Here is a 57671-nt window from a genome sequence, read left to right on the forward strand (position 1 = left end):
TGGCCGCCGCGCCGATCAGCTGAGCGATCGCCAGCAGGTCGGACTCCGCGACTGCCGGCAGCTGGCCGTCGGCGGCCACGGCCTCGGTGGCGAGGATCCCCTGCGAGTGGCCGATGACGGCGCTCGGCGGAAGAACCGTGGTGTCCAGCCCCTGCTTGCCGAGGTTCGACACGGCCGCGAGCTGGGTGAGCAGGATCCCGGGCAGCGAGACGAGCGCGTCGGCCAGTTCGGTCTCACTGGGAACCGGCAGTTCCTCGTCGTGCGCGCGGATCCAGGTGAGGGGCTCGAAGCGGTCGGCGCCGGCGGCGGCGAGCTCGTCGGCGACCGGCTCGAGGACCTCGCGCGCGTCGTCGGCGATTCCGGCGATCGTCTCGCCGAGATCGGCGTCGTTCACCAGTTCGGTGAGCGTCGGCAGCCACGCGCCGCCCTGTCCTCCGAAGCAGATCGCATAGCTCTCGCCTGCGGCGAGACGGTCGAGCAGACTTCCGGAATCGATTCTGTCGGTGTGCTGGCCGGTGCGGTGCTGGTCGAGGGTCACAAGCTCTCCTGTCGATGCGTCACGTCGGACATGGCCCGTCGCTGGAACGTGGCCAATCGTCGCACAGAAACATGAGGCATCCCTCATGTTTGTTGGCGACCGACAGGTATACCCGCTGGTAGACCGGCGGGTAACCGCCTCGGCCAGCGTCGAAGGAATTTTCGTGACCGTTATCACATTCGGGTCCGGGCTCCGCGTGTCATCCCGATGATCGACTCATTCTTCGCGCAGGTCACTCATCGCTGTAAGTTCCGTTGCAGGGAAATTCGCGACAGCCGTCCAGATCCGCTGGAGGGGCCTGCTGCGGGGAGAAAATCAGGAGGATCCCACTTCATGAAACGTTCGAAGCGATTCGCGCTTGCCTCGGCGGCAGCCGTCGTCACCGCCGCCGTCGCGCTGACGGGATGCTCCAGCAGCGACAGCGGCGACACCGACTCGACGACCACGTCCGACTCGGCCGCCACCACCTCACTCGATGCGGCCGCCGACACCGCCGCCGCCCTGACCGGTGCGAAGGTCGACATCGAGGTGGAGGGCTCGCTGCAGGGCCTCAACGCCTCCGAGGTCGAGGCGTCCATCGGAACCAAGCCGAAGATGGTCGGCGAAGGCACCGCGACACTCGACATGGGCGGCAAGTCCGTCGAGGCGCCGTTCGTATACGTCGACGACCACATGTACGCCGACGTCGACGACAAGGGGTACATCGACTACGGCAGCGGCCGGTCGATCTACGACGTCTCCAAGATCCTCGACGTCAACGAGGGCGTGCCGCACGTCCTGCGCAGCATTCAGGGAGCGAAGGAGGAGGGCAGCGAGACCGTCGACGGTGTCGAGGCCACCAAGATCACCGGAACCCTCCCGGCCAAGGATCTCGCGGGCCTGACGGGAACCTCACCTCAGGCCAAGGGCCTCGACGGCGACATCCCGGTGACAGTCTGGGTCACCAAGGACGGCAAGAACAACGTCGTGCGCGTCGCCTCCGAACCCGCCAAGGGTGCCTCGATGACCGTCACCCTGAGCGACTGGGGCAAGACCGTCACCGTCACGAAGCCGGCCGACGTCAAGTCGCCGAGTGCCAAGCCGTCTCACGCACCGAAGTCCGGTGAACCGACCCGCAGCCCGGTCGGCTGATCGCCGCCGATCCAGAGAAGAGAAGACCATGAAGACTCGTCCGATCAGCCTGCGCAAGCGCCTGGCCACCGCGGCACTCGTGACCGCCGGTGTCGGTGCGGCGCTCACCGTTCCCGCCGCGATCACGCCGGCCCCGGCCCACGCGGCCAACTACTACGGCGCCATCGCGCTCTCACCCAGCACGGGAGCCACCGGTCGCGCCATCGACTATCCCGACTGGTCGAGCGCGTCCAACGCGGCCCTGTCGTGGTGCGGCTACAGCGACTGCCAGGTGGTGGTGCAGATGCGCAATGCCTGCGGCGCGATCTCCAAAAGCAGTTCGTACTGGGGTTACGCCTGGGGCGCTGACCTCTACACCGCGGAGTCGAATGCCCTGTACTACTCGGGCGGCGGATACATCCACGACTGGGCCTGCACCTCGGGACACCAGTAGCCGAAGCAAGCGCGAGCGCCGGGACACCCTCATCGGAGGTCCCGGCGCTCGTGTCGTTGCGGGCGGTTACGCTCGGGTGCCATGACCGACTGCGTCTTCTGCGGCATCGTCTCCGGCGTCTCCCCCGCCCACGTCGTGTACTCCGACGACGACGTGATCGCCTTCCTCGACCTCTCACCGATCACGCGGGGACACACCCTGGTGGTCCCGCGAAAGCACTCGTCCGGTCTCGCCGATCTCGATCCGGAGATCGGCGGAAAGATGTTCGGCGCGGGTCAGCGGATCGCCGGTGCGATGCGGTCGAGCGCGATCGGCGCCGACGGAGTGAATCTCGCGATGAACGACGGCCGTGCCGCATCCCAGACCGTCTTCCACTCGCACCTGCACGTGGTGCCCAGGCATACGGGCGACAAGCTGACCTTCGCTAAGGGGTTCCTGACGCGTCGTGCCGGCGACTTGGAGTCGACCGCCGCAGTGTTGCGATCGGCGCTGGAGTCGCAGTCGTGACCTGGACTGTCACTCCCGAATCGCTGGCGCAGGCAGCCGCACTGATCGCCGCCGCGGACCATGTCTGCGTCTTCTCCGGCGCGGGGATGTCGGCCGAGAGCGGGATTCCGACCTTCCGCGACGCCCTGACCGGACTGTGGGAGAACTACGATCCCGCCGATCTCGCCACGCCCGAGGCGTGGCGGCGCGACTCCGACCTCGTGTGGGGCTGGTATCGGGACCGCGCGGCGCGTCTTCGCGAGGTGGAGCCGAACGCCGGGCACCACGCGGTGGCCGAGCTCGGCCGGAAGAAGGAGTCCGCGGGCGGTCGTGTCAGCGTCATCACGCAGAATGTCGACGATCTCCACGAGCGAGCTGGGTCGACGGTCGACGCTCATCTGCACGGCAGTCTCAAGGCTCCGCGCTGCGAGGCCTGCCCGCATCGCGCGGATCCGGACGTCGCACTCGAGTCGGTGCGCCCCCGATGCCCCGAGTGCGGCGCGAGTCTGCGCCCCGGCGTCGTGTGGTTCGGCGAATCGCTTCCGAACCTCGACTGGCTGACAGCGTCGCAGACGGTCGTGGCCTGCGATCTGCTGATCATCGTCGGTACCAGCGGTGTGGTCCACCCCGCCGCGGGACTGCCGATGCTCGCCGCGGAGGCGGGCACGCCGATCATCGAGGTGAATCCCGAACCGTCCGCGCTCACCCCTCTGGCGACCCTGTACCTTCCGACGACCGCCGCCGCGACGCTGCCGCTGATCCTCTGACGGCGTCGGGTGTCGCCTCGTTGAACGATTCCCCGACCCCGCTGGTTGAGCGAGCGGAGCAACACCCCGCTGATTGAGCGTCCCCAGCGACATCCCGCTGGTTGAGCGAGCGGAGCGAGTCGAAATCATCCCGCCCCCAACCCGAGAACCTCAGCCGACGATCATCAGCAGCGGCGCGACCAGACCCATTCCCGCGAACCAGCCGGGCTGCTTCTGCTCGAGCGTCTGAGGGGGAAGGCTACTCGCAAAGCCCCATGGGACAGAGCAGCCGCACAAGATTGACCGCTCACGGCCCACACCTGCGAGAACAGGCATCCTGGGCTGTGAGCGGTCAATCTCATGCGGCAGTGCGCCGTGAGCCTAGCGACTGTCGCGACCGCGGCCGGCCACGCGGGCCGGTCGCTTGCCGAACTTGTCGCCGCCCTTGCGGCCGCGGTCTTCGTATCCGCGCGCCGATCCGCGAGCGCCTCCCCGACCGCGCGGCGGACCCATGTCCGGGCGCAGGTCGATCGGATGCTTGCCGATCTTGGTGTGCTTGAGCATCCCGAGCGTCTCGGCGTCGAGATCGTTGGGGAGTTCCACGAGGCTGAAGTCGTCACGGATGCTGATGTTGCCGAAGTCACCGCGAGTGAGGCCGCCCTCGTTGGCGATCGCGCCGACGATCGCGCCCGGCGACACCTTGTGCTTGCGGCCGACGGCGATGCGGTACGTGGCGAAATGACCGCCGCCGCGCGGTGCACGGTCACGCCGGTCCCCGCGATCGCCCCGCTCACCCTTGGGCGGATCGGGAGCCATCAGGAAGCCGCCGTCGCGGGTCTCCAGGGCCAGCGCCGCGGCGATGTCAGCCATCGCGACGTCGTTCTCGCGGGCGTAGTTCTCCACCAGCCCGCGGAACAGATCCAGATTGTCGGAGGCGAGGTTCTCGGTGATCGAATCGGCGAACTTGGCGACACGCTGGGCGTTCACGTCGTCGACGCTCGGCAGATCGATCTCTTCGAGATCCTGCCGGGTGTGACGCTCGATCGACCGCAGCAGATGACGTTCGCGAGGCGAGACGAACAGCAGCGCGGTGCCCGACCGCCCGGCCCGGCCGGTACGCCCGATGCGGTGCACGTACGACTCGACGTCGTGCGGGATGTCGTAGTTCACCACATGCGAGATGCGGTCGACGTCCAGTCCTCGAGCAGCCACATCGGTGGCCACGAGGATGTCGAGCGAACCGTCCTTGAGCTGATTGATGGTGCGCTCACGCTGGGCCTGGACCATGTCGCCGTTGATCGCCATCGCGCTCAGGCCGCGGGCGCGCAGCTTCTCGGCGAGTTCCTCGGTGGCCGACTTGGTCCGGACGAAGACGATCATGCCGTCGAACGGCTCCACTTCGAGCACCCGCGTGAGGGCGTCGAGCTTGCGCTGGTGCGACACCTGCAGGTACTTCTGCGTGATGTTCTGCGCGGTCGCCGTCTTGTTCTTGACGGTGACTTCCTGCGGGTTGTTCAGGTACTTGCGCGCCAGGCGGCCGATAGCGGCCGGCATGGTCGCGGAGAACAGCGCGACCTGCTTCTGATCCGGGGTGTCGGCGAGGATTCGCTCGACGTCCTCGGCGAAGCCCATCGTCAGCATCTCGTCGGCCTCGTCGAGCACGAGGAACTCGAGCTGCGACAGGTCGAGGGTGCCCTTGTCGAGATGATCGATCACGCGGCCCGGCGTGCCGACGATCACCTGGGCTCCGCGGCGCAGGCCGGACAGCTGGATCCCGTAGCTCTGGCCGCCATAGATCGGCAGCACCTTGACCTCGGGAAGGTACGTCGAATAGCTGCCGAAGGCCTCGGCCACCTGCAGCGCCAGTTCGCGCGTGGGCGCGAGCACGAGGGCCTGCGGCTTGCGGGCCGAGGTGTCGAGTCGGGTGAGGATCGGCAGTGCGAAGGCAGCGGTCTTGCCGGTGCCGGTCTGCGCCAGTCCGACGACGTCGCGTCCCTCCATCAACGGAGGGATGGTCGCCGCCTGGATCGGCGACGGCGTCTCGTAGCCGACGTCGTCGAGCGCCTTGAGCACGCCGGGGTCGATGCCGAGGTCACCGAAGGCGGTGGACTTCTCGGCCGCGGGCGCGGTAGAGCTGGTGTTCTCGGATTCGCTCATCGGCGAACATTCGTAGTCATCGGGTGTAGATAATACCCCGCCGACACCCTGTGACGCCCCTCACTGAGATGTGCGGTACGGTTCCATCACTTGGATCGCGTTAGACAGATCAAGCAATTCGTATCACAAGGGGACGTCACCATGCAGGAGTTCACTGCTCCATCCATCACGACAGTTGATGAGAACGCCACCACGATCACTGCTCTGCAGCGCTACCGGAAGGACCGCCCGACTCTGCCGCTGTTCCGCAGGCGCGCGGACTCCGGGCAGTGGATCACCGTCACCGCCGGCGCTTTCGCCGACGACGTCGACGCCGTCGCGAAGGGCCTGATCGCCGCCGGCGTGAGCCGTGGCGACCGCGTCGCGCTACTGTCTTCCACCCGGTTCGAGTGGAGCCTGATCGACTACGCGATCTGGCGCGCGGGTGCCACCACCGTCGCGATCTACGAGACCTCGTCCCCCGACCAGGTGGAGTGGATCCTCACCGATTCGGGCGCATCGATACTGATCGTGGAGACCGCGGCCAACCGGTCGACCCACCAGGAGGTGATCGCGAAGGCGCCCGAGCTTCGCGAGACCTTCGTCATCGACGACGGCGCGATCAACGCGCTCCGCAAGCGCGGCGCCGACCTCCCCGACTCGGTGCTCGACGAGCGGGAATCGCAGGCGCGGGCCTCCGACGCCGCCACGTTGATCTACACCTCCGGGACCACGGGCCGGCCGAAGGGCGTCGTCTTGACGCACGAGAACTTCCTCGCCGAGTGCGCGGCGACCGCCGAGGCCGTCGGCACCGGCCTCGAGGAGGGGAAGTCGACGCTGCTGTTCCTGCCCCTCGCACACGTCTTCGCACGGGTCGTCGCCGTGGGCTGCGTGGAGAACGCCGTGGTACTGGGCCACACCAACGACATTCCGAATCTGATCGCCGACCTGGCCGTATTCAAGCCGAACTACGTGCTGTCGGTCCCGCGCGTCTTCGAGAAGGTGTACAACACCGCCGAGCAGAAGGCGATCGACGGAGGCAAGGGCAAGATCTTCGCGAAGGCCGTCGACACGGCGATCGAGTACAGCCGGGCGGTCGAATCCGGCGACGCGGGCGTCCTGCTCAAGGTGAAGCACGCGGTCTTCGACAAGCTGGTGTACGGAAAGCTGCGCGCCGCGCTCGGCGGCAACTGCGAGGGCGCCATCTCCGGCGGCGCCCCGCTCGGTGAGCGGCTGGGCCATTTCTTCCGCGGCGCCGGGGTGCCCGTGTACGAGGGCTACGGCCTCTCCGAGACCACCGCCGCGGTCACCGCCAACAACGAGGAGCACAGCCGCATCGGTTCGGTGGGGCGTCCGGTGCCCGGCGTCACGGTGAAGATCGCCGACGACGGCGAGATCCTGCTCAAGGGGCCGATGGTCTTCTCCGGCTACTGGCGCAACGAGCAGGCGACGGCCGACGCGATCCGCGACGGTTGGTTCCACACCGGCGACATCGGCCGCCTCGAGGACGGCTACCTGTTCATCACCGGGCGCAAGAAGGAACTGATCGTCACGGCAGGCGGCAAGAACGTCTCGCCCGCCCAGCTGGAGGACACCATCCGGGCGCACCCGCTGGTGAGCCAGTGCCTCGTCGTGGGCGATCAGAAGCCGTTCATCGCCGCACTCGTGACCCTCGATCCCGAAGCGGTCCCCGGATGGCTCGAGCGCAAGGGGCTGCCCGCGTCGACGCCGTTGTCGGAGCTGATCCGGAATCCGGAGCTGCGCGCCGAGATCGACGCGGCGATCGCCGGCGCGAACAAGACCGTGTCCAAGGCCGAGGCCATCAAGAAGTACGAGATCCTCGAGACCGACTTCACGATCGAGACCGGTGAGCTCACGCCCACGCTCAAGCTGAAGCGGAACGTGATCCACCAGTCGTACCAGGAGGCGATCGCCGACCTGTACAGCTGAGCGGCACGTCTCGACGTCGACTCCCGCGGCGGCGCACCGGCATCGATGCCGGTGCGCCGCCGTTCATCGCGGGGACCTGCGCGGACTGCGCGCTTCGCCCGGTCTTACGCTGGCGGTGCCGCAGCGCTGCGGCCGCGAGTGGGCAGGTGCCCGGAACGGAGTACGACGAGATGAACAGGCCCGATAAGTGCGTCCCCGGGTCACTCGGTGAACAGACGCTGAGCGTTCACGGCGGCAATCACGCCTCCGGCACGGGCACCGACGGCGACGGCGCGGCGATTCGCGTGCCGATCATCATGGCGAACTCCTACAACCTGCCGCCCGATCCTTCGACCATGGACTGGTCGAACCCCGAGCACCTCACCTACACCCGCAACACCGGGATCAATCAGATCGCGCTGCAGGACAAGCTCTGCGCGCTCGAGCACGGTGAGGACGCCGTCGTCCTCGCCTCCGGCGTCGCCGGACTGCACGCGGTGTTCTTCGGGCATGTCAACGCGGGCGATCACGTCGTCGTCTCCGACACCACCTACGAGGCGACCTACAAGCTCTGGACGTCGCTGCTGCCTCGCAAGTACGGGATCGAGGCCACGTTCGTCGACATCACCGACCACGACGCCGTGATCGCAGCGATCCGTCCCGAGACCAAACTTATCGCCACGGAGGTGATCGCGAACCCCACCACCAAGGTCGCCGACATCGCCGCGCTGGCGGAGATCGCGGACGCCCGCGGCATCATCCTGATGGTCGACTCCACGTTCACTCCCCCGCCGCTGTACCGCCCGCTCGACGACGGCGCCGGCCTGGTGGTGCATTCGCTCACCAAGTACATCAACGGCCACGGCGACGCGATGGGCGGCGCGGTGATCGGGCGTGCCGATCTCGTGGAACCGATCCGGTCGGAGGCGATGGTGGACGTCGGCGGCGTGATCTCGCCCTTCAACGCCTGGCTCATCATGCGCGGCTCGGTGACACTGCCGCTGCGCCTGCGGCAGCATCAGGAGTCGGCGCTGGAGCTCGCCCGGTTCCTGGAGGCCGACGAGCGCATCGCCTACGTGGCCTATCCCGGTCTGGAGAGCCACCCGCAGCACGAGCTGGCCAAGCGTCAGTTCGGCGCGGGCGATCGCGGCATCGGCGGTTTCGGCGGCATCATGTCGTTCGCACTGAAAGGCGATCCGGACCTGCAGAACCGCTTCGTGAACGACCTGAAGGTCGTGACGTCGGCGGTCTCCGTCGGCCACGACGAGTCGCTGATCGTGCACGTGGGCACCAGCGGACCGCGCGTCGCCGCCTACCCGGAGGGCTTCCGCGAGTACGGGCACCTGCGATTCTCGGTCGGCCTCGAGGACGTTGACGATCTGAAGGCCGACCTCGCGGCCGCCCTCGACTCGGCCGCGGGCTAACCTCGCGCCCGGTCCTCGGCCACTCGCCGCACCACGCTCTCGTCGATCTCGAACCCGAAGGCCTCTGGTGCGCGGGTCGCGGCCAGCACGCACAGACCGTGCACGGCGGCCCAGCACGACACGGCGCGCAGTTCGTCGCCGGTCGCCTCGACCAGGGCCGAGAACCAGCCGCCCGTGGTCTCGCGGAGGCGGCCGCCGGCCGAGTCGAGCAGGTCGTGCCGGAAGATCAGCGTGAACATGCCCGGCCGGGCGCGCGCGAACCGCCAATAGGCGACGGCGCCGTCGCCGATGCCGTTCGCGATGGCGGGTGCGAGAGCGGCGTTGAGATCGGCCACGCCTTCGGCGGCGATCGCCGCCAGCAGACTCTCGAGCGTCGGGAAGTATCGGCGCGGAGCGCCGTGCGAGACGCCTGCCCGGGCGGCCACCGAACGCACGCCCACCGCACCGAATCCCGCGGTGTCGACGAGGTCGACCCCCGCGGCGACCAGCCGTGCGCGCGTACTCGGATCGTCAACCACGTTGACAGTGTCTACGGTCGCCCCCCCACACTGTCCAGTAGACACTGTCTACGAAAGGCCTCCCGTGCTGTATCCGCTCTGCAAACACGTTCTGATCGGCCCCGCACTCCGGCTCTGGGTGCCGATCACCGTCGACGGCGCCGACCGCGTTCCCACCAGTGGCCCGGTCATCGTGGCGGCCAACCACCTGGCGGAGATCGACTCCCTGGTCCTCCCGCTGGCCATACCCCGCCGACTCTCGTTCTTCGCCAAGGCGGAGTACTTCCGGGGTTCCGGAGTCCGCGGCGCGGTCAGTCGTGCGTTCTTCCGCGGAACCGGTCAGATCCCGGTCGACCGGTCGGGCGACGACGCCGCGCTCGAGGCTGCGGCGCAGTTGCTCGCCCGGGGCGGCGCGTGGGGCATCTACCCGGAGGGCACGCGCTCGCCCGACGGGCGTTTGCACCGCGGACACACCGGGATGATGCGAGTCGCGGCGCGAGTCCCGGGCACCGTCATCGTCCCCGTTCTGCTCTCGGGAACACGCGAGGTGAATCCGCCCGGCACCCGGCGGATCGGTCGCGGACCGGTGCGCATCCGCATCGGCGACCCGATGCCGGCCGATGAGTTGCTCGGCGCCTCACACGACGTCCGCGGCGCCACCGACGCCGTCATGGCCGCGATCGCCGCACTCGGCTCCGTCGCCTGCGTCGACGAGTACGCGCGGCCCTACCATTGACGGATGCTGTCGTCTCTCGCGTCGTTCACTCTCGCGTCGACGCTCCTGGTACTGCTGCCCGGCCCCGACTCCCTCGTGGTGATGCGCGGATTGGCCCGCGGCGGCCGGGCCGGCGGGGTCCGGACGTCGCTGGGCGTGATGACCGGACTGCTGGTCTGGATCCTCGCCGCCGTCCTCGGTCTCTCGGCGATTCTGCAGATGAGTGAGATCGGTTACGAGGTGCTCAAGATCGTCGGCGGCTGCTACCTGGTGCTGCTCGGCGTCCAGACACTGCGCTCGATCCGGTCCCTGCGCGGCGGGCCGTCGGTCGATGAGGCGCCGTCGTCGCGCCGGGCGGGCTTCCTCACCGGATTCACGACCGACATCCTCAATCCGAAGATCGGCATCATGTTCATCACGCTGCTGCCGGGCTTCGTTCCGGACGGTGCGCCCGTCGCATGGACGACGCTCGGCTTCGGTCTGGTCTATCTGGCGCTCACCGGCGTCTACTTCGCCGTGCTCATCGTCGCCGCCGACCGGATCGGCGCCTGGATGCGTGCGCCCCGCATTCGGCGCCGCATCGATCTGGTGGCCGGTCTCGCGCTCGTCGGTTTCGGGCTGAGGCTGGCGACGGAGTAGCCGGGGCGTCGTTCCGCTACCAGCCCGACGTTCAGTCGGCCCGGTAGAGGATCCCGCGCCCGATGGCTTCGCGGATCGCCGGCATCGCCGCCGCGGCGAGCGCGTCGGCGTCCACGCCGTGGAAGTCGGCCAGCAGTGAGATCAGCGCGGCCAGCGGCACCTGGCCGCGACAGCCGGCGAGAAGCGACGTCAGCACCTCGTCCACCGGAAGCACCGCTCCCGGACCGCCGGGGCGGGTCACCGAGGCGCTCACCTGCTGCCAGCCGTCGTCGCCGGGGAGCGCCTGGGTCTCCAGAAACACCGGTGAGGTGCTGAGCCGGGAGGCCAGCAGGTCGGCGTCGGAGTTCTCACGCAGGAAGTCGCGCCGCGCCCAGAAGGCCTGCGCTTCGAAGCCGGTGACCTCCTGGCCGGCGGCGGTGATCTCTTCGATCACCACATCGGCCGGACGATCCTCGACGGGTCGGCGGAAGGTGATCGAACCCATGCCGACGGCGACGATCCCCTCGGACTCGAACCAGTCGAGCCACCGCGCACCCCGCTCGGCCGCGTCGACCACCGACTCCCCCGCATCCGAGACCCAGAGCGAGACGTAGCTGATGGGATCGGCCAGTTCCCGCTGGACCACCCAGGCGTCCAGACCGCTCGCCTGCACCCACTCCCGGACCCGGTCGTCCCATGCGTCGAGGTCGCGCACCTCCCAGTTCGCCAGGATCTGCGCGATGCCGCCCGGATTCAGATGTTCGCCGATCCCCTCGATGAGGCTTCGGCTGATGCCGTCTCCGGCCATCCCGGAGTCGCGGTAGATGTAGTCCTGCGCACCGCTGCCGACGACGAACGGCGGATTGGACACGATCAGGTCGAATCTCTCGCCCGCCACCGGCTCGAACAGGCTGCCCTCCCGCAGGTCCCAGTCCAGTCCGTTCAGCCGCGCCGTAGCCGCCGCCAGTGCCAGCGCCCGCGCGTTGGTGTCGGTGGCGACGATCGTCTCGCAGTGCGACGACATGTGCAGCGCCTGCACGCCGCATCCGGTTCCGAGATCGAGCGCCCGCGCGAACGGCGTGCGGATCACCGACTGCGCCAATGACATCGACGCCCCGCCGATGCCGAGCACGTGGTCGTGGGCCACGGCGCCGGGACGCATCGAGGCGTCCTGATCGGCGACCACGAGCCGGTCGGCGTCGTCGCTGCCGTGCGGCCGGATGTCGAGGACGGCGCGAACACCGCCGTCCGCGGGCTCGATCACCTGCTGGTCGACGAGGGCGTCCAGTCCGACGCCGGGCAGTGCGGCGGCGACGTCGTCGGCCGGTTCCGTGGAGCCGAGCAGGAACAGCCGGATCAGAGTCGCGAGCGGCGCGCGGTCGGGGGCCGCGCGCCGCGTCTGACGCAGAGCGGGCCACCACACACCGCTCACCAGCGCTTGGCGCGCCTCCTCGCCGAGGAGGTCGGCGATTCCGTCGGAGGTGTAACCGGCGGCGCGCAGGTCCGCCCCGAGGGCGTCGACGATGTCCGGAGCGTCCAGAGGGTAGCGAATCACCGCACGAGCGTACCGGTACAGTTGCACTGCACGCGCGAGTGGCGGAATTGGCAGACGCGCTGGATTTAGGTTCCAGTACCCACTAGTGGTGTGAGGGTTCAAGTCCCTTCTCGCGCACCAGCGGCCCCGGTCGTTTGCCCCGTCAAGATCAGTAGCTACAGGGCGTACCGAGGGCATATCGCCCTCGGCGCGCCTTGCCACGCCTGATGTCAGCAGCGTCCCGGTCTACGACACTCCCGGGGTACGGGACGAGCGTTCTGCCAACCGCACGAGGCACCATCGAAGGATGACGCATCGCACTTCACCGATCGCCGCCCTCGCGGCCGCGATCCTCGCGTCGCTCGGCATCGCCGCGACGTACGAGCTCCTCGTCGTCTCGTACGCGGGCCAGATGGTCGATCAGGACGTGATGGAACTGATGGGCGCGCGCACCGGGAACGACGCTCCGACGGGCGGTCTGCTCGCCGAGATACAAGTCCCCGTGCTCGCCGGCTGCGGCCTGCTGATCGGCGCGATCTGTCTCGCGCGACGATCCTGGCGGCTCGCCCTGCACGCGAGCCTGCTGATCGGCGCCGTCGTGGTGCTCGCGGTCGTCCTGAAATCCGAGCTGCAACGACCGCCGCTGGACGTCGGCAACGCGCTCAACTCGTTCCCGTCCAACACGGTCGCCGCGTTCGCCGCGGCGGGGATCGCCCTGTGCGCGGTCACGCCCCGCCGTGCGCGGCCGCTCGCGGCGATCGCCGCGACGGCAGGTCTCGGAGTGGTCTCGTTCACCGTCGTCAGCCAGCAATGGCACCGACCGTCGGACGTCATCGGCGGAGCGCTCCTCGCGGTCGCCGTCGCGGCGGTCGTCGATCTGCTGATCCCGGCGTGGAACGCGCGGCCGGCACGCGCTCACACCGAGCACGACGTGCGGGACTGGCAACGGTCGCGAGCGGCTGTGCGGTGAGACCACCCCGGGCGCACCCCTAGACCTGCCAGCCCTCCGCTTCTCGCCACCGCTGCCACAGGTCGGCGAACACCCCGCCGCGCGCGAGCAGGTCGTCCACCGCACCCGAGTCCACCACCCGGCCGTGGTCCAGGACGATCACCGAGTCGGCGAGCGCCACCAGCGCGGGGCGGTGCGTCACCACCACAACCGTCCGCGTCCCGCGGATCCGCCGCAGCGAATCGACCACGGCGCGTTCGGTGATCACGTCGAGTGACGACGTCGCTTCGTCGACCAGCAGCAGTCCGGCGGGCTTCGCCAGCGCGCGGGCGAGCCCGACTCGCTGGCGTTCGCCGCCCGACAAGGTATTGCCGCCGTCGCCGATCCGCGAGTCCCAGCCATCGGGGAGCGAGTCCAGCACGGCGTCGAGTCGAGCGAGATCAGCGATCTCGACGAGATCGGGCTCGGCGCTGGTGACCACGTTCTCGCGCACCGTCCCCGGCCGCAGCGAGGTGGTCTGGAAGACCATCGACGCGTTCTGCAGCCGACCCGCGGCAGTCGTCTCGTCGCCGCCGAAGTCGACTCGTCCGGTGCTGGGTTCGCGGAGCCCGGAGATGACGTCGAGCAACGTCGACTTGCCCGAGCCGGACGCTCCGACCAGCACCGTGATCTCCCCGGCAGGGATGGTCAGCTCCACCCCGTCGAGGGCCCGCGTCCCGTCCGGGTAGGTGTAGCCGACCTCGCTCAGACGGACCGGCACGGGAGCACCGTAGGCTTCGCGGAGCGCGTCGTTCGACGTCGATCGCCGCACTGTGTTCTGTTCGGCAGCCAGATCCTCGACGACCAGGTCGCGCAGCTGTGCCAGCAATCGCTCCACTCCGGCGATCGGGGTGGCCAGCAGCGAGAGCGAACCGGTGGTCTCCACCACTCGCAGCAGGACGACGACCATCGCCGCCGCGGTGACTCCGGAGAGGGTGCCGTCGAGGTAGAGCGCTCCGGTGGTGACGCCGAAGGCCAGTAGAACGAGCTGACCGGCGACGGTGAAGAGCAGGTCGCCGGGGATCTGCCAGGCGAGGAGCCGGAAACCGCGCCGCCGCGAATCCGCGAGCACCTCGTCGACGGTCCCGGTGCCGACCCCCGCGGCGCGCAGCGTGGGCTGTGCCCAGCCGAATTCGAGCATGCGGTCGTCCAGCGCGCGGCCTGCCTCGGCGAACCGATCCTCCGACTTCGCGACGGCCCGGCGTCCGCCGTAGAAGGCGCCCAGCAGGACGATGCCGCCGACGAGAGCGACCACCGCGAGCTGCCACGACACGAACAGCAGGCCGACGGCCAGCATCGGCACCAGCAGGGCCGCATGGATCAGCGGCGAGAAGAGCAGGACGATCGCCGAGACCGACTCCGGGCCGGACTTGGTGACCAGGTCGCGCAGCCGGGACGCACGATCGCCGTGGAGTTCGGCCGGATCGAGCCGGCCGATGGCCGACACACCGGCGCTTTCGGCGGCGTCGATCAAGCCGAATCCGACGCGGAGTCCGGCGCGGGTCGCGAGGATGTCCGCGGTCCAGCCGACCGCGAGCACCGCGACCATCGCCGCCACCCAGACCCACGCGTCCGACGGGGTGTCGCCGAACAACGCGCGCAACAGCGGGATCGACAGCAGCACGGCCGCCGCCTGCAGCGCCGTGGACAGCGTCGTGAGCGCGTAGAAGGCGAGACGGTGCGGCCGCCCTGCGGCGCCGGTGATGACGCGGACGTCGGCGAAGACGGTCGGCAGGATTCGGGTCGAGTCTGAACTCATCGGAGGGCCTCCTGCGCCTGCGCGGTCATCGCCGCGTATCGTCCACCGGCCGCGATCAGTTCCGGGCCGGTCCCCTGCTCCACGATCTGTCCGCCGTCGAAGACGACGATCCGATCGGCGTCGGCGACGGTGTGCAGTCGGTGCGCCACTATGAGCACCGTGCGCCCCGCCAACAGCCTCGACAGGCCTTGCCGCACCTCCCACTCCGAGTCGGGGTCGGCGGCGGCGGTCGCCTCGTCGAGGACCACGAACCGCGGGTCTCCGAGCAGCGCCCGGGCGATCGCGACCCGCTGCCGCTGGCCTCCGGAGAGGCTGTCGCGATCGACCACCGTGTCGTATCCGTCGGGCATTGATTCGATGACGTCGGCGATGTGAGCCGCCCGGGCCGCCTCCGCGATCGCCGCACGATCCGCGTCGGGCATGCCGAGCGCGATGTTGTCGGCGATGGTGCCGCGGATGAGTTGGACGTCCTGCAACACCACGGCGATCCGCTGCCGCAGCTGCACCTCGGGAATGTCGCGCAGGTCGACGCCGTCGAGCAGTACCGCGCCGGCATCCGGGTCCCACAGGCGAGCGACCAGAGCCGCCACGGTGGACTTGCCCGCACCCGACGGTCCGACGAGGGCCGTCGTCCCGCCCGCGGGCAGGTCCAGGTGCAGGTCCCGCACCACTGGCCGACCGGGCGTGTACCCGAAGGTGACGCCGCGCAGTTCCACTCGCGCCGGGCCGCTCGGCTCCGGCCCGGTGCTGCCGTTCTCCGCCTGTTCGAGCTCACCGCTCGACAGCAACAGATCGAGCGAGGTCTTGCCGTTCATCCCCTCGCGCAGTCCGCCGACGGCGTACGACGCGGCGAGCAGCCGGTCGCCGAACGAGGTGCCGAGGATCAGGAAGGGCAGGATCGCGGCCGCGTCCATCTGGTCGGCGGTGATCAGTGCCGTGCCCGCCAGCGCGACCACCACCATCGACGTCGTCGGCCGGTTGAGCTGCAGAATCACCGACTTCGCATCGATCGTGGCGCGCTGCCAGTCCTTCAGGAACTCGGTGAGACGCCGCAGTCGGGCGGGCAGGTCGGTGATCGCGCCGTCGCCGAACACGCGGCTGACCTGCTGCGTGCCGATGTAGCGTTCGGCGTCGCCCGGCAGGGTCGCGTCCCATCGCATCTTCTGTTCCAGGCGGGCTCTGTCGGCAGTCGCCAGGCGTGCCATTGCGACGATGTACCCGAGTACCGGCACCAGCAGCACCAGAGCGAGCACCCAGTTCACCGAGAAGAGGTACCCGAGGATCGCCAGCGGCGTGACGATCGCCGTCACGAGATCGGGCACCGCGTGGGTCACCAGATAGTGCAGCGACGAGATGTCGTCGGCGACCAGCTTCTTGACCTCCGCGCTGCGTCTGCCGAGGAACCATCCGAGCGGCAGTCGGGTGAGTTTGTGGAGCACTCGCCGCCGCAGCGCCGCGGCGTACACCTGGTCGTAGAAGTGCAGCACGGTGATCAGCACCGCGCTGCCGGCGGCGCCCGCCACCAGAACGATCAGTGCCGTGACCGCGACGTCGATCAGCTCGTGGCGGTCGGCCCCCTCCACCAGCAAGCGCGCCAGCTCCGCGAAGAGCACCAGAGGAACCACCGCGAGCACCGCGAGCACGAGCGCGAACAGACCGGCGACGATCAGCGCGGGAAGGGCGGGTTTGAGGACGGGCTCGGCGGGCGCTGCGGCCTTCGGGGCGCGGGGCGGGGTCAGAGCCGCCTCCGCGACATCGTCCGTCGCCGTCTCGGAGGCGGTCGACACGGCGGTGTCCTCAGTCGCCGTGTCGACCTGTTTTCCCATCGCACGTCCGGCCATCCAGTAGGCCTGGGTGTGCATGGTGGCCTTGTTCTGCTCGTGGTTCAGGGCGAGCGCGCCCTTGGCCAGTCGCGTCGCCTTGCTCTCGGCCGTGACCCACGTGTGCCATCCGCGATAGTCGTCCTCGCCGATCGCCTCGGTCAGCGCCCGGCGGTCCGGACTGGTGGGCACCCAGTCGACGGTGAGGCCCGGATGCTCGGGCAGCGGCAGGTCGCGGTCGTCGTCGTTCTCGTGCTCGATGACCGCCCGGATCGGGATGTCATCGCCGATCTCCTCGATCAGCCGCACGATGGCCGGCCATGCCGCCACGTCTCCCATCAGCAGGTATCCGCGCGGACGCTCGCGGTCCGCAGCGATGTCGTAGCCGTCGCCGCCGAGCCGTGTCATCAGCAGTTCATCGCCCACGACGGCATTGCGCGCCCAGGTGGACGCGGGTCCGGCCGGATCGTGGACGAGGAAGCAGATCGCGAACGTCCCCGCCGCCGGGTCCGGATCCAGCAACGTGTATCCGCGTTGATGGAACTTGGCCGCGTTGTTCACATCCGGGAACCAAGCACGGATCCAGGCGGCCGGCTTCTCGCCGCCCGCGTGCAGGATCTCGCCGCACTGGAACTCGATGCGAACGACGTGTTCGGTCATCCACCGCACACCGGTGACCGTCGCCGGATGATTCTTCGCTCCGAGAGCGCGCAGCACCGCTCCCTGGAAGCCCTTGCCCATGTCCACCCCATCGTCAACCACTCGAACCTAAGATTAGGCTTGGCTAATTAGTAGCAGACTGGTGGCAGAACGCACAGTGAGGGCGGCCGCACCGGGCCCGATGCACGGCAGCCGACCAGGTACCTTCGATACTGTGAAGTCCTCTCTGCCGTCGCCCGCCAAACGACGTCACCGCCCCGCACTGATCGCGCTGGTGGCGGTCGCGGCATGCGCTTGCCTGGCGCTCGCCTGGTGGCAGTGGGGCCGCTACGAATCGTCGACGGGCACCGGCCAGAACCTGGGATACGCCCTGCAGTGGCCGGCCTTCGCGGTGGCCGTCGTGTACGCCTATCGCCGCTTCGTCGTGATGGAAGCCGATCCGGACGCTGAACACCGCGACCGCGCCGAGCCGACCGAGATACCCGAGGGGGTCCTTCCCGAGCGGCCCACGCGACACGACCCGTCGGTCGCGGCCATCCTCGACGCCGCCCCGGACGACGACCTGGCCGAGTACAACAGATACCTCGCCGAACTCGACAGACACCCGACGCACGACTGACGCATCAGCTGAAATCTCCGCGCGACCGATGAAGGACCACGACGTGACCGAATCCGCCAAGACCGCCGACGACGCCCCGGACGGGACTGTGACTGCGACCATCCCCCAGATCCGCAGCGCGCTGCTGCGCTACCGCGTTCTGGCCTGGGTCACCGGCGTGTGGCTGCTCGCCCTGTGCGCCGAGATGATCGCAAAGTTCGGCTTCGGAGTCGAGGGCTTCGGCTGGGTCGGCGTCGCTCACGGCTGGATCTACTTCATCTACCTGATCTGCACCGTCGACCTGTCGATCAAGGTCCGGTGGCCGCTGCCGAAGCTGGTGGCGACCGCGATCGCGGGCACCATCCCGTTCCTGTCCTTCTGGTTCGAGCACATTCGCACTCGCGATGTTAAGGAGCAGTTCAAGCTCGATCAGTGATCGTCTAGCTCGATCCCCAGGCGCTCGGCACCGGCCTTGTAGAGGGCGACCACCTCGCGACGGATGGACGCTCGGTCGGTGAGCTCGTTCGGCCACGGCACGCGGACGGGACGGTCCGCTCCGTCGACGGTCGCCGTCCACTTCCCCGCAACCGAGTCGAAGCCCGTCATCACCGCGGCGGTGGCGTCGGGTTCGGCGAACGCTCGCACAATGACGAGATTGTCGGTCGCATGGTCGTCGTTCATATGCCGGAGCACAGCGGTCACGACCGCGTCGTCGAATACGATCATCGGTCTCCTCCGCCCGCGCCGGCGAGGGCCCGGAGTGCCGGGACCAACTGCGCCAGCGCCTTGCCACGGTGGCTCAGCGCGTCCTTCTCCGCGGGCGGCAGCTCCGCGGAGGTGCGCCCGGCGGCCACCTCGTCATCGGGAATGAACAACGGGTCGTAACCGAAGCCGTTCGCGCCGCGCTCGTCACGCAGGATGGTGCCGCGCCACTCTCCGCGGACCACGGTCTCGGCGCCCGTCGGCAGCACCAGCGCACACACCGAGACGAACGCCGCACCGCGTCGTTCGTCCGGTACGTCGGCGAGCTGGGCCAGCAGCAGGCGATTGTTGGCGGCGTCGCCGGCGCCACCGCTCCACCGTGCCGACAGGACTCCCGGCATGCCGTTGAGCGCGTCGACGGCGAGGCCGGAATCGTCGGCCAGCGATGGCAGTCCGGTTGCGGCGACGGCCGCGCGAGCCTTGAGCAGCGCATTGTCCTCGAACGTCGCACCGTCTTCCACCGGTTCCGGATAGCGCGTGACATCACCCAGCCCGAGCACCTCGAGCCCGGTGATGCCCGCCGCTTCGACGACGCGTCGCAGCTCGGCCAGCTTCTTGGCGTTGTTCGACGCCAGCAGGACCGTCCCGGTCACTGCCCGCTGCCCGGGAGCGATCCGGGGTACGGCTGCGACAGCACTTCGCGCTGCGCGGCGACGATGTTCTCAATGCCGGCGCAGGCCACGTCCAGCATCTTGTCGAGCGTTCCGCGCGCGAAGGTCGCGCCCTCGCCTGTCCCCTGCACTTCCACGAGGGTGCCCGCGTCGGTGGCGACCACATTCATGTCGACCTCGGCACGCGAGTCCTCGTCGTACGGCAGGTCGAGGCGGACGCGGCCGTCCACCACACCGACGCTCACCGCCGCGATGATGCACGACAGCGGCTGCGGGTCGGCCAGCTTGCCCGCCGCGCCGAGGTAGGTGACGGCGTCCGCGAGCGCGACGTAGGCGCCGGTGATGGCCGCCGTCCGCGTTCCGCCGTCGGCCTGCAGGACGTCGCAGTCGATGGCGATCGTGTTCTCACCCAGCGCCGCCAGATCGATGCACGCGCGGAGCGAACGTCCGATCAAGCGGCTGATCTCGTGCGTGCGTCCGCCGATCTTGCCGCGCACCGACTCACGCTTCGAGCGCTCGTGGGTCGCGGCGGGAAGCATCGAGTATTCGGCGGTGAGCCAGCCGAGCCCCGATCCGCGCCGCCACGACGGCACGCCCTCGGTGACGCTGGCGGTGCACATGACGCGGGTGTTGCCGAATTCGACCAGCACCGAACCGGCCGGATGAGAGGTGAAACCGCGGGTGAACTTGATGGGCCGGAGTTCGTCGTCTGCCCGGCCGTCTGCTCGTGAAGTCACGCCCCGACCTTACTGGACAGGCCGACATATCCGCCGACGAGGCGGTGCCGGGCAGCGCGCAGCACATCCGCGCAACTCCGCGACGAACGCGCGGGCTGGGAGCGCGCGTCCGTCGTCGAACTGCGCGGATACAAGAACGGGCAGACCGGAAGCGACCGTCGCGGCTCAACCAGCGAGGCGACCTAGGCGACCGGCTTACGGACCTCGATGACCTGACCCTGGTGGACGAGTTGCAGCGGTCCCGCATACTCGCCCGACGCCTCGTCGAGGATGGCGGCGGAGTCGGCCCACGGGACCACGTGAGTCAGGGCGAGCGAGCGGACCGATGCGCGGGCGGCCACCTGTCCGGCTTCGACCCCGGAGAGATGCAGCCCCTCGGGCCGGACGCCGGGCTCGTGCGTCCACGACGCCTCGCACAGGAACAGGTCGGCGTCGCGCGCGAGATCGACCACCTCCTCGCACACGCCGGTGTCGCCGCTGTAGGCGAGCACCTCGCCGTCGGGGCCGACGATCCGCAACCCGAAGGTGCTCGGCGGATGGTTCACCTTGTACGGCTCGATGTGGAGGCCGTGGATCTCGACGGCTTCGCGGTCGACCCACTCGCGCACGTCGTAGGTGTCCGACAGGTCGTCCACCTCGCCCGGGTACTCCGACGCCCCGGCACCGACGCGCAGCGCCGTGCCCTCCGGCCCGTACAGGAGGGAACGTTCGGTGGCCGGAGTCGGCGCCCACCGACGCCACACCAGCATTGCGGGCAGATCCATGCAGTGGTCTGCATGCAGATGACTGAGCAGGACGGCGACCTGGTTCGGATCCGCGTGTTGCTGCAGTTCACCGAAGACACCGTGTCCGCAATCGATCAAGACCGGCGGGTGTCCGTCGGCCTGAACCAGGTATCCGGAGCACGGTGCACCAGGGCCGTTCACACTCCCTGAACACCCGAGCACCGTCAAACGCATGGGACACACTCTGCCATGCCGCTCCGGAAATCCGGCATCAATCCGCCCTCCTGTGACCGGTGAGTTGGCACTGCATCGACCGTGCCGAACGCCACACGGGAGTGGTCAGAAATGCTCTACGTGGCCCACCGAAGGTCCCAAGAACCGGGTCGAGAGCTTGCGGAACGAGTCCGGATCGCCGGTCGCGGAGAAATGACGCCGGGCCACGCGATTCGAGTGCGGATGCAGGGCGTCGCGCTCGGTCAGGACGCGGACAGTGTCCTTCGCCGTCTCCTCGGCGCTCGACACGAGCGTCACCTGATCGCCCATCACCAACTGCACCACACCCGACAGCAGCGGATAGTGGGTGCACCCCAGGACCAGAGTGTCGACGCCGGCCTCCTGCAGCGGCTCGAGGTAGCCCTCGGCAAGACCCAGGATCTGGCGTCCGCTGGTGATCCCCCGCTCCACGAAGTCGACGAACCTCGGGCAGGCGACGGCCGTGATCTCCACATCGCGTGCCGCGGCGAACGAGTCCTGATACGCGCGCGACGCGATGGTCGCCTCCGTGCCGATGACGCCGATCCGACCGGTCTTGGTCGCGACCACCGCGCGACGCACGGCGGGCAGGATCACCTCGATGACGGGAAGCGGGGCATAGCGTTCACGCGCATCGCGCAGACAGGCCGCCGACGCGGTGTTGCAGGCGATGACGATCGCCTTGACCCCACGGTGCACCAATTCGTCACCGATGGCCAGCGCATGCCTGCGGATCTCCGGAATGGTCAACGGCCCGTACGGCCCGTTCGCGGTGTCGCCGATGTAGATGACATCCTCATCGGGCAGCTGATCGATGATCGCGCGCGCGACGGTGAGCCCGCCGACGCCCGAGTCGAAGATGCCGATGGGACCGGTTTGCAGCTCGGTTATCGGGGGCCTCCCTTGAGTTCTGGTCGTCGGGGCTCGGAGCTGCCCGGATCGCGTCGGTCGCTGAGCATCCACGCCGCCAGCACGCCGCCGACGGCGCCGAACAGGTGTCCCTGCCACGACACTCCACCTCCGTGCGGCAGCACGCCCCACAGGATCCCACCGTAGACCGCCAACAGGACCACCCCGCCGAGCACCTGCCAAACGTCGCGGTTGAAGAGACCGCGGACCAGCAGATACGCCAGCCACCCGAAGACGATCCCCGATGCGCCGATCGTCACCGAGCCGGTCGGGGCGGTGAGCCACACTCCCAGACCGCTGATGACCCATACGATCGCCGTCACCCACAGGAAGCGTCCCGACATCAGCAGCAGGAAGCCGAGCACCACGCCCGGGATCAGGTTGCCGATCAGGTGAGCGAAGTCCGAGTGCAGCAGCGGCGCCCAGATGATCCCGTCGAGTCCGGACAGCCGTCGCGGCACGATGCCGTACTCGTCGAGGTCCCCACCGGTCGCCATGTCGATCGCCTCGACCACCAGCAGCACGACGGCGATGACGCCCATCGTGATGCCCGACCGCTCCCACTTGGGCATCGGCGACCGACGCGGCTTCGGGAGACGAGGGTCGGACGGCGACGCGATCCCGCCGCTCATGCGTCGCCGAAGGCGGAGAACAGCACGTCGCGGTATGCCGGAATCCCGGCGACGCCGGTCGCGGCGACCACCGCCGAGACGATCGCCCGCTGCACCACCGTCGCCGATGCGTCGGCCAGTGCCGCGACGATCGCGGTGTCCGGGTCCATCCCCGGCGGAACGTCGACAGCGGTGTCCGGATCGGCGGCCTTCTCGCCGGTGGCGACGGCGAACAGGGTGTCGCCGTCGAGCGGTGAATGCGCGGGACGGACCGCCCGCGCGAGTCCGTCGTGACCGGACATCGCCAGACGCCGGGTGCTCGCCACCGACAGCGTGGCATCCGTCGCGACCACCCCGATCGTCGTGTTCAGTACCGTGCCCTTTGCGGTGAGCTCGGCGAGCCTCTTGATCTCGAGTTGCTTCGGCGCGCGCAGACGGTGCAGTTCGAGGTCGTCGGCACCCCACGGCAGCCCTGTCGACGGATCGACGACACCGCCGACCGGATTGGCCACGACGAGAGCGCCGATCGTCAATCCGCGAGCCGGACCGTCGGAGAACGTGATCGACGCGGTGCCCACGCCGCCCTTGAGTGCGCCGGCGCGCGCCCCGGTCCCGGCCCCGACCGATCCGATCGCGAAATCGGTCCTGGCGTCGGCGAGCGCCCGCGCACCGAACTCGGCGGTCGGACGGTTCTCCCACCGGCCGACCGGGAGGTCGAAGATGACCGCGGCCGGCACGATGGGCACCACGTGCCCCTGACCGTCCATCGGCAGTCCGACGCCGGCCTCCTCGAGTCCCCGCATCACCCCGTCGGCCGCGGCAAGACCATAGGCACTGCCACCGGAGAGCACGATCGCGTCGGCGCCGCGGACCGTGTTGACCGGATCGAGCAGGTCGGTCTCGCGCGTCCCAGGACCGCCGCCGCGCACGTCCACCGCCGTCGCGCACCCGCGCGGCAGGGTGATGACCGTGGTCCCGGTCGCCCACCCGCTGCCGGGTTCAGCGACACTTGCGAGCACCACCTCGTCGTCGAGTCGGTGGTGATGGCCCACCGCGATTCCGGCGACATCCGTGATCCGGTTGCCCGGGCGCGACACAGACGACTTCGGCTCGGTCACCATCCGTCGTGCCCGCACTCCCCTTGCGACGGGTCCTCCGGCTGCGTCCACTCCGCCGACATCAGTGCTTCGACCAGCAGCCCCTGCACCACCGACAGCCAGTCGTAGACGTCCTGGTGTGCGGCGTGCGGATGGTCGGGCGGCAGCTTCGAGGGCTCATCGGTGATCCCGAGCATCGCGCCCAGTGCCAGTCGGATGTCGGTGAGCGCCGTCAGCCAGCGGTCGGCCTGGGACTCGGTCAGCGAGACGTCCCCGCCGCCGCTCGGCAGTGTTTCGAGAACTGTGCGTGCCGCGGCGAGTTTCGCGTCGATGATCTGCGGTTCGTTGACGCTGCGCAGTCCCCCGTTGAGGTCCGCGGCGATCGGTCCGGCCGCGAGTTCCGGCTCCTGGTCGGGTCGATGGAAATCGGGCAGCAGCCGTCCCAGCGTGACATCGTCCGGTGCGCGAGTGTGCCCCGTCTGGATCCCCGTCAGCTCCGACAGTTCGTCGCGCGGAGCCGACTCGGCGCGTTCGTTGAGCAGATCGGTGATGGACTCGACCATCGACGCCAGCAGTTGGCATTCGTAGTTCTCGAGGTTGGAGCAGATGCGGACGTCCTCGCCCGCACCGGTTCTGCGCCAGGTCCGCATCAGGAGTCGTGCTGCATGGTCGCCCACAGGCCGGCCGCATGCAGTTTGCGGACGTCGGCCTCCACCTTCACGCGGTCGCCGCTGGAGACCACGGCCTTCCCCTCGGTGTGCACCTGCATCATCAGCGCCTTGGCCTTCTCCTCCGAATAACCGAAGATCCGCTGAAAGACATAAGCGACGTAGTTCATGAGATTGACCGGGTCGTCCCACACCAGCGTCACCCAGGGGCGGTCGTGAGTCACCTCTGGTTCTGCCACCGCGGTACCGGTGCTCGTACCTGGTGTCGCCTCATCGCGCGCCATGAGTAATAGGGTAGCGAAGGTGACCAGTACCGCGCTGCTGACCGATCAATACGAGCTGACCATGCTGTCGGCCGCCCTGAGGGCCGGGACGGCGCAGCGCAGCTGCGTGTTCGAGGTCTTCGCCCGCCGCCTCCCCGACGGCCGACGCTACGGAGTCGTCGCGGGCACCGGACGTCTGCTCGACGCCCTCGAACGCTTCCGATTCGGTCCGGAGGAGATCGACTCGCTCCGGACCGTGGTCGACCAGGACACCCTGGCATGGCTGTCCGACTACCGCTTCCGCGGAGAGATCGACGGTTACCGCGAGGGCGAGCTCTACTTCCCCGGCTCGCCCATCCTGACCGTGCGCGGCGGCTTCGCCGAAGCTGTGGTGCTGGAGACGCTGATCCTCTCGATCCTCAATCACGACAGCGCGATCGCCTCCGCGGCGGCGCGTATGGTGAGCGCTGCCGCCGGCCGCCCGATCATCGAGATGGGCGGACGCCGCACGCACGAGCACGCGGCGGTCGCCTCAGCGCGCGCCGCATATCTCGCGGGAGTCGACGCGACCAGCAATCTCGAGGCCGCTCGCACCTACCGCGTACCGAGTGCGGGAACCGCGGCGCACGCGTTCACGCTCTCGTTCGCGCATCCCGACGGCAGCGACGAGCGGGCCGCCTTCGCCGCGCAGGTCGAGGCGCTCGGCGTCGGGACCACCCTGCTCGTGGACACCTACGACATCACCACCGGTGTCAAGAACGCGATCGAGGTCGCAGGCACCTCGCTCGGAGCGGTCCGGATCGACTCGGGGGATCTGGGCGTCCTCGCCCGCCAGGTACGCAGGCAGCTCGACGAGCTCGGCGCCACCGGCACCAAGATCGTCGTCTCCGGCGATCTCGACGAGTACGCCATCGCCTCGCTGCGCGCCGAACCCGTCGACATCTACGGCGTCGGAACCTCGCTGGTGACCGGCAGCGGTTCACCGACTGCGGGCATGGTCTACAAACTGGTCGAGGTGGACGGCGTCCCGGTCGCGAAGCGGTCGAGCCACAAGGAGAGCCACGGCGGACGCAAGCGCGCCGTTCGCGCAGCCCGCGCGTCCGGAACCATCGTCGAAGAGATCCTGTTGCGTGCCGACGCGCCCGCGGATCAGGCGATCCCGGGCACCGGAGGCCTGGACGTGGCCGAACTCCAGATTCCACTGGTCCGCGGCGGCGACCGAGTTTCCGGGCTGCCTACACTGGAGCAGTCCCGCGGGCATCTCGCGCACGGGCTCGTCACCCTCCCGTGGGAGGGTCTCGGGCTCAGCCACGGCGACCCCGCAGTCCCCACCCGCTACCTGACCGAACCGGAGAGTCGATGACCGAGGAGACCCCACCGCGGAATCGTGCGCTGATCGTCGTCGACGTTCAGAACGACTTCTGCGAGGGCGGCTCCCTCGCGGTGGCCGGCGGCGGTGCGGTCGCCGCCGCGATCAACGCGATCACCGGCTCGTATCCGGTGGTGGCGGCCACCCGCGACTACCACGTCGACCCCGGGGGGCACTTCTCCGAGACCCCCGACTTCGTCGACTCGTGGCCACCGCACTGCGTGGTGGGCACGCCCGGCGCCGAGTTCCATCCGGCCTTCCGCACCGGCCCCGTGCAGGCGGTCTTCTCCAAGGGCGAGTTCGACGCCGCGTACTCGGGCTTCGAGGGCCGCGACGAACACGGAAACGGCCTGGCCGACTGGCTCACCGCGCGCGACGTCTCCGAGGTGGACGTCGTCGGCATCGCCACCGACCATTGTGTTCGCGCGACCGCGGTCGACGCCGCCGCGGCCGGCTTCGCCACACGTGTGCTGCTGGACTTCACCGCGGCCGTCGCCGAGACCACCACCGCGACCGCGTTCGACGTCATGCGCGACGCGGGAGTCGAGTTGGTGGGCACCCTCGTGCACACCGGTACCCGTCACGAAGACGACGCGGCCGAGTGAGCGTCCCCGATGTCGCCGACCTCCTGGCCACCGCCGTCGAGTCCCTCGGCGGAGCCCGGCGCGACGGTCAGCTGGCGATGGCCGAGGCCGTCGGCGAGGCGATCGAGAACGACCATCACCTCGCGGTCCAAGCCGGCACCGGCACCGGAAAGTCGCTGGCCTACCTGGTCCCCGCGCTCCGGCACGCCGTCGACACCGACGAGACCGTCGTCGTCTCGACGGCCACCATCGCCCTCCAGCGCCAGCTGACCGAACGTGACCTACCGCGTCTCGCGGGCGCGCTCACGAAGCCGCTGGGCCGCGAACCGTCGTTCGCGATCCTGAAGGGTCGCGCCAACTACCTGTGCCTCAACAAGATCCACTCGGGAGTGGCCGACGAGGATCCAAACGCCGAGCTGTTCGACGCCTTCGACCTGTCCCGCATGGGCCGCGAGGTGACGCGGTTGCGCGAGTGGACCTCCGACACCGAGACCGGAGACCGCGACGATCTCTCCCCCGGCGTCAGCGACCAGTCGTGGCGCCAGGTGAGCGTCTCCTCGCGCGAATGTCTCGGGGCGTCGAACTGCCCCTACAGCGATGACTGCTTCGCCGAACTGGCACGGAAGAAGGCCGGCGCCTCCGACGTCGTGGTCACCAACCACGCGATGCTCGCCATCGACGCGATGAGTCCGGCGACCATCCTTCCCGAGCACCGCGTGGTGGTCATCGACGAGGCCCACGAACTGGTGGACCGGATCACCTCCGTCACCACCGAGGAGATCTCGGCCGCGAGCGTCTCGCAGGTCGCCCGCCGGCTCGGCAAGTTGATCGACGACGAGAGCGCCGACGCGCTGGTCGGCGCGGGCGAACAGCTGGAGTTGCTGCTGGAGGACTCACCCCAGGGCGAGTGGACCCGACTCCCGAACGGCGCACCCGAGGTCCTCGCATCGCTGCGCGACCGCCTCTGGAACGCGCGGAACGCGGTCGGTCCGGCGCCGTCGGCAGGCACCGATCCGGAGGCCGCGGCCGCGAGGCAGATGGCGCTGTCAGCCACCGACTCGCTGCACGATTCGGTGGTGCGAGTGCTGACGGTCTTCGCCGAGACCGACATCACCAAGAGGCACGACGTCGTCTGGCTGTCGGCCGACCGGATCCGCGGAACCGTCCGCCCGACGCTGCGGATAGCGCCGTTGTCTGTGGCCGGGCTGCTGCGCACCTCGCTGTTCACCGACTCGACTGTGATCCTCACGTCCGCGACCCTGACCATCGGCGGCAACTTCGACGCCCTCGCACGCACCTGGGGGCTGCCCGCCCACGGTGGCAAGGACGTGGAGGCCGCGGGATGGCGCGGCATGGACGCCGGCAGCCCCTTCGACTACCAGCGCGCCGCGATTCTCTACGTCGGCAAGCACCTGCGGGCGCCCGGCCGTGACGGCATCGCGGAGTCGACGCTGGACGAGATGGTCGATCTGATGAACGCTGCGGGCGGTCGTACCCTCGGCCTGTTCTCGTCGATGCGGGCCGCCAAGGAGGCCGCGGAGAAGCTCCGCGACCGAGTCGGGTTCCCGATCCTGTGCCAGGGCGACGATGCGACGTCGGCACTGATCGAGAGATTCGCCGCCGACGAGGCCACCTGCCTGTTCGGCACTCTGTCGCTGTGGCAGGGCGTCGACGTCCCGGGTCCCTCGTTGCGGTTGGTGATGATCGATCGGATCCCCTTCCCCAGGCCCGACGACCCGCTCCTGTCGGCGCGCCAGCGCGATGTGGACGCGCGCGGCGGCAACGGCTTCCTGACCGTCTCGGCGAACCACGCGGCACTGCTCCTCGCCCAGGGCGCGGGCCGGCTCCTCCGCGCCACCGACGACCGCGGCGTGGTCGCCGTGCTCGACTCACGTCTGGCGACGGCGCGCTATGCGGGCTACCTCCTGGCCGGGCTTCCGCCGTTCTGGCGGACCACCGACCGCGATGCCGTCCGAGCCGCGCTCACCCGCTTGACGACGGGTGCCGCGAAGAAGTGACGAGGCGATCGTGACGGACCCGCTGTGGCAGCGGCTCGGCGCCCGGCCCCGCGTCGCGGACACCGAATTCGCCGTGTGGGCGCCCAATGCGCGATCGGTCACCGTCTTCGGCGACTTCGACCGATGGGCGGGCACCGACCACCCGATGGAGCGCGGACCGTACGGCGTCTGGACCGCCACGGTCGACGGCGCGCGGCCGGGAATGGCGTACAAGTACCGCGTGGTCGGAGCCGACGGACTGACACGCGACAAGGCCGATCCCCTCGCCCGTGCGGCTCAGCGACCGCCCGAGACGGCGTCGGTGATCGCCGGTCCGTCGTCGTTCGTCTGGAACGACGAGAAGTGGATGGCCGCGCGCGCCGACCGGCGCCCCGAGCGCGAGCCGGTGTCGATCTACGAGGTCCACCTGGGGTCGTGGCGCTCGGGCCTGAGTTATCGCGAGGCCGCCGTCCAGCTGGCTGAGTACGCCGCCGACCACGGCTTCACGCACGTACAGCTGATGCCGATCACCGAGCATCCCTACGGGGGATCGTGGGGCTATCAGGTCGGCTCGTACTTCGCCTGCTCCAGCCGGTGGGGCACCGCCGACGACTTCCGCTTCTTCGTCGACCACCTGCACTCGAAAGGGATCGCGGTACTCCTCGATTGGGTCCCGGCGCACTTCCCCAAGGACGCCTTCGCGCTCGGCGAGTTCGACGGCACTCCCCTCTACGAGCACGCCGATCCGCTGCGGCGGGACCAGCCGGACTGGGGCACGTACGCGTTCAACCTCGGTCGGCCCGAGGTCCGCGACTTCCTGATCGCGAGCGCCGTCTACTGGTGTTCGGAGTTCCATCTCGACGGGCTGCGCGTCGACGCGGTCGCGTCCATGCTGTACCTCGACTATTCGCGCGGCCCGGGCCAATGGCGGCCGAATGCGCGCGGGACACACGAGAACGACGAGGCCGTCGACTTCCTGAGGCGCCTCAACGACGCCGTCCACGAGGCGTGTCCGGGTGCCGTGATGATCGCCGAGGAGTCGACGGCGTGGCCGGGGGTGACCGTCTCCACCGACCGCGGCGGGCTGGGCTTCGACTTCAAGTGGAATCTCGGCTGGATGAACGATCTGCTGTCGTTCCTCTCGCTCCCGCCGCGGCGGCGTGCGGAGCTGCACGAACGTGTCGCGTTCGGCCTCACGCACGCCACCGCCGAGCGCTACGTCCTGCCGATCAGTCATGACGAGGTGGTCCACGGCAAGGGCACCCTCGTCACGAGAATGCCCGTCTCAGCCGACGCTGCGGCGGGGGTGCGGCTCGCCCTGGCCTTCCAATGGGCCCATCCCGGCAAGAAGCTGCTGTTCATGGGGCAGGAGTTCGGGCAGACCCGAGAGTGGGCCGACGATCGCGGGCTCGACTGGAACCTGCTCGATCCGGACGAGTCGAACGCCTCGGTCCACCGCGGCATCGCGCTCGCGGCCCGCGACCTGGCCCACCTGCACGCCGAACTGCCGGCGCTGCACCGAATGGACTGCGACGCCCGCGGCTTCGCCTGGCTCGACGCCCGCGACACCGCCAACACCGTCATCGGCTTCCTGCGGCTGGCCGACGACGGGGCGGCCACCGGGGGCCGCATCGTCGCCTGCGTCTTCAACTTCTCCGACCGCGATCTCTACGGCTACCGGCTGGGCTTCCCGCTCGGCGGGCCGTGGCGCGAGATCCTCAACACCGCTGCGCGGGAGTACGGCGGTCACGGGGTGGGCAACCTGGGCCGGATCGTCGCGGTCGACGAGCCGAGCCACGGCCGTCCCTACAGCGCGACCATCACCCTCCCCGCCTCCGCCGCGGTCTTCTTCACACCGGGGCGCTGACCCTGCCGGTGGCCGGCAGACGGTCGGAGGCGTCAGTACAGCGCTGTGTCAGTACAGCGCTGTCGCCAGCTTCCGGCGCGCTGCCGTGACGAAGGGCTCGGCGGGGTCGAAGAGCTCGAACAGCTCGAGGAGCCGGGCGCGCGCCCGGGTGCGGTCGTCGTCGCGCGTCACCTTCACCAGCTCGATGATCCGATCGAACGCGGCCTCCGGCCGCTGACCGAGCAGCAGCACGTCGGCTGCGGCGAGCTGAGCGTCCACGTCTCCGGGCGCGGCGGTGTTGACGATCTCGGGGTCGTGGGCCTGCGCGCGGGTGACGAACTCGAGGTTGCGGACCACGGACTTCGCCTCGACGTTGTCCGGCTCGAGTTCGGCGATCGCGCGATAGGCGGCCAGCGCCCCGTCGAGGTCGCCGGAGTTCATCAACTCCTCGGCGGCCGCCATGCGCGGATCCTGCTCGGGCTCGTCGTCGGATGCCGTCGCCGGGGTCTCCGGAAGCAGATGTCCGGCCTTCGCGAAGATCTCGTCGATCCATCCGCGGATCTGCTCCTCTGGCTGCGGCCCCTCGAACATCGCGACCGGCCGACCGCCGATCAGTGCGATCACCGTCGGCACCGACTGAGCACCGAAGGCCTGTGCGATCCGCGGGCTCGTGTCGACATCGACCCGCGCGAGTGCCCACCGGCCGCCGGCTGCCTCGGCCAGGCGCGCCAGCACCGGGGACAGCTGCGTGCTCGGTTCCGACCACGAGGCCCACAGGTCCACCACCACCAGCTGCCGGGTGGAGCGTTCGACGATCTCCGTCTCGAAGTCGAGTTCGGTCACATCGAGGACGACGGCGCCGGGGCGAGAGTCAGAAGCGGGCCGGGACGCAGCTGCCCGCTGCGCCTCGGCCCGCTCCTTGAGAACTGACAGATCTACGGCACCCGCCATCGCGATGGCGGCGTTCGCCGGTTCATTGCGTCGAGAAGGTCTGGTCACACCTTCAGTGTGTCACGATCGGCGGACTCACTGAACGTCGAGTCGGACAGTTCGCCCAGATGACCGTTCTTACTGGCCCACTGCTCGAACCACACCGTGAAGAACGGCGGGATCGAGGCGACGAGTGCCAGCGCCAGAACCTTGAGGTTCCACTTCAACGACCGCGCGGTGAGCACGGTGATGATCAGGTAGACGACGAACGCCACACCATGGAGCGCGCCGGGGACCATCGTCGCCGCATCGATTCCGGCTCCGTACTTGACCCCCATGCTGATCAAGAGCAGGCCCCAGGTGATCGCCTCGATGACGGCGATCAGCCGGAAACGCTTGGCCGGGGTCGAGACGTCGAACACGTTGCCCATCCCACTCACGCCTTCGGGACTCGGACGATGAGCGCATCGCCCTGGCCGCCGGCGCCGCACAGCGCCGCCACGCCGACCCCGCCGCCGCGACGGGCGAGCTCGAGAGCCAGGTGAAGCGTGATACGTGCGCCCGAGGTACCGATCGGGTGACCGAGCGCGATTCCGCCGCCGTTGACGTTGACCTTCTCCGGGTCGACGCCCAGCGCGCGGGTCGACGCCAGGCCGACGGCCGCGAAGGCCTCGTTGATCTCGATCAGGTCGAGATCGGCGGGGGTGATGCCCTCGCGCTCGCAGGCCTTGACGATCGCGTTGGCGGGCTGCTGCTGCAGCGACGAGTCCGGGCCGGCGACCACACCGTGGGCGCCGATCTCGGCGATCCATTCGAGTCCGAGCTCCTCGGCCTTCGCCTTGCTCATCACGACCACGGCCGCGGCTCCGTCGGAGATCTGCGAGGAGTTGCCCGCCGTGATCGTGCCACCCTTGCGGAACGCCGGACGCAGACCCGCGAGGGTCTCCACGGTGGTGTCGGCGCGCACACCCTCGTCCTCGTTGAACAGGATAGGGTCACCCTTGCGCTGCGGGATCTCGACCGGAACGATCTCGTCGGCGAAGACGCCCTTGGCGATCGCCTCAGCGGCCAGCCGATGGCTGCGCGCGGCGAAGGCGTCCTGCTCCTCACGGCTGAAGCCGTCGGTGTCGTTGCCCTGCTCGGTCAGCGCACCCATCGGCTGATCGGTGAAGACGTCGTGCAGTCCGTCGAACGCCATGTGGTCGACCAGTTCGGTGTTGCCGTACTTGAATCCCGAGCGGCTGCCGGGCAGCACATGCGGGGCCTGGGTCATCGACTCCTGGCCGCCGGCGACCACGCAGTCGAACTCGCCCGCGCGGATCAGCTGATCGGCGAGCGCGATGGCGTCGATTCCCGACAGGCACATCTTGTTGATCGAGAGCGCCGGGACGTCCCAGCCGATGCCCGCCTTGACTGCGGTCTGCCGGGCCGGCATCTGGCCGGCTCCGGCGGTGAGGACCTGTCCCATGATCACGTACTGGACATGCGACGGGTCCACGTTGCCGCGCTCGAGCGCGCCCTTGACCGCGACCGCGCCGAGATCGACGGCGGAGAAGTTCTTCAGCGATCCCTGCAGGCGTCCCTGAGCGGTGCGCGCGCCGGAAACGATCACTGTGGTGTTGTCGGACATGTATCAGCTCCTTGGCGGTGGGGGCAGCGGTCGTCACGGCGGCACACGCCGTCGCTGCGGTACTGCTCGGGGCAGCCGCGATGGCGACCCCGTCTGCAAACAACGCTACCGTTATGGCATGACCAACTCCCCATCGAACGACGTGACAAACACCACCAACGGAGGCCCTCTGACCTCGATCGGCGATCTCGTGACAGCGATCGACCATGTCGGCCTCGCGGTCCCGGATCTCGACGCCGCAGCCGCCTGGTGGCTCGACAACTTCGGCTTCGCGAACCAGCACGAGGAGGTGAACGAAGAGCAGGGCGTCCGCGAAGCGATGATCGGCCCCGAGAACGGCGACACCTTGATCCAGCTCCTCATGCCGCTCAACGAGGAGTCGACCATCGCCAAGTTCATCGACCGCAACGGACCGGGAATGCAGCAGATGGCCGTCCGCGTCACCGACCTGGACGAGGTCGCCAAGCGTCTGACCTCGGCGGGAGTGCGACTGCTCTACCCGCAGCCCAAGCGCGGAACCGCCGACTCGCGCATCAACTTCGTCCATCCGAAGGACGCGGGCGGGGTTCTCCTCGAGCTGGTGGAACCGGCCGCCGGTCACTGATCACGACCGCATTCTCGTCGCCGAGCGGGCGGTCGGCCCCGTGCCGACCGCCCGCGCTGTGCAAGCTCGCTCGCAACACCCCGCATTCGATACTGAATTCGGACGCCGATCGGACCTAGACTGGCATCATGTCAGCCCCTGGACATCGTCAGAGCCCCTTCCCCATCGTGATGCGCGGATACGACCGCGACCAGGTCACCGATCACCTTCGGCGGCTCGAAGCCGAATTGCGCATGATGGCCGCCGATCGTGACTCCGCTCATGCCAGCGCGGACGAACTCCAGGCGCATCTCGACGACGCCCGTCACCGCATCCGCGAGCTCCAGGACGAGGTGAACACTCTCTCCGTCCCGCCGACGACGGTCGCGGGGATGACCGAGCGCGTCTCCCGCATGCTGCAGTTGGCCACCGACGAGGCCAGCGAAGTCCGTGCCAACGCCAAGGACGAGGCCGACGAGACGCTGTCCGTCGCCCGCCAGGAGGCCGAGGACATCCGTGCGTCCGCGGCAGCGGCCGCCACCCGGACGAAGGAACTCGCGCAGGAGCACGCCGACGCGAAGATCACCGAAGCCGAGGAGCGAGCCGCCGAGATCGACGAGGCCGCGCGGGAACGCGAAGCACAGTCCAAGCGGGATCTCGAGGCCGCACGGGAACGGGCCCGGGAGATCATCGCCGCCGCCGAGGAGGACGCCGCACGCCTGCGCGGGGCCGCGCACAACGTCGCGATGAACCGCCTCGCACGCTCTCGTGAGCTGGCGGAATCGGCCCACGATGCACACAAGCAGATCCTCGACCACCTCGACGCTCTCCGCGAGCACATCACCAACCTCCCCGGCGCCCTCGAACTGTCGGACGAGGAGCGGGATCTGGTCTCTCTCACCGAGACCGACGACCTCGAACTCCTCAACCGCACGCTGCTCGGGAGGGATCGATTCACCCCGCAGGACGACGCCTCCACCCCGCCGGCCGAGAAGACCGATGTGCTCGACGCCGTCGACGCGGAATACGACGACGATCACGGTGACGAGCGCTACGGCGGTCCGGCGCGTAAGGAGGACTCACCGAAGGGCGATCAGGTCACGGCCTGACCGTCAGAACAGCTTGAACTCGTTGTCCTCGGTGCCGCGCAGCTTGTCGTAGTCGAGCGTCACGCACCGGATCCCCCGATCGTTGGCCAGAGTCTTGGCCTGAGGCTTGATCGCCTGTGCCGCGAACACTCCGCTGACCGGTGCGATCGTCGCATCGCGGTTGAGCAGATCCAGATACCGCGTCAGCTGCTCCACACCGTCGATCTCGCCGCGTCGCTTGATCTCCACAGCGACGGTGTGGCCATCCGCGTCTCGGCAGAGGATGTCCACCGGCCCGATCGCGGTCATGTACTCGCGACGGATGAGCGTGTAGCCGGCACCGAGCGTCTCGATGTGCTCGGCCAGCAGTTCCTGGAGGTGTGCCTCCACACCGTCCTTCACCAGTCCCGGGTCGAGCCCGAGTTCGTGGCTGCTGTCGTGATGGAATGCCGCGATGCTGATCCGCAGCTGCTCCCCCGCCTTGTTCTCGACCACCCAGACCGAGTCGACACCGTCGGCTCCGTCTGCCGCCGGCTCCTCGACGAGCCAGCACGGCGGGCTCATCCAGTTCAACGGCTTGTAGGCTCGGTCGTCGGCGTGAATGCTGACCGACCCGTCGGACTTGATCAAGATCAGCCGCTTCGACATCGGCAGATGGGCGGTGAGCCGACCAACATAGTCGACCTGGCAATCGGCAATCACAAGACGCACCTCAGCGAGTGTAGTGGAGACCCCCGACGCACCCGAACAGCCTTGCCGAGCCGTATCGAGTCACGAGCCGTTTCGACACCCTCCGCTCGCTCAACCTGCCCCTCGTCCCGAGGTTCGTCGAGTAGGCGTATCGAGACCAATGTGCACCCCCGTGCGGTGGTTTCGACTCGCTCCGCTCGCTCAACCAGCCTAAGAGGGGTGCGCGCTCAACCAACCTGGAAAGAACGTCGCCCGAGGTTTGTCGAGTAGGCGAGCGAGCGTAGCGAGCACGCCGTATCGAGACCACTCTCCTGCCGTGTCGTGGTTTCGACTCGCTTCGCTCGCTCAACCAGCCAAAGAGGGGTGCGCGCTCAACCAACCCGGAAAGAACGTCGCCCGAGGTTTGTCGAGTAGGCGAGCGAGCGTAGCGAGCACGCCGTATCGAGACCACTCTCCTGCCGTGTGGTGGTTTCGACTCGCTTCGCTCGCTCAACCAGCCTAAGAGGGGTGCGCGCTCAACCAACCTGGAAAGAACGTCGCCCGAGGTTTGTCGAGTAGGCGTGTGAGCGTAGCGAGCCCGCCGTATCGAGACGACTCTGCCCGTCGTGTGGTGGTTTCGACTCGCTTCGCTCGCTCAACCAGCCTAAGAGGGTGCTCCCTCAACCAGCCTGCCGGAAGCGCTCTCCGACCCTCGAGGTTTGTCGAGTAGGCGGGTGAGCGTAGCGAGCACGCCGTATCGAGACCAGCCTGCCCGTCGTGTGGTGGTTTCGACTCGCTTCGCTCGCTCAACCAGCCTGAAGAGTGCGCGTTCGCGGTCCGTCAGGCGCGCCATACCCCAGACACCACCCGCCGGCCGGGGGGGCACGTCCCGGGAAATGGGTTGAGCCCCGATCAGACGGTGTCTGATCGGGGCTCAACAAGTTGTGTTCGGCGGTGTCCTACTCTCCCACACCCATTACAGTGCAGTACCATCGGCGCAGGTGGGCTTAGCTTCCGGGTTCGGAATGGGACCGGGCGTTTCCCCACCGCTATAGCCGCCGTAACAATATGAAACCATCCACACCACAATCCCTCACCAGGGTTGTGGTTTGTGTGTTGTTTCAGAAGTACATAGTGGATGAACGAGCAAACATTCTGTGTGCGTGTAACAATCACCGAAACCGACTCACACAACCTCGTGATTCGTTGAATCCGAAAAAGAATTGTTGGTGAGTGTTGTTGGTAAGTCCTCGGCCGATTAGTACCGGTCACCTGAACACATTACTGTGCGTACAGTTCCGGCCTATCAACCCCATCATCTGTAGGGGGCCTTACCCCACCCGAAGGTGGGTGAGAAACCTCATCTTGGAACAGGCTTCCCGCTTAGATGCTTTCAGCGGTTATCCCTTCCGAACGTAGCTAACCAGCAGTGCTCCTGGCGGAACAACTGGCACACCAGAGGTTCGTCCGTCCCGGTCCTCTCGTACTAGGGACAGGTTTCCTCAAGTTTCTACACGCGCGCGGCGGATAGAGACCGAACTGTCTCACGACGTTCTAAACCCAGCTCGCGTGCCGCTTTAATGGGCGAACAGCCCAACCCTTGGGACCTACTCCAGCCCCAGGATGCGACGAGCCGACATCGAGGTGCCAAACCATCCCGTCGATATGGACTCTTGGGGAAGATCAGCCTGTTATCCCCGGGGTACCTTTTATCCGTTGAGCGACACCGCTTCCACACGCCGGTGCCGGATCACTAGTCCCGACTTTCGTCCCTGCTCGACATGTACGTCTCACAGTCAAGCTCCCTTGTGCACTTACACTCAACACCTGATTGCCATCCAGGCTGAGGGAACCTTTGGGCGCCTCCGTTACACTTTAGGAGGCAACCGCCCCAGTTAAACTACCCACCAGGCACTGTCCCTGAACCCGATCAGGGTCCGAGGTTAGAAGCCCAATACGATCAGAGTGGTATTTCAACAACGACTCCACCCACACTAGCGTGCCGGCTTCACAGTCTCCCACCTATCCTACACAAACCGCACCGAACACCAATACCAAGCTATAGTGAAGGTCCCGGGGTCTTTTCGTCCTGCCGCGCGTAACGAGCATCTTTACTCGTACTGCAATTTCGCCGAGCCTGTGGTTGAGACAGCAGAGAAGTCGTTACGCCATTCGTGCAGGTCGGAACTTACCCGACAAGGAATTTCGCTACCTTAGGATGGTTATAGTTACCACCGCCGTTTACTGGGGCTTAAATTCTCAGCTTCACCACCCCGAAAGATGATTAACCGGTCCTCTTAACCTTCCAGCACCGGGCAGGCGTCAGTCCGTATACATCGTCTTACGACTTCGCACGGACCTGTGTTTTTAGTAAACAGTCGCTTCTCTCTGGTCTCTGCGACCACCACCAGCTCACACCGAAAAAGTGATCACCGGTCGTGGTCCCCCTTCTCCCGAAGTTACGGGGGCAATTTGCCGAGTTCCTTAACCACAGTTCACTCGATCGCCTTAGTATTCTCTACCTGACCACCTGTGTCGGTTTGGGGTACGGGCCGTGTACCAACTCACTAGAGGCTTTTCTCGACAGCATAGGATCACCGAATTCACCACAACGGCTACGCATCACCTCTCAGGCTCAAAAAGACACGGATTTGCCTATGTCTCACCCTACAGGCTTACACCAACTATTCCACCAGTTGGCCCGGCTACCTTCCTGCGTCACCCCATCGCTTGACTACTACACCCAAGGTCCCACGCAGCCACCATCAGAGAAATCCGAAGAAATCAACGACAGCTTTTGGATGGTTAGTACAGATGATTCATCACTGGGCGCGGATACACGGGTACGGGAATATCAACCCGTTGTCCATCGACTACGCCTGTCGGCCTCGCCTTAGGTCCCGACTCACCCTGGGCGGATTAACCTGGCCCAGGAACCCTTGGTCATCCGGCGGACAAGTTTCTCACTTGTCTTTCGCTACTCATGCCTGCATTCTCACTCCCACACCCTCCACAACTGGATCACTCCGCTGCTTCCACGGATGCAGGACGCTCCCCTACCCACCCACACCACTACACACCCACCCGCAGGCAGGCATGGATGAAATGTGTGAGTGCCGCGGCTTCGGCGGTGTACTTGAGCCCCGCTAAATTGTCGGCGCAGAATCACTTGACCAGTGAGCTATTACGCACTCTTTCAAGGGTGGCTGCTTCTAAGCCAACCTCCTGGTTGTCTCAGCGACCCCACATCCTTTTCCACTTAGTACACGCTTAGGGGCCTTAGCCGGCGATCTGGGCTGTTTCCCTCTCGACTACGAAGCTTATCCCCCGCAGTCTCACTGCCACGCTCTCACTTACCGGCATTCGGAGTTTGGCTGACGTCAGTAACCTGATAGGGCCCATCGGCCATCCAGTAGCTCTACCTCCAGTAAGAAACACGCAACGCTGCACCTAAATGCATTTCGGGGAGAACCAGCTATCACGGAGTTTGATTGGCCTTTCACCCCTACCCACAACTCATCCCCTCCATTTTCAACTGAAGTGGGTTCGGGCCTCCACAACCTCTTACAGCTGCTTCACCCTGGCCATGGGTAGATCACTCCGCTTCGGGTCTAGACCCAGCGACTCACACGCCCTATTCAGACTCGCTTTCGCTACGGCTACCCCACACGGGTTAACCTCGCCACTGAGCACTAACTCGCAGGCTCATTCTTCAAAAGGCACGCCATCACCCACCACCCAAAGGTGCGCAGGCTCTGACGGATTGTAAGCGTCCGGTTTCAGGTACTATTTCACTCCCCTCCCGGGGTACTTTTCACCTTTCCCTCACGGTACTAGTCCGCTATCGGTCACCAGAAAGTATTTAGGCTTACCGGGTGGTCCCGGCAGATTCACAGCAGATTCCACGAGCCCGCTGCTACTTGGGAACAATCGAAGCCAGTCAACACGCTTTCAGCTACGGGACTCTCACCCACTACGGCAGACCATTCCAGGCCACTTCACCTAACATGTCGATTTATCACTGACCCACCGCACGGCAGCACGATGAACGATCACCCCACAACCCCACACGCACAACCCCTGCCGAGTATCACATACGCATGGTTTAGCCTCCTCCGCTTTCGCTCGCCACTACTCACGGAATCACACTTGTTTTCTCTTCCTGTGGGTACTGAGATGTTTCACTTCCCCACGTTCCCTCCACACCCGCTATACATTCACGAGTGGGTAACACCACATCACTGGTGCTGGGTTTCCCCATTCGGACACCCTCGGATCACAGCTCGTTTGACAACTCCCCGAGGACTATCGCGGCCTACCACGTCCTTCATCGGCTCCTGGTACCAAGGCATCCACCGAACGCCCTCAAACACTTACAACAACACCCACAAACACACCCCACACACCATCCCCCACCAAAGCAGAAGACAACCACGCGAGACGCGAATGCGGACAACAAACAAAAAAACGATCACAACACGCGATCGCACAAACCAGAATCGAAATTGCAGAACACACAAACCCAACAACAACAAATGCTGCCGGGCCAGATGCTCGCATCCACTATGCACTTCTCAAACAACACACACCCACCACCCCCAACACCCCACACTCCGGGGCGGAAAACAGTGAGCACCAAGACAACACCGAACATTAACCCCCCGAAGGGAATCAACAGCGTGTTCTCTCAGAACCCCGATAGTGTGCTTCGTCCACAACCGCAATCACTCACGGTCGACCACCCGCCGGCCGCCCGCATCTCGCAGGCCACCGACAAACAAATGATGGTTTCTTGTGTTTCACCCATGAACAAACACCGACCCGATACACATTCGGCACCAGCATCGACGTGTTGTTTGCTCCTTAGAAAGGAGGTGATCCAGCCGCACCTTCCGGTACGGCTACCTTGTTACGACTTCGTCCCAATCGCCGATCCCACCTTCGACAGCTCCCTCCACAAGGGTTAGGCCACCGGCTTCGGGTGTTACCGACTTTCATGACGTGACGGGCGGTGTGTACAAGGCCCGGGAACGTATTCACCGCAGCGTTGCTGATCTGCGATTACTAGCGACTCCGACTTCATGGGGTCGAGTTGCAGACCCCAATCCGAACTGAGACGCGCTTTAAGGGATTCGCTCCACCTCACGGTCTCGCAGCCCTCTGTACGCGCCATTGTAGCATGTGTGAAGCCCTGGACATAAGGGGCATGATGACTTGACGTCATCCCCACCTTCCTCCGAGTTGACCCCGGCAGTCTCCTGCAAGTCCCCGGCATAACCCGCTGGCAATACAGGACAAGGGTTGCGCTCGTTGCGGGACTTAACCCAACATCTCACGACACGAGCTGACGACAGCCATGCACCACCTGTACACCAACCACAAGGGGGGCCGTATCTCTACGGCTTTCTGGTGTATGTCAAACCCAGGTAAGGTTCTTCGCGTTGCATCGAATTAATCCACATGCTCCGCCGCTTGTGCGGGCCCCCGTCAATTCCTTTGAGTTTTAGCCTTGCGGCCGTACTCCCCAGGCGGGGTACTTAATGCGTTAGCTACGGCACGGAACTCGTGAAATGAGCCCCACACCTAGTACCCACCGTTTACGGCGTGGACTACCAGGGTATCTAATCCTGTTCGCTCCCCACGCTTTCGCTCCTCAGCGTCAGTTACTACCCAGAGACCCGCCTTCGCCACCGGTGTTCCTCCTGATATCTGCGCATTTCACCGCTACACCAGGAATTCCAGTCTCCCCTGTAGTACTCAAGTCTGCCCGTATCGCCTGCACGCCTGCAATTGAGTTGCAGAATTTCACAGACGACGCGACAAACCGCCTACGAGCTCTTTACGCCCAGTAATTCCGGACAACGCTCGCACCCTACGTATTACCGCGGCTGCTGGCACGTAGTTGGCCGGTGCTTCTTCTCCAGGTACCGTCACTTACGCTTCGTCCCTAGCGAAAGAGGTTTACAACCCGAAGGCCGTCATCCCTCACGCGGCGTCGCTGCATCAGGCTTGCGCCCATTGTGCAATATTCCCCACTGCTGCCTCCCGTAGGAGTCTGGGCCGTGTCTCAGTCCCAGTGTGGCCGATCACCCTCTCAGGTCGGCTACCCGTCGTCGCCTTGGTAGGCCATTACCCCACCAACAAGCTGATAGGCCGCGGGCCCATCCTGAACCGCAAAAGCTTTCCACCACCAACCATGCAATCAGTGGTCCTATCCGGTATTAGACCCAGTTTCCCAGGCTTATCCCAGAGTCCAGGGCAGATCACCCACGTGTTACTCACCCGTTCGCCACTCGAGTACCCAGCAAGCTGGGCCTTTCCGTTCGACTTGCATGTGTTAAGCACGCCGCCAGCGTTCGTCCTGAGCCAGGATCAAACTCTCCAACAAAAAATGCAGAAACCACAAGATTTCAACACAAAGCCAGAAAACAGAACCTGACCAAATCCAAAAAACTGACATGGTAAAAAATTCATCCAAAACACTCACCAACCCACCAAAAGGGCCGGCAAGCACAATCTGTCCAAAAATCTCCCACGCCACAAAACAAAAAATAGTGGCACAAGAAATCCAAAACACACTATCGAGTTCTCAAAGAACACACACCCACCAGAACCAACCCCCACAAACAAGGGCCGAACACCAGCAGACATCTGCAATTATCTGTCAGCCACCCCGTCTCCGAGGCGACCTTCCCAGCCTACCAGACCGGAATCCTCCCTGCAACCGCGACATTCTCGAACTTTGAAGAAGAACGGGAAGTCCGCCAGACGCAGGACCGCTACTCTACCCCCACCACCCCGGCAAGATCAACTCACCGACCGGAAGGACATTTCGCTCGCCAGCACCGACGCGCTGACCTGCAATAAGTTACGCAGCGCGGCCCGGAAGGTCAAATCGCCAGGTCGCGAGAGTGAACATTCGGCGGTTTCCGCAGGTCGACGGTCGCAGACCTGTACTTTCGGTCAGCTCCCACGACCGTTGGGTCAGTTACCCCGAGGGCGCCACCGTCTTAGCGTCGGAGAATGAGCACCGCCACCGCACTCCCAGCCGCTCTATCTGCGCCGACACGTGGCTTGGTCGTCGAGACCGTGTCCGGCCGCTCGGCACTCGCCGGTTTCCGAGGATCCGGTCGGCTGAGGTGGCGACGATCCGGCGATCTGCTCGAGCTGGCGCACCCCTACGGTCCACGCGACATCAGCGATTCGGTGGTTGTCGGCGAACTCACCGCGCTGGTGTCGGCCGGCGCGATCGCCGGCCAGGAGGAGTTCGAGGCTGCGGCGGTCGAACTCATCACCGGGTGCACCGCCGATTCGGACGAGGCCTGGGTCGCCTTCTATCGCAACTCAGTCCGGGAACTCCGTGATGGCTCAGTGCCGTTCAGTCCGATCCATCGCCGCGCTCGCGGCCTTCTCGTCGGCGAATCCGTCCTCGAGGTGGGCTCGTGCTTCGGCTTCTTCGCCCTGCAGTGCGCCGGCGACGGATTCGCGGTGACGGCCACCGACATCTGCCAGGGCGCCCTGGACCTCCTCGGCCGCGCCTCGTCGAGCCTGAATCTCCCGGTGACGACCGTCCCGGGCGATGTTCGCCGCCTGCCTTTCACTGATGACAGTTTCGACACAGTGACGATACTGCATCTTCTGGAGCACCTCCCCGCAGACGATGTCTGCACCGCGATCGCCGAATGTTGCCGGGTCGCGCGGAGTCGCGTGGTGGTCGCGGTGCCGTACGAGGATGAAGTGTGTCCCCACTTCGGCCACCTCGAGCTGCTCCGCGAGGCCGACCTCCGGCAGTGGGCGCAGGCGGTCGGTGAGCACCGCACGACGATCTTCGCCGACCACGGTGGCTGGCTCGTCATCGACCTGTAGACGAAGACGGCCGTCATTCACCGCCGGGGTCGCGATCAGATCAGTCCGCGCTTGCTCGCGACGTACACCGCGTCCGTGCGCTTCGAGACCCCGAGCTTCCGGATCACATTGCGGATGTGGAACTTCACCGTCGATTCCGAGATGAACAGCGTTCTGCCGATGTCGGCGTTCGATTTTCCGTCCGCCAGCAGCTTGAGTACTTCGCGTTCGCGGTCGGTGAGATCCGCCGGCGCCTCGTGCTCACCGGACACGGTGCGGAGCACGATCGCGGCACTCCGCGGGTCGAAGGCGCTTCCGCCCGTCGAGACGGTGCGGATGGCGCGGATCAGTTCGGTGGTGTCGACGTCCTTGACCACGTACCCCTTGGCGCCGGCGCGGACGGCCCGCACCACCAGATCGTCGTCGAGGAACGTGGTGAGCACCAGAGTCGCGACCCCGGGATTCCGCTTGGCTATCTCCCGGATCAGGCGCAGACCCTCGTATTCGGTACCCGCCGTGAGCTTGAGATCCACCACGACCACATCGGGCGCACAGTGGGCGATCTCGGCCAGCGCGGCGTCGAAGGTTCCGGCCTCGCCGACCACCACCACGTCGTCGTCCCGCTCCAGCAACGACCGCAGGCCTTCGCGCAGCAACGCGTGATCATCGATCAGGACCGTCCGTATCGGTGCGCCCATCAGATCTCCTCCTCCGCCGAGTCGCCGTAACCCGGCGGAACGAGCGGCAACACGGCGGCGATCCGCACGCCACCGAGCCGCGACCTGCGGATACGCAGAGTCCCGCCGAGTTCTTCGGCCCGAGACGCCATGTTCGCCAATCCCCGATGACGGCCGGCCGCGCGGTCTCCGGCCAGTGCTGCCCGCAGAACCGAACGCAGGTCGTCGGGATCTCCGACCCCGTCGTCGTCCACCCACAGCGTCACCCGCTCATCGGTGTAGCCGAACGTGACGGCCACCCGTTCGGCCTCGGAGTGCACGGCGGCATTGAACAAGGACTCCCCCGCGATCCGCAGCACGGCGTGCTGGAGGTCGCCGGAGAGCTCGCGCGGCCGCCCACGGACGGTCACTGACGTCTGTGTGTCGGCAGGCATGTGCAGGGCGCACAGTTCATCGAGGGTCTCGGCGATGCTGGGCGCCGGTGTCCGCGCATCGGCGAGCGTGTAGATCGCGTTCCGCAACTGCTCCATCGCGTCGCGAGTGAGCCGGACCGCCTTGTCGACGTGGTCGGCTGCCGGACCCGACACCGACGGGCGGCACAGTTCCATCTGCAGCCCGGCCGAGAGAACCGACTGACCGACCGAGTCGTGCAGCTCGCGCGCGATGCGCGCCCGCTCGCCGCCCAAGAGTGCGGTGCGCTGGGCCGCGGACAGCTCGCGCTGGGTCCGGAGCAGTTCCGAGTTCCGCTCCGCGAGTTCCTCAGCCCGACGGTCGGTCTCCGCGAACAGCGCGGCATTCACCATCGCCACAGTTGCCTGACCGGCGAGGATGCGTAGAACCATGAGATCGGCCGGGTCGACGTCGCGGTCGGCGGGCGTCCACGCCGACAGTCCGCCCACCACTCGCCCGTCCAATTCGACCGGCACATGGATGTGATGCTCGGAGACGATCGGGCCGTGAAGGACATCGCGTTCGCCGCGCAGGACGTCGTTGAGCCGGTTGAGCACCTGATCGGGCAGATCCGTCGGCTCGGTCGCGATCCGGACGCCCTCGAAGGCCATGATCCGCCCGTCCCCCGACGCGATCAGGTGCCGCGGGGTGGTCTTGCCCAACTGACCGTCGGCCAGCGCGAACAGCACCCAGTCGGCGCCGAGATGGTCTCGTACCGTCTCGACCACCGCGACCACCAGTGCCTCGGGCCCCTCGGCGGTCTGCACCAGTGCCTTCGAGATCCCCTCCAACGCGGTCATCACCCGGCTCAGGCGCGCCGCCGTGCCCCGGAACTGCGCGTAGTGCCCGGCTTTGACGGTGCGCAGGCCGACGAGGCTGGCGAGATCCGGTTCCTTCTCGGGCACGGTCACATCGCCTGCCGGTACAGGTCGAGGATCGCGGCCTCCTCCGGCCGCCGCGGGTTGGTGATCATGCACGAATCCGCCAGAGCGTGTGAGGTGAGCAGATCCAGGTCACCGGACCGCACGCCGAGGGGCGACAACGTGTCAGGCATGCCGACCCGCGCCGCGAGCCGTGCGACGGCGTCGGCCAGCCGGTCGGCCACGGCCCGCGGGTCTCCCGACGTCGCCAGCCCGACGGCGTCGGCGAGTTGCACGAAGTCGTCCGCGCACACCACGGCGTTGTAGCGGATGACGTGCGGCAGCAGGACGGAATTGATGGTGCCGTGCGGGGCGTCGCAGTATCCGCCGACCGGGTGGCTCATGGCGTGGGCGGCGCCGAGGATCGCGTTGGTGAACGCCATACCGGCCCGCAGCGACGCCAGCGCCATCTCCTCGCCGGCTCCGGCGTCGCGCGGGTCGTCGACCAGCCGTTCCAGGTTGTTCCACACTCCACTGAGCGACTCGAGCGCGAGCGAGTCCGTGAGCCTGCCGTGAGCCAGGGACACGTACGCCTCGACGCAATGGGTGAGCGTGTCCATCCCCGCCTGCGCGGTCACCTCCGGCGGTGCGGTGGTGAGCAGCGTCGGATCGATCACCGTCACATTCGGCACCAACGTGCGCCCGATGATGGTGACCTTGGTCCGCCGCTCGGGATCGTTGATGATGCAGAACTGAGAGACGTCGGCCCCGCTGCCGGCTGTGGTCGGTACCGCGACCAGCGGCGGCAGCGGCCGCACCGCACGGTCGATGCCCTCGAACTCGAGGATCACCCCGCCGTTCGACGCGAGCACGGCGACGCCCTTGGCCGTGTCGATCACCGATCCCCCTCCGAGGGCGATGAGGCCGTCGGCACCGTGTGCGCGATACGCGGCGAAGCCGTCGGCCACCTCGCCCGCCCGAGGGTTCGGCGTCACGTCCAGGTACGACGCCGGACTCAGACCCTGGGCGCGGAGGTCGTCGAGCAGTGCGCCGTACCAGGGCGCGGCCTCCAGGCGGCGGTCGGAGACCACCAGCGGCCGGCGGACCCCGAGCCCGGCGACGGCCACGGCGGCCTCCGGGAACGATCCGGGGCCGAGCACGATCTCCGGCGTGTGAAACTTCGCGACGCTGGTGGTGGCGCGCCGCGGCGCCCGGTCACCGGTCACCGATCACCTCCTGTTCGCCGGTGACGCTACCCCGCTCAGCGCAGCGCCGCGCCGAGTTCATCGCACCGGGTGAGGATCTCTTCACCGTCGCGCGCACTCACTACACCGGCACAGTGTTCGGCGTAATCGCCTAGCGCACAACCGGTTTGGTTCCAGTATCGGGACGGTTCCGGCGTCAGCCATGCCACTCGGTAAGCGCGGCGCGCGATCTCGGCGAAGAGGTCCACCCGGGGGTCGAAGGCGTTGCTCCGTCCGTCCCCGACCACCAGCACGCTGGTCCGCCGGGAGAGCAGGTCGCCGAAACGGTCGAGCACGGCGGCCCAGGTGCGTCCGTAGTCACTCGTCGCGGCGAGGTCGAGACCGTCGGCGGCCAGGACTGCCGCCAGAGCGTCGTCGGTGTCGGCGGCCCGCAGAGCCGGCGTCACGAGCACCGGATCGTCGACGAAGGCCATCACCTCGCATCGATCGCCGAAGCGGTGCAGGGTCTGAGCGAGCCGCAGGATGAAGCCGGCGACCGGGCGCACCGATAGGGAGACGTCCACGATCACCAACAGTCGCACCGGCCCGGGCACGGTCCGGCGTCGCCACAGGTCGATGGGAATCCCGTCGGTCGCGATCGCCGCGCGCATGGTGGCTCGCATGTCCAGACGGCCGGTGTCGGCGAGTCGGGGAACCCGTCTCGGAGCTCCTCGCATCCGCTGGACCAGCCGATGACAGGCCCGATCGAGATCGGCCTGGTCGCGGTGTTCGACGGCAGTCCCGGCCGGATCGGCCGCCACCGTCTCGATCCGCTCCGACAGTGCGTCGACGAACCGCGCGAGGGCTTCCTCCAGCGCCTCGCGCCGTTCGGCGCCGAGCCCGGCGACCTGGTCGCACGGACCGTCCTGCTCGTACGCCGTCCGGCCGTCACCCGCGCCGAGCGCGCGCAGCAGACTGGCCGCGTCGGCCAGCGACAGCGCGCCGCCCTGGACGCGCGCGGTGCTCGCGACCAGTTCTCCGACGTCCGCGGCAGCGGCGTGGTCGACATCGATCGTGTACGTCGCACCGCTGCTCACGTTGTCCGATTCGGTCGCGACCTGCAGTTCCTCGGTGCCGGACGAGACGGAGAAATCGTCGTCCTCGCGGTGCGAGCTCTCGCCCGTCCGTTCGGCGGCATCGGGATCGTCGATCATCAGATCGCCGATCTCCTCGGTGTGCTCGTCGGCACCGATCATCCGTCCGGCGCCGGTGAAGTCCTCGTCCCAGGCGACGTCGTCGGGCAGATCGTTGACGACGGTCCGCACCTTCGGCCGATCGGCGGCCGTCTCCTCGGGCCGGCCGAGACCGAAGTAGGTCGCGAACGCACGCTCGAACATCGGCTGCTCGTGCGAGTACTTCACGCTGGCGCACCGGAGCCCCGTCCGGAGGCGATCGAGATCGGCCGCTCCGACGATGTCCATCACACGCCGGATCTCGATCACCTCCGCGGGCGACGCCGGGAGGCCGTGGGCTCGCAGCGTGTGGCCGAAGGCCACGGCGAGACCGTCGAGCACGGTCATCGCCGCGCTCCGGCACCGGACCGGGCCCGGCCGGCACCGAAGGCGGTGGCGGTCCCCGAACCCGTCACGCCCGAACCCGCCGTCCCCGATCCGGCCTTCGCACCCGATCCGAGATCGGACGCGAGGAGCCGTCGCACCTGGTCGAGGTCGGTGCCGAACTTCACCAGCAACGACATCAACGCCGGGTCGCCGTCACCGGCTCGCCGATCACCCAGGAGTGCCGCGGCCCGCGCCGCGTCGATCACCTCGGCGATCGACGGACTCTTGCGGAGCGGGAGTTCGCGGAGCCGGCGCGCCAGATCGACGACGTCGGCGACCACCGCCTCGGGCACCCCGGGCGCCCGCACCGCCACGATGCGCTGCTCCCGCTCGGCCGTCGGGTACGACACCTGGAAGTGCAGACACCGCCGCTTGAGCGCGGGCGAGAGCTCCCGGGTGTCGTTGGAGGTGAGGATCACCCACGGCGCCGACCGCGCGACGAAGGTGCCGAGTTCGGGAACGGTCACCTGGCGTTCGGCGAGCACCTCCAGCATCACCGCCTCCATCGCCTCGTCCGTGCGGTCGATCTCGTCGACCAAGAGCACCGTCGGCGCCGTGGACATGATGGCCGCGAGGAGCGGACGCGGCACCAGGAAGTCCTCGGTGTACACGCCGACGTCGGTTCGCGCGAGCGCCGACGACGCGGCCGAGAGCGTCTCGTGGGCCGCCAGTTCGTCGCTGATGCGGTCACGGAGCATCTGCACGTGCAGCAGTTGGCGTGCGTAGTCCCACTCGTACAGCGCCCGCGCGTCGTCGAGGCCCTCGTAGCACTGGAGCCTGATGAGTTCCCGGCCCGACGCCGCGGCGAGGGCCTTCGCCAGCTCCGTCTTCCCGACGCCGGCCGGGCCCTCCAGCAGCAACGGACGGTCGAGCAGGGTCGCGAGGTGCAGCACCACCGCGAGGTCCGGCTCGATCAGATAACCCTGCGCCTCCAGCGACGCGGTCAGGTCGTCGACCGTCTCGAACTGCGCGATCGGTTCGCCGTCCCGCGGTTCGGCAGGCACAGGCTTCCTCGTCTTCGTCGTCTCCATCACGGCACGTATCTCCTCGTCCTGCTCGACCGTCGCGATCAGTAGCTTCCGGTCATCGCGTGGCGGATCATCGGAATCTGCGACTCGACCGTGCATTCGCGCGGATTGGCCGGCGTGCACCAGTCCTCCATCATGTGCTCGGAGATGGTGCGGATTATCTCGTCGGAGGTGTCGATCGACGAGCCGCGGCCTTCGTACTTGCCCGTGTTCATCCGGTTCTTCTGGTAGGTGTCGGGGTGCACCGAGCCGAAGTTGTCGGGAATGCCGAGGTCCTTCGACAGCCGGATCGCGGCCTCGACCGCGGCGTCGGCCGCCTGCACCGTCGTCATGTTGCGGGTGTCGACGCCCATCAGCGGCGCGATCTCGGCGAATCGCTCGTACCGCGCCGGCAGGTTGTACTCCCACACGCGCGGCAACGCGATCGCGTTGTTCAGTCCGTGATGCAGGTCGAAGTACGCGCTGACCGCATGCGACATCGAGTGGATCTGGCCGAGACCGCCCGAGTTGAACGCCTGGGCCGCGATGTACTGGGCGTGCATCATGCCGGTCCGTGCCTCCAGGTTGTGGGGGTCGTAGACGGCGGTGGGCAGGTGTTTCGCGATCAGCTCGATCGAGTACTTGGCGTTCCCCAGCGAGGGCGCGAAGTCCAGTCGCGAGACGTACGGCTCACTGGCGTGTGCGAGGACGTCGAAACCGCAGTACGCGGTGAACTCCTGCGGGCACGAGTAGTAGAGCAACGGATCGTCCATCGCCAGATCCACCAGGCAGGTGTCGTCGAAGGCCACCCACTTGTGCGGCTTGTCCATGTCGGAGGTGTCGGTGATGACGTACGCCCACGACGTCTCCGAACCCGTGCCCGCGGTGGTCGAGACCGCGATGTGCTTCGGGTTCTCCTTATTGGTGGCCTTGGAGAAGCCTTCGAACTCGTTGATGTTGCGGCCGTCGTGCGCGATCACCATTCGCGCGCCCTTCGCCGCATCGTGGCTCGAGCCGCCGCCGACCGAGATGATCCCGTCGCACTTCTCCGACTGGTAGCGAGCCGCGGCGTCCATCGCGTTGGTGTCCTTCGGGTTCGACTGCACCTCGTCGAACAGGACCACGTCGACGCCCTGGTACTCGATCTTCCCGGTCAGCTCCTCGATGATCCCGGAACCGCGCAGGCCGGTCGTCATCAACAGCACGCGGGTCATGCCGAGTTCCTTGGCTTCGACACCGAGCATGTCGTGCGCGCCGACGCCGAGCTTCGCCTTCGGGAACGGGTGGAACTCCTTGATCGGGAAGTCCCAGATCTGATTCAGCTCGATTGCCATGGGCTGGTCAACTCCTTCTGTCCGGGATGCGGTGCACCCCGTTGCCGAAACGGTCCCCACCAGCGTGTTCCCCGTCACATCATGGCGACAAGGGGCCCTGACCCGGCGCCGAGAGGATCAGCCCGAGCGGATGGGAGACGCACCTGGCCGTTCGGACAGGTTCTGCGTTGAAGGAGGGCGAACGACGAAGGGGCGTTCAGCCGGAGACGCGCTCGATCTTGCCGCCGAGCGCGCTCAGCTGCTCTTCGAAGTTCGGGTACCCGCGGTCGATGTGCTCCACGTCGTGCACCTCGGTGACGCCGTCGGCGACCAGACCCGCCAGCACCAGACCGACGCCGGCACGGATGTCGGACGACCACACCGGCGCGCTCGAAAGCGTCTCGACACCGCGGATCACCGCGTGGTGCCCGTCGGTGCGGGCGTCGGCGCCGAGCCGCACCATCTCCTCGACGAACCGGAAGCGCGCCTCGAAGACGTTCTCGGTGATCATCGACATGCCCTCGGAGACGGCCGCCAGCCCGATCGCCATCGGCTGCATGTCGGTCGGGTAGCCCGGATACGGCAGCGTCGCGGTGTTCACCGCCACCGGCCGGCCTGCCTGCACCACGCGGAAACCGTCGTCGAACCGCTCCACCGTGGACCCCGCGTCTTCGAGCTTCTTCAGCACGAGTCGGAGATGATCAGGGTCCACGCCGCGCACCCGGATGTCGCCGCGGGTCATCGCCGCAGCCACTCCCCAGGTTCCGGCGACGATCCGGTCGCCGACCACGTGGTGGCGGGTCGGGCTCAGCGACCGCACGCCGGTGACAGTGAGCGTGGGCGAGCCGACGCCGTCGATTCGGGCGCCCATCTGGATCAACATCTCACAGAGGTCGACGATCTCCGGTTCGCGAGCGGCGTTGTCGATGGTCGTGACGCCCTCGGCGAGCACGGCCGCCATCAGGATGTTCTCGGTGGCTCCCACCGAGGGGAACTCCAGCGCGACCGCCGCACCGGTGAGTTCCTCGGCCTCGGCGACCACGCAGCCGTGCTCGATCGCACTCTGTGCCCCCAGCGCGCGCAGTCCGGCCTGGTGCATGTCGAGCGGCCGGGAACCGATGGCGTCACCGCCCGGCAGGGCCACCACCGCCCGGCGTCGCCGGGCCATCAGCGGGCCCAGCACACAGACCGAGGCGCGGAACTGCTTCACCGCGTCGAAGTCCGCGTGGTACTCGGGCTCGGCGGGCACGTCGATCACCACCACGTCGCCGTCGATCATCACCTCGGCGCCGAGTCCGCGCAGCACGTCCGCCATCAGCGGGACGTCGGCGATCTCGGGCGCATTGGTCAGAACTGTGCGGCCCTCCGCGAGCAGTGCCGCCGCCATGAGCTTCAGAACGCTGTTCTTGGCTCCCCCAACCGTCACCTCTCCCGCCAGCCGTGCCCCACCAGTAACCAAGTAGCGATCACTCACGCACACAGCTTATCGCCGGACGCGTAGGTTGACAGACATGGCAGTCCATCTCACGCGCATCTACACCCGCACCGGCGACGACGGGACCACCGGTCTCTCCGACTTCTCACGAGTCCCGAAGACCGACTCCCGAGTGGTCGCGTACGCCGACTGCGATGAGGCCAACGCGGCCATCGGAGCCGCTCTCACGCTCGCCGCGGACGTCCCGCCCGAAATCGCGGAGGTCCTGACCACGGTCCAGAACGACCTCTTCGACGCCGGGGCCGATCTCTCCACCCCGGTCGTCGACGATCCGAAGTATCCGCCGCTGCGGATCGAACCGGAGTACATCGACGCGCTCGAAGCCTGGTGCGACTCCTTCGGCGCCGAGCTCGCTCCCCTGGACTCGTTCATCCTCCCCGGCGGTACCGGGCTGTCGGCGCTTCTGCACCAGGCGCGGGTGGTGACCAGGCGAGCCGAGCGCTCCGCCTGGGCGGCGATCGCCGAACATCCCGACGATTCGTCCGTGCTTCCGGCCAAGTACCTCAACCGGCTCTCCGACCTGCTCTTCATCCTGGCACGGGTCAGCAACGTGCGCGCCGGGGTCGGCGACGTCAAGTGGGTTCCGGGAGGCGACCGGAAGCGGTGAGGAGCGGGGCGCGCCCGGTATCAGGCGGCCGGACGACGCCGCTTGGACCGCTTCGGGGCACGCGCCTCGATCCACGACTGGAAGGCCGTGGAGACCGCCGGGCTCATGCCGATTTCGTAGCGGCCACCGGCACCGGAGCGCCCTATCGACAGCTCGACGATGGCGAAGTCGGCGTCCATGATCTCCAGTTCGGTGCCGACCGGGGCTCGGCGTCCCACGATCTCGATCCGGCGGCGCGAGAGGCTGACGGTGGGGCCCGGACGCAGGGAACTGAGGCGGTAGTACGCGAGGGCGTCGTCGCCGTACTGCACCGACCCGTGCCGCCAGCCCTGATCGGCGTCGGCGGGCAGCGACCGCAGCAGCACCGGAGTCCCGGCGCGCCGGACCTCGATCAGCCGGTAGACGACGCCTGCGGCCACGAACAGGCCGGCCACGACGACGCCGACGATCACCCATACCCACATCGGCACCGCATCAACCTCCTCACATGCAGGTATACACGACCGCGGATGAGCCCTTCCTGAGACGACGACAGCCGCCCTGCAGAGCAGGACGGCTGTCGTCGTCTAAATCACATCTGCTGCGCGCAATGTCGCAGTCTCCCGGTCAGCCCACGGCTTCCGCGGCGCGGACCCGGGACTTGGCCCGGAGGAACTCCGCGCTGCCCTCGTCGGCCGACTCCAGCACCGAGCGCTCGGCGGCGACATCGATGTCGGAGGCGAACTGCGCGTGCTCGGCGAGCACGGTGACCGACTCGCCGGTCACCGACAGGAATCCGCCCTGCACCGCGAACGCGGTCCGGTTTCCACCGGACTCGGTCACGACGACGCAGCCGCCGGGAGCGAGCTCAGCCAGCATCGGAGCGTGGCTCGCGAGAATGCCGAGTTCGCCGACGGTGGTCTGAGCCACGAGGAACGTCGCGTCGCCGGAGTACAGTTCCGAGTCCGGCGAGACGACCTCGAGTCGGAAAGTCTTGTCAGCCATGAGCAGCGACTACTTTCCGGCGATCTTCTTGGCTGCAGCCTCGACGTCGTCGAGCCCGCCGCAGCTGTTGAAGGCCTGCTCGGGCAGGTGATCGAACTCGCCCTTGCACACGCGGTCGAAGGCCTCGATGGTGTCCGACAGCGGGACGACCGAACCCTTCTGGCCGGTGAACTTCTCGGCGACCAGGAAGTTCTGGCCGAGGAACTTCTGCAGGCGACGGGCGCGCGCGACCGTGACCTTGTCCTCTTCCGAGAGCTCGTCCATACCGAGGATCGCGATGATGTCCTGCAGCTCCTTGTACTTCTGCAGGATGCGCTTGACCTCGTTGGCGACGCGGAAGTGCTCGTCGCCCACGATCGAGGCCTCGAGGATTCGCGAGGTCGAGGTCAGCGGATCCACGGCCGGGTAGATACCCAGCTGCGAGATCGGGCGCGAGAGCTCGGTGGTGGCGTCGAGGTGCGCGAACGTGGTTGCCGGCGCGGGGTCGGTGTAGTCGTCCGCGGGGACGTAGATCGCCTGCAGCGAGGTGATCGAACGGCCCTTGGTCGAGGTGATGCGCTCCTGCAGCTCGCCCATCTCGTCGGCCAGCGTGGGCTGGTAACCCACAGCCGAAGGCATACGGCCGAGCAGGGTCGAGACCTCGGAACCGGCCTGGGTGAAACGGAAGATGTTGTCGATGAACAGCAGCACGTCCTGGTGCTGCACGTCGCGGAAGTACTCGGCCATGGTCAGGGCCGAGAGAGCGACGCGCATACGCGTGCCCGGCGGCTCGTCCATCTGGCCGAACACCAGCGCGGTGTCCTGAAGAACGCCCATCTCCTCCATCTCGAGGTGGAGGTCGGTGCCCTCACGCGTACGCTCGCCGACGCCCGCGAACACCGAGGTGCCCGAGAACTCGCGAGCGATACGGGTGATCATCTCCTGGATCAGAACGGTCTTGCCGACACCGGCGCCACCGAACAGACCGATCTTGCCGCCCTTGACGTACGGGGTCAGCAGGTCGATGACCTTGATGCCGGTCTCGAGGATCTCGGTCTTGCCCTCGAGCTGATCGAAGGCCGGCGGCTTGCGGTGGATACCCCACTGCTCGCCGTCGCGACCGGTGCCCGGCGCATCCAGGCAGTCGCCCAGCGCGTTGAAGACGTGGCCCTTGACGACGTCACCGACGGGAACCGAGATCGGCTTGCCGGTGTCGACGACGGCCGCACCGCGGACGAGGCCGTCGGTGGGCTGCATCGAGACGGTGCGGACGACGTTGTCGCCGAGGTGCTGAGCGACCTCGAGCGTCAGGGTCTTCGCGACCGCCGGAAGGGTGACCTCCGCGTGCAGGGCGTTGAACAGGGCGGGAATGGCGCCGCGCGGGAACTCGACATCGACGACGGGGCCGATCACCCGGGCGACACGACCGGCTGTCGCGGACGCGGCCCCCGGCGTATCAGTGACTGCTGCAGTCATTGTTCTTCACTTTCCTTCAGGTGTGTCTTGTGTCGCGATCAGTTCGCCAGCGCTTCGACGCCGCCGACGATCTCGCTGATTTCCTGGGTGATCTGCGCCTGACGGGCCGCGTTGGCCTGACGGGACAGGTTCCTCTCGAGCTCGGTCGCGTTGTCGGTCGCCGCCTTCATGGCGGTGCGACGTGCCGCATTCTCCGATGCCGCCGACTCGAGCAGCGCAGCGAAGATCCGCGATGCCACGTACTTCGGCAACAGCGCGTCGAGCAGTTCCTTGGCCTCGGGCTCGAACTCCACCTCGGCGCTCACCTCGGCGTTGGCGGAGTCCTCGAGGATGTCCTCCCCCATGTTCAACTGCTCGATCTCGAACTCGACGTCGATCGGCGCCATCCGGCGCACCACCGGCTTCTGCGTCAGCATCGACACGAAACGCGTGTAGACGATGTGCAGTTCGTCGACGCCCTCGATCTCGCCGCCCTCGGGCAGCGCCACCGACTCACCGGATCCGGCCAGGAAGGAGTCCACGAGATGGTGGACCGCGTCGGCGCTGTCGGAGAACTTCGGCTGCTGGGAGAACCCGGACCAGCCGGCGGCCACCGGACGGTCACGGAAGGTGTAGTACCCGATGCCCTTGCGGCCCATCACGTACACGACCGGTTCCTTGCCCTCGCTGCGGAGCAACGAGAGGAGTTCCTCGGTCTCCTTCAGCACGTTCGAGTTGTACCCGCCGCACTGACCGCTGTCGCTGGTGACGACCAGGACCGCGGCGCGGCGCGGGTTCTCCCGATCGACCAGCAGCGGGCTGTCCAGGGACGTGGAGGCGTTCGCCAGCGTCGTGACGACCCGGGTGATCTCCTGGGCGTAGGGACGGGCGGCAGCCACCCGTGCCTGAGCCTTGGTGATCCGCGAGGTCGCGATCAGCTCCTGCGCCTTCGTGATCTTCTTCGTCGATTGAATCGACTTGATCCGTGAGCGCAGCTCCCGAATGGTTGCCATGTTACTTCAGCTTCTTCGTCACTCGGATCGTCTCGGACTCGACGTCCTCGGGCGCCAGCGGGTCGGCCTCGACCTCGACGACACGGCTGCCGTCAGAGGCGATGAAGCCGGCCTTGAAGTTGTTCGTGGCGGTCGCGAGCGCGGCCTTGTCCTCGTCGGTGAGCTTCTTGCCGCCGGCGATGTTGCTGTACACGCCGGAGGCGGTGTGCCGCAGATCGCCGAGGAGCTCGGCCTCGAAGCGACGGATGTCGGCCACCGGCACCGAGTCCATGAAGCCCTCGCCGCAGAGGTACAGCGAGACGATCTGGTCCTCGACGGCGACCGGGCTGTACTGATCCTGCTTGAGCAGTTCCACCCAGCGGGCACCGCGCTCGAGCTGTGCCTTCGACGCGGCGTCCAGGTCCGAGGCGAAGGCCGAGAAGGCCTCCAGCTCACGGAACTGCGCGAGTTCCAGACGCAGCGAGCCGGAGACGTCCTTCAGGCCCTTGGTCTGCGCGGCGCCACCGACACGGGAGACCGAGATACCGACGTTGATCGCCGGGCGGACGCCCTTGTTGAACAGGTCCGACTCGAGGAAGACCTGACCGTCGGTGATCGAGATGACGTTGGTCGGAATGAACGCCGAGACGTCGTTGGCCTTGGTCTCGATGATCGGCAGGCCGGTCATCGATCCGCCGCCGAGCTCGTCGGACAGCTTGGCGCAACGCTCCAGCAGGCGGGAGTGCAGGTAGAACACGTCACCGGGGTACGCCTCGCGGCCCGGCGGGCGGCGCAGCAGCAGCGAGATCGCACGGTAGGCCTCAGCCTGCTTCGACAGGTCGTCGAACACGATCAGGACGTGCTTGCCCTGGTACATCCAGTGCTGGCCGAGGGCCGAGCCGGTGTACGGTGCGAGCCACTTGAAGCCGGCCGAGTCGGACGCCGGAGCGGCGACGATGGTGGTGTACTCCATCGCGCCCGCCTCTTCGAGGGCGGTCTTGACGCCCGCGATGGTCGAGCCCTTCTGACCGATGGCGACGTAGATGCAGCGAACCTGCTTCTCCGGATCACCGGTGGCCCAGTTGGCCTTCTGGTTCAGGATGGCGTCGATGCAGAGCGCGGTCTTGCCGGTCTTGCGGTCGCCGATGACCAGCTGACGCTGGCCGCGGCCGATCGCGGTCATCGCGTCGACGGCCTTGATACCGGTGGCGAGGGACTCCTCGACCGGCTGACGCTCGAGGACGGTGGCTGCCTGCAGTTCGAGGACGCGGTCGCCCTCGGACTCGATGGCGCCCAGTCCGTCGATCGGCGAGCCCAGCGGGTCGATGACTCGGCCGAGGAACTTGTCGCCGACCGGGACCGACAGGACGTTGCCGGTGCGCTTGACTTCCTGGCCCTCTTCGATGTTCTCCGAGTCACCGAGGATGACGGCGCCGACCTCGTCCAGGTCGAGGTTCAGTGCGACGCCGCGGATGCCGCCGGGAAACTCCAGCAGCTCGTTGGCCATGGCACCCGGAAGGCCGCTGACGTGAGCGATGCCGTCGCCGGTGTCGGTGACGGTGCCGATCTCTTCTCGCGAGGCCTGGTTGCCCACGTCTTCGGTGTAACTTGCGATCGCGCTCCGAATTTCATCGGAGGAGATGGTCAACTCCGCCATGTTCCTGCTCTTCCTGGCTTTCTGGTTCTTGGTCTTGGGAATCGATTGTGGTGACGTGCGATGGTGTTACCGCAGGCCGCGACGCAGCGTCGCGATCTTGCCCGAGATGCTGCCGTCGATGCGTTCGTCACCGACACGCACCACGACGCCGCCGAGAAGCTCGGGATCGATGTCGACGTGCAGGGTGACGGGTGCCGAGTAGAT

The 57671-nt window shown here is 67.3% G+C and carries 51 protein-coding genes, 1 tRNA gene and 3 rRNA genes (2 of these 55 cut by a window edge); 20 read left to right on the plus strand and 35 right to left on the minus strand.

Annotated elements, in window-relative coordinates; translation table 11 throughout:
- Positions 1 to 538, minus strand: the beginning of a protein-coding gene (locus ACE11G_RS11385) for a fatty acid synthase subunit beta domain-containing protein (RefSeq protein WP_375002210.1). 8714 nt of this gene lie to the left of the window's left edge; only the first 538 of its 9252 coding nucleotides appear in the window; it begins with the start codon at positions 536 to 538; its stop codon lies beyond the left edge, outside the window.
- 333 nt (positions 539 to 871) lie between these two features.
- Between ACE11G_RS11385 and ACE11G_RS11390 the strand changes: the two genes are divergently transcribed.
- From ACE11G_RS11390 to ACE11G_RS11405, 4 genes are all read left to right on the plus strand, one after another.
- Positions 872 to 1669 (plus strand): LppX_LprAFG lipoprotein, encoded by a 798-nt coding sequence (locus tag ACE11G_RS11390; RefSeq protein ID WP_045536681.1) that lies wholly within the window; start codon positions 872 to 874, stop codon positions 1667 to 1669.
- 28 nt (positions 1670 to 1697) lie between these two features.
- Complete coding sequence (locus ACE11G_RS11395; protein ID WP_346077011.1) at positions 1698 to 2102, plus strand: DUF4189 domain-containing protein; 405 nt, start codon at positions 1698 to 1700, stop codon at positions 2100 to 2102.
- An 81-nt stretch (positions 2103 to 2183) separates the two neighbouring features.
- Positions 2184 to 2609 carry an HIT family protein gene (locus tag ACE11G_RS11400; protein ID WP_222111403.1) on the plus strand — a complete coding sequence of 142 codons (426 nt, stop codon included), beginning with the start codon at positions 2184 to 2186 and terminating at the stop codon, positions 2607 to 2609.
- Positions 2606 to 3355, plus strand: a complete 750-nt coding sequence (locus ACE11G_RS11405) for an NAD-dependent deacylase (RefSeq protein WP_278126887.1) — start codon at positions 2606 to 2608, stop codon at positions 3353 to 3355. Before ACE11G_RS11400 ends, ACE11G_RS11405 begins: the two co-directional genes overlap by 4 nt.
- 360 nt (positions 3356 to 3715) lie before the next feature.
- On the opposite strand, the gene ACE11G_RS11410 is transcribed toward ACE11G_RS11405, so the two are convergent.
- Positions 3716 to 5491 (minus strand): DEAD/DEAH box helicase, encoded by a 1776-nt coding sequence (locus tag ACE11G_RS11410; protein WP_375002213.1) that lies wholly within the window; start codon positions 5489 to 5491, stop codon positions 3716 to 3718.
- Between the two features lie 141 nt (positions 5492 to 5632).
- Between ACE11G_RS11410 and ACE11G_RS11415 the strand changes: the two genes are divergently transcribed.
- Entirely contained in the window at positions 5633 to 7420 is a 1788-nt protein-coding gene (locus ACE11G_RS11415; RefSeq protein WP_006898243.1) for a long-chain fatty acid--CoA ligase, read from the plus strand.
- Positions 7421 to 7590: 170 nt separating this feature from the next.
- Entirely contained in the window at positions 7591 to 8823 is a 1233-nt protein-coding gene (locus ACE11G_RS11420; protein WP_045536760.1) for a PLP-dependent aspartate aminotransferase family protein, read from the plus strand.
- Here ACE11G_RS11420 and ACE11G_RS11425 read toward each other — a convergent pair.
- Positions 8820 to 9341: a TetR/AcrR family transcriptional regulator gene (locus ACE11G_RS11425; protein WP_231875772.1), complete on the minus strand. Its 522-nt coding sequence runs from the start codon at positions 9339 to 9341 to the stop codon at positions 8820 to 8822. The genes ACE11G_RS11420 and ACE11G_RS11425 overlap by 4 nt on opposite strands.
- Before the next feature lie 64 nt (positions 9342 to 9405).
- Here ACE11G_RS11425 and ACE11G_RS11430 point away from each other — a divergent pair, with 64 nt between their 5' ends.
- Together ACE11G_RS11430 and ACE11G_RS11435 are read left to right on the plus strand one after the other, a co-directional pair.
- Positions 9406 to 10056, plus strand: a complete 651-nt coding sequence (locus ACE11G_RS11430) for a 1-acyl-sn-glycerol-3-phosphate acyltransferase (protein WP_006898240.1) — start codon at positions 9406 to 9408, stop codon at positions 10054 to 10056.
- Between the two features lie 3 nt (positions 10057 to 10059).
- A complete protein-coding gene (locus tag ACE11G_RS11435) occupies positions 10060 to 10674 on the plus strand; it encodes a LysE family translocator (RefSeq protein WP_006898239.1) in 615 nt (204 codons plus the stop codon).
- A 31-nt stretch (positions 10675 to 10705) separates the two neighbouring features.
- On the opposite strand, the gene ACE11G_RS11440 is transcribed toward ACE11G_RS11435, so the two are convergent.
- The gene (locus ACE11G_RS11440) at positions 10706 to 12208 is read right to left on the minus strand and encodes a methyltransferase (protein ID WP_375002217.1); all 1503 of its coding nucleotides are present in this window, start codon (positions 12206 to 12208) and stop codon (positions 10706 to 10708) included.
- 32 nt (positions 12209 to 12240) lie between these two features.
- Here ACE11G_RS11440 and ACE11G_RS11445 point away from each other — a divergent pair.
- A tRNA-Leu gene (locus ACE11G_RS11445) sits at positions 12241 to 12328 on the plus strand.
- A gap of 166 nt (positions 12329 to 12494) precedes the next feature.
- Positions 12495 to 13157, plus strand: a complete 663-nt coding sequence (locus ACE11G_RS11450) for a phosphatase PAP2 family protein (protein WP_006898236.1) — start codon at positions 12495 to 12497, stop codon at positions 13155 to 13157.
- A gap of 19 nt (positions 13158 to 13176) precedes the next feature.
- Here ACE11G_RS11450 and ACE11G_RS11455 read toward each other — a convergent pair whose 3' ends face one another.
- Positions 13177 to 14934, minus strand: a complete 1758-nt coding sequence (locus tag ACE11G_RS11455) for an ABC transporter ATP-binding protein (RefSeq protein ID WP_375002220.1) — start codon at positions 14932 to 14934, stop codon at positions 13177 to 13179.
- Positions 14931 to 17495, minus strand: a complete 2565-nt coding sequence (locus ACE11G_RS11460; protein ID WP_375004138.1) for an ABC transporter ATP-binding protein/permease — start codon at positions 17493 to 17495, stop codon at positions 14931 to 14933. Before ACE11G_RS11460 ends, ACE11G_RS11455 begins: the two co-directional genes overlap by 4 nt.
- A 100-nt stretch (positions 17496 to 17595) precedes the next feature.
- On the opposite strand from ACE11G_RS11460, the gene ACE11G_RS11465 reads away from it, so the two are divergent.
- Entirely contained in the window at positions 17596 to 18033 is a 438-nt protein-coding gene (locus ACE11G_RS11465) for a glucitol operon activator (protein WP_045536734.1), read from the plus strand.
- 43 nt (positions 18034 to 18076) lie between these two features.
- Entirely contained in the window at positions 18077 to 18448 is a 372-nt protein-coding gene (locus ACE11G_RS11470) for a DUF3817 domain-containing protein (RefSeq protein WP_039868175.1), read from the plus strand.
- Here the strand turns inward: ACE11G_RS11470 and ACE11G_RS11475 are convergent.
- The 9 genes from ACE11G_RS11475 to clpS all read right to left on the minus strand — a co-directional run bounded on the left by ACE11G_RS11475 (position 18442) and on the right by clpS (position 24668).
- Positions 18442 to 18738, minus strand: coding sequence for a DUF2470 domain-containing protein (locus ACE11G_RS11475; protein ID WP_346077649.1), 297 nt, complete (start codon positions 18736 to 18738; stop codon positions 18442 to 18444). The two genes, ACE11G_RS11470 and ACE11G_RS11475, sit on opposite strands and share 7 nt — an antisense overlap.
- A complete protein-coding gene (gene rdgB / locus ACE11G_RS11480) occupies positions 18735 to 19367 on the minus strand; it encodes an RdgB/HAM1 family non-canonical purine NTP pyrophosphatase (RefSeq protein ID WP_062367955.1) in 633 nt (210 codons plus the stop codon). The genes ACE11G_RS11475 and rdgB overlap by 4 nt, the downstream gene beginning before the upstream one ends.
- Positions 19364 to 20122, minus strand: a complete 759-nt coding sequence (rph, locus tag ACE11G_RS11485) for a ribonuclease PH (protein ID WP_006898227.1) — start codon at positions 20120 to 20122, stop codon at positions 19364 to 19366. The genes rdgB and rph overlap by 4 nt, the downstream gene beginning before the upstream one ends.
- A 182-nt stretch (positions 20123 to 20304) precedes the next feature.
- Entirely contained in the window at positions 20305 to 21081 is a 777-nt protein-coding gene (locus ACE11G_RS11490; RefSeq protein ID WP_006898226.1) for a cyclic nucleotide-degrading phosphodiesterase, read from the minus strand.
- Between the two features lie 105 nt (positions 21082 to 21186).
- On the minus strand, positions 21187 to 21990 hold the full coding sequence (murI, locus tag ACE11G_RS11495) for a glutamate racemase (RefSeq protein WP_062367962.1): 804 nt from the start codon (positions 21988 to 21990) through the stop codon (positions 21187 to 21189).
- A complete protein-coding gene (locus ACE11G_RS11500; RefSeq protein WP_375002225.1) occupies positions 21987 to 22640 on the minus strand; it encodes a rhomboid family intramembrane serine protease in 654 nt (217 codons plus the stop codon). Before ACE11G_RS11500 ends, murI begins: the two co-directional genes overlap by 4 nt.
- Entirely contained in the window at positions 22637 to 23740 is a 1104-nt protein-coding gene (locus tag ACE11G_RS11505) for a P1 family peptidase (RefSeq protein WP_006898223.1), read from the minus strand. The genes ACE11G_RS11500 and ACE11G_RS11505 overlap by 4 nt, the downstream gene beginning before the upstream one ends.
- Positions 23734 to 24366 (minus strand): DUF2017 domain-containing protein, encoded by a 633-nt coding sequence (locus ACE11G_RS11510; RefSeq protein WP_375004140.1) that lies wholly within the window; start codon positions 24364 to 24366, stop codon positions 23734 to 23736. Before ACE11G_RS11510 ends, ACE11G_RS11505 begins: the two co-directional genes overlap by 7 nt.
- Positions 24366 to 24668 (minus strand): ATP-dependent Clp protease adapter ClpS, encoded by a 303-nt coding sequence (gene clpS, locus ACE11G_RS11515; RefSeq protein WP_081598161.1) that lies wholly within the window; start codon positions 24666 to 24668, stop codon positions 24366 to 24368. The genes ACE11G_RS11510 and clpS overlap by 1 nt, the downstream gene beginning before the upstream one ends.
- Positions 24669 to 24687: 19 nt before the next feature.
- On the opposite strand from clpS, the gene ACE11G_RS11520 reads away from it, so the two are divergent.
- The 4 genes from ACE11G_RS11520 to glgB are packed head-to-tail and all read left to right on the plus strand — an operon-like array spanning position 24688 to position 30464.
- Positions 24688 to 26010 (plus strand): nicotinate phosphoribosyltransferase, encoded by a 1323-nt coding sequence (locus ACE11G_RS11520; RefSeq protein ID WP_062367953.1) that lies wholly within the window; start codon positions 24688 to 24690, stop codon positions 26008 to 26010.
- The gene (locus tag ACE11G_RS11525) at positions 26007 to 26621 is read left to right on the plus strand and encodes an isochorismatase family protein (protein WP_045536748.1); all 615 of its coding nucleotides are present in this window, start codon (positions 26007 to 26009) and stop codon (positions 26619 to 26621) included. Before ACE11G_RS11520 ends, ACE11G_RS11525 begins: the two co-directional genes overlap by 4 nt.
- Positions 26618 to 28618 carry an ATP-dependent DNA helicase gene (locus ACE11G_RS11530; RefSeq protein ID WP_062367952.1) on the plus strand — a complete coding sequence of 667 codons (2001 nt, stop codon included), beginning with the start codon at positions 26618 to 26620 and terminating at the stop codon, positions 28616 to 28618. Before ACE11G_RS11525 ends, ACE11G_RS11530 begins: the two co-directional genes overlap by 4 nt.
- 10 nt (positions 28619 to 28628) lie before the next feature.
- A complete protein-coding gene (glgB, locus tag ACE11G_RS11535; protein ID WP_375002229.1) occupies positions 28629 to 30464 on the plus strand; it encodes a 1,4-alpha-glucan branching protein GlgB in 1836 nt (611 codons plus the stop codon).
- Positions 30465 to 30512: 48 nt separating this feature from the next.
- On the opposite strand, the gene ACE11G_RS11540 is transcribed toward glgB, so the two are convergent.
- The 3 genes from ACE11G_RS11540 to ACE11G_RS11550 are packed head-to-tail and all read right to left on the minus strand — an operon-like array spanning position 30513 to position 33003.
- Positions 30513 to 31394, minus strand: coding sequence for a tetratricopeptide repeat protein (locus tag ACE11G_RS11540; protein ID WP_062367951.1), 882 nt, complete (start codon positions 31392 to 31394; stop codon positions 30513 to 30515).
- 44 nt (positions 31395 to 31438) lie between these two features.
- Positions 31439 to 31804 (minus strand): DUF3817 domain-containing protein, encoded by a 366-nt coding sequence (locus ACE11G_RS11545; protein ID WP_006898215.1) that lies wholly within the window; start codon positions 31802 to 31804, stop codon positions 31439 to 31441.
- A gap of 5 nt (positions 31805 to 31809) precedes the next feature.
- The gene (locus ACE11G_RS11550; RefSeq protein ID WP_006898214.1) at positions 31810 to 33003 is read right to left on the minus strand and encodes an acetyl-CoA C-acetyltransferase; all 1194 of its coding nucleotides are present in this window, start codon (positions 33001 to 33003) and stop codon (positions 31810 to 31812) included.
- Positions 33004 to 33121: 118 nt separating this feature from the next.
- On the opposite strand from ACE11G_RS11550, the gene mce reads away from it, so the two are divergent.
- Together mce and ACE11G_RS11560 are read left to right on the plus strand one after the other, a co-directional pair.
- Positions 33122 to 33607, plus strand: a complete 486-nt coding sequence (mce, locus tag ACE11G_RS11555; protein WP_346077641.1) for a methylmalonyl-CoA epimerase — start codon at positions 33122 to 33124, stop codon at positions 33605 to 33607.
- A gap of 128 nt (positions 33608 to 33735) precedes the next feature.
- On the plus strand, positions 33736 to 34695 hold the full coding sequence (locus ACE11G_RS11560; protein WP_006898212.1) for a hypothetical protein: 960 nt from the start codon (positions 33736 to 33738) through the stop codon (positions 34693 to 34695).
- 3 nt (positions 34696 to 34698) lie between these two features.
- Here the strand turns inward: ACE11G_RS11560 and nucS are convergent, their stop codons facing one another.
- The 4 genes from nucS to ACE11G_RS11580 all read right to left on the minus strand — a co-directional run bounded on the left by nucS (position 34699) and on the right by ACE11G_RS11580 (position 41731).
- Entirely contained in the window at positions 34699 to 35385 is a 687-nt protein-coding gene (nucS, locus tag ACE11G_RS11565) for an endonuclease NucS (RefSeq protein WP_375002233.1), read from the minus strand.
- Positions 35386 to 36289: 904 nt separating this feature from the next.
- Positions 36290 to 36406: ribosomal RNA gene (gene rrf, locus ACE11G_RS11570) — 5S ribosomal RNA — on the minus strand.
- Positions 36407 to 36581: 175 nt separating this feature from the next.
- Positions 36582 to 39722 (minus strand): 23S ribosomal RNA (locus tag ACE11G_RS11575).
- Positions 39723 to 40210: 488 nt separating this feature from the next.
- Positions 40211 to 41731, minus strand: a 16S ribosomal RNA gene (locus tag ACE11G_RS11580).
- The 16S, 23S and 5S rRNA genes sit together here, the layout of an rRNA operon.
- 635 nt (positions 41732 to 42366) lie before the next feature.
- Here ACE11G_RS11580 and mftM point away from each other — a divergent pair.
- Positions 42367 to 43209: a mycofactocin oligosaccharide methyltransferase MftM gene (mftM, locus tag ACE11G_RS11585; RefSeq protein WP_278126865.1), complete on the plus strand. Its 843-nt coding sequence runs from the start codon at positions 42367 to 42369 to the stop codon at positions 43207 to 43209.
- A gap of 35 nt (positions 43210 to 43244) precedes the next feature.
- On the opposite strand, the gene ACE11G_RS11590 is transcribed toward mftM, so the two are convergent.
- The 7 genes from ACE11G_RS11590 to murA all read right to left on the minus strand — a co-directional run bounded on the left by ACE11G_RS11590 (position 43245) and on the right by murA (position 51772).
- Positions 43245 to 43886, minus strand: coding sequence for a response regulator transcription factor (locus ACE11G_RS11590; protein WP_006896388.1), 642 nt, complete (start codon positions 43884 to 43886; stop codon positions 43245 to 43247).
- A complete protein-coding gene (locus ACE11G_RS11595; protein ID WP_375004142.1) occupies positions 43886 to 45220 on the minus strand; it encodes a histidine kinase in 1335 nt (444 codons plus the stop codon). Before ACE11G_RS11595 ends, ACE11G_RS11590 begins: the two co-directional genes overlap by 1 nt.
- A gap of 2 nt (positions 45221 to 45222) precedes the next feature.
- Complete coding sequence (locus tag ACE11G_RS11600) at positions 45223 to 46401, minus strand: iron-containing alcohol dehydrogenase (RefSeq protein WP_346075714.1); 1179 nt, start codon at positions 46399 to 46401, stop codon at positions 45223 to 45225.
- 35 nt (positions 46402 to 46436) lie between these two features.
- The gene (locus tag ACE11G_RS11605; protein WP_375002236.1) at positions 46437 to 47939 is read right to left on the minus strand and encodes a VWA domain-containing protein; all 1503 of its coding nucleotides are present in this window, start codon (positions 47937 to 47939) and stop codon (positions 46437 to 46439) included.
- Positions 47936 to 48982: a MoxR family ATPase gene (locus ACE11G_RS11610; protein WP_006896392.1), complete on the minus strand. Its 1047-nt coding sequence runs from the start codon at positions 48980 to 48982 to the stop codon at positions 47936 to 47938. The genes ACE11G_RS11605 and ACE11G_RS11610 overlap by 4 nt, the downstream gene beginning before the upstream one ends.
- Positions 48983 to 49047: 65 nt before the next feature.
- Entirely contained in the window at positions 49048 to 50319 is a 1272-nt protein-coding gene (gene mdo, locus ACE11G_RS11615) for an NDMA-dependent methanol dehydrogenase (protein ID WP_375002239.1), read from the minus strand.
- A gap of 196 nt (positions 50320 to 50515) precedes the next feature.
- On the minus strand, positions 50516 to 51772 hold the full coding sequence (murA, locus tag ACE11G_RS11620; protein ID WP_006896394.1) for a UDP-N-acetylglucosamine 1-carboxyvinyltransferase: 1257 nt from the start codon (positions 51770 to 51772) through the stop codon (positions 50516 to 50518).
- Positions 51773 to 51809: 37 nt separating this feature from the next.
- Between murA and ACE11G_RS11625 the strand changes: the two genes are divergently transcribed.
- A complete protein-coding gene (locus ACE11G_RS11625) occupies positions 51810 to 52400 on the plus strand; it encodes a cob(I)yrinic acid a,c-diamide adenosyltransferase (RefSeq protein ID WP_375002242.1) in 591 nt (196 codons plus the stop codon).
- A 20-nt stretch (positions 52401 to 52420) separates the two neighbouring features.
- Here the strand turns inward: ACE11G_RS11625 and ACE11G_RS11630 are convergent, their stop codons facing one another.
- From ACE11G_RS11630 to ACE11G_RS11655, 6 genes are all read right to left on the minus strand, one after another.
- Positions 52421 to 52870 carry a DUF2550 domain-containing protein gene (locus tag ACE11G_RS11630; protein ID WP_006896396.1) on the minus strand — a complete coding sequence of 150 codons (450 nt, stop codon included), beginning with the start codon at positions 52868 to 52870 and terminating at the stop codon, positions 52421 to 52423.
- A gap of 136 nt (positions 52871 to 53006) precedes the next feature.
- On the minus strand, positions 53007 to 53384 hold the full coding sequence (locus tag ACE11G_RS11635) for a F0F1 ATP synthase subunit epsilon (protein ID WP_006896397.1): 378 nt from the start codon (positions 53382 to 53384) through the stop codon (positions 53007 to 53009).
- A gap of 9 nt (positions 53385 to 53393) precedes the next feature.
- On the minus strand, positions 53394 to 54839 hold the full coding sequence (gene atpD / locus ACE11G_RS11640) for a F0F1 ATP synthase subunit beta (RefSeq protein ID WP_006896398.1): 1446 nt from the start codon (positions 54837 to 54839) through the stop codon (positions 53394 to 53396).
- A gap of 38 nt (positions 54840 to 54877) precedes the next feature.
- On the minus strand, positions 54878 to 55831 hold the full coding sequence (locus ACE11G_RS11645) for a F0F1 ATP synthase subunit gamma (RefSeq protein ID WP_006896399.1): 954 nt from the start codon (positions 55829 to 55831) through the stop codon (positions 54878 to 54880).
- 1 nt (position 55832) lies between these two features.
- Complete coding sequence (gene atpA / locus ACE11G_RS11650) at positions 55833 to 57467, minus strand: F0F1 ATP synthase subunit alpha (RefSeq protein WP_006896400.1); 1635 nt, start codon at positions 57465 to 57467, stop codon at positions 55833 to 55835.
- Positions 57468 to 57533: 66 nt separating this feature from the next.
- Positions 57534 to 57671, minus strand: the 3' portion of a protein-coding gene (locus tag ACE11G_RS11655; RefSeq protein WP_006896401.1) for a F0F1 ATP synthase subunit delta. The gene runs 687 nt beyond the window's last position; only the last 138 of its 825 coding nucleotides appear in the window; the start codon falls outside the window, past its right edge; it ends in the stop codon at positions 57534 to 57536.

Origin of the sequence: Gordonia sp. PS3 (assembly GCF_041950545.1) — a bacterium.
In the GTDB taxonomy this organism is placed as follows: Bacteria; Actinomycetota; Actinomycetes; order Mycobacteriales; family Mycobacteriaceae; genus Gordonia; species Gordonia sihwensis.

What these genes read in the sequence shown, in the direction of transcription:
- ACE11G_RS11550 (WP_006898214.1), bottom strand. Translation starts at nt 33,003, where the DNA reads ATGTCCGACAACACCACAGTGATCGTTTCCGGCGCGCGCACCGCTCAG.
- ACE11G_RS11420 (WP_045536760.1), top strand. Translation starts at nt 7,591, where the DNA reads ATGAACAGGCCCGATAAGTGCGTCCCCGGGTCACTCGGTGAACAGACG.
- ACE11G_RS11410 (WP_375002213.1), bottom strand. Translation starts at nt 5,491, where the DNA reads ATGAGCGAATCCGAGAACACCAGCTCTACCGCGCCCGCGGCCGAGAAG.
- atpA (WP_006896400.1), bottom strand. Translation starts at nt 57,467, where the DNA reads ATGGCGGAGTTGACCATCTCCTCCGATGAAATTCGGAGCGCGATCGCA.
- ACE11G_RS11545 (WP_006898215.1), bottom strand. Translation starts at nt 31,804, where the DNA reads ATGGGCAACGTGTTCGACGTCTCGACCCCGGCCAAGCGTTTCCGGCTG.
- ACE11G_RS11500 (WP_375002225.1), bottom strand. Translation starts at nt 22,640, where the DNA reads ATGAGCGGCGGGATCGCGTCGCCGTCCGACCCTCGTCTCCCGAAGCCG.
- mftM (WP_278126865.1), top strand. Translation starts at nt 42,367, where the DNA reads ATGAGCACCGCCACCGCACTCCCAGCCGCTCTATCTGCGCCGACACGT.
- ACE11G_RS11490 (WP_006898226.1), bottom strand. Translation starts at nt 21,081, where the DNA reads ATGCGTTTGACGGTGCTCGGGTGTTCAGGGAGTGTGAACGGCCCTGGT.
- ACE11G_RS11435 (WP_006898239.1), top strand. Translation starts at nt 10,060, where the DNA reads ATGCTGTCGTCTCTCGCGTCGTTCACTCTCGCGTCGACGCTCCTGGTA.
- mdo (WP_375002239.1), bottom strand. Translation starts at nt 50,319, where the DNA reads ATGGCAATCGAGCTGAATCAGATCTGGGACTTCCCGATCAAGGAGTTC.
- ACE11G_RS11645 (WP_006896399.1), bottom strand. Translation starts at nt 55,831, where the DNA reads ATGGCAACCATTCGGGAGCTGCGCTCACGGATCAAGTCGATTCAATCG.
- ACE11G_RS11390 (WP_045536681.1), top strand. Translation starts at nt 872, where the DNA reads ATGAAACGTTCGAAGCGATTCGCGCTTGCCTCGGCGGCAGCCGTCGTC.
- ACE11G_RS11505 (WP_006898223.1), bottom strand. Translation starts at nt 23,740, where the DNA reads ATGGTGACCGAGCCGAAGTCGTCTGTGTCGCGCCCGGGCAACCGGATC.
- ACE11G_RS11415 (WP_006898243.1), top strand. Translation starts at nt 5,633, where the DNA reads ATGCAGGAGTTCACTGCTCCATCCATCACGACAGTTGATGAGAACGCC.
- ACE11G_RS11395 (WP_346077011.1), top strand. Translation starts at nt 1,698, where the DNA reads ATGAAGACTCGTCCGATCAGCCTGCGCAAGCGCCTGGCCACCGCGGCA.
- ACE11G_RS11625 (WP_375002242.1), top strand. Translation starts at nt 51,810, where the DNA reads ATGGCAGTCCATCTCACGCGCATCTACACCCGCACCGGCGACGACGGG.
- ACE11G_RS11400 (WP_222111403.1), top strand. Translation starts at nt 2,184, where the DNA reads ATGACCGACTGCGTCTTCTGCGGCATCGTCTCCGGCGTCTCCCCCGCC.
- ACE11G_RS11475 (WP_346077649.1), bottom strand. Translation starts at nt 18,738, where the DNA reads ATGATCGTATTCGACGACGCGGTCGTGACCGCTGTGCTCCGGCATATG.
- ACE11G_RS11525 (WP_045536748.1), top strand. Translation starts at nt 26,007, where the DNA reads ATGACCGAGGAGACCCCACCGCGGAATCGTGCGCTGATCGTCGTCGAC.
- ACE11G_RS11465 (WP_045536734.1), top strand. Translation starts at nt 17,596, where the DNA reads ATGCACGGCAGCCGACCAGGTACCTTCGATACTGTGAAGTCCTCTCTG.
- ACE11G_RS11635 (WP_006896397.1), bottom strand. Translation starts at nt 53,384, where the DNA reads ATGGCTGACAAGACTTTCCGACTCGAGGTCGTCTCGCCGGACTCGGAA.
- ACE11G_RS11460 (WP_375004138.1), bottom strand. Translation starts at nt 17,495, where the DNA reads ATGGGCAAGGGCTTCCAGGGAGCGGTGCTGCGCGCTCTCGGAGCGAAG.
- ACE11G_RS11605 (WP_375002236.1), bottom strand. Translation starts at nt 47,939, where the DNA reads ATGACCGTGCTCGACGGTCTCGCCGTGGCCTTCGGCCACACGCTGCGA.
- ACE11G_RS11510 (WP_375004140.1), bottom strand. Translation starts at nt 24,366, where the DNA reads ATGCGGACCTGGCGCAGAACCGGTGCGGGCGAGGACGTCCGCATCTGC.
- clpS (WP_081598161.1), bottom strand. Translation starts at nt 24,668, where the DNA reads ATGGCGCGCGATGAGGCGACACCAGGTACGAGCACCGGTACCGCGGTG.
- ACE11G_RS11540 (WP_062367951.1), bottom strand. Translation starts at nt 31,394, where the DNA reads ATGGCGGGTGCCGTAGATCTGTCAGTTCTCAAGGAGCGGGCCGAGGCG.
- ACE11G_RS11560 (WP_006898212.1), top strand. Translation starts at nt 33,736, where the DNA reads ATGTCAGCCCCTGGACATCGTCAGAGCCCCTTCCCCATCGTGATGCGC.
- ACE11G_RS11450 (WP_006898236.1), top strand. Translation starts at nt 12,495, where the DNA reads ATGACGCATCGCACTTCACCGATCGCCGCCCTCGCGGCCGCGATCCTC.
- mce (WP_346077641.1), top strand. Translation starts at nt 33,122, where the DNA reads ATGACCAACTCCCCATCGAACGACGTGACAAACACCACCAACGGAGGC.
- ACE11G_RS11455 (WP_375002220.1), bottom strand. Translation starts at nt 14,934, where the DNA reads ATGAGTTCAGACTCGACCCGAATCCTGCCGACCGTCTTCGCCGACGTC.
- atpD (WP_006896398.1), bottom strand. Translation starts at nt 54,839, where the DNA reads ATGACTGCAGCAGTCACTGATACGCCGGGGGCCGCGTCCGCGACAGCC.
- ACE11G_RS11590 (WP_006896388.1), bottom strand. Translation starts at nt 43,886, where the DNA reads ATGGGCGCACCGATACGGACGGTCCTGATCGATGATCACGCGTTGCTG.